The organism is Streptomyces sp. NPDC017936 (genome assembly GCF_044328485.1).
In the GTDB taxonomy this organism is placed as follows: domain Bacteria; phylum Actinomycetota; class Actinomycetes; order Streptomycetales; family Streptomycetaceae; genus Streptomyces.
This window is the reverse complement of record NZ_JBIRHK010000003.1, coordinates 233,196-290,411: the sequence shown is the minus strand read 5'-3', so window position 1 is coordinate 290,411 and position 57,216 is coordinate 233,196. Positions and strand designations below refer to the sequence as shown.

At 74.8% G+C, this 57,216-nt stretch carries 46 protein-coding genes, 1 tRNA gene and 3 pseudogenes (1 of these 50 cut by a window edge); 24 read left to right on the top strand and 26 right to left on the bottom strand.

Translation table 11 applies throughout. The features are described from left to right. A protein-coding gene (locus ACH4F6_RS07935) for an RNA polymerase sigma factor (RefSeq protein ID WP_397959039.1) crosses the window boundary here: on the bottom strand, nt 1-524 show its 5' portion. The gene continues 10 nt to the left of window position 1, outside the view; the window shows 524 of its 534 coding nt (coding positions 1-524); its start codon is at nt 522-524; its stop codon lies off the left edge, out of view. Nucleotides 525-842: 318 nt separating this feature from the next. Here ACH4F6_RS07935 and ACH4F6_RS07930 point away from each other — a divergent pair, with 318 nt between their 5' ends. Then, nucleotides 843-1,859, top strand: coding sequence for an aspartate-semialdehyde dehydrogenase (locus ACH4F6_RS07930; protein ID WP_397959038.1), 1,017 nt, complete (start codon nt 843-845; stop codon nt 1,857-1,859). On the opposite strand, the pseudogene ACH4F6_RS07925 reads toward ACH4F6_RS07930, so the two are convergent. Then, nucleotides 1,856-2,410 (bottom strand): annotated as a pseudogene (locus ACH4F6_RS07925) (DUF1203 domain-containing protein). The gene ACH4F6_RS07930 and the pseudogene ACH4F6_RS07925 sit on opposite strands and share 4 nt — an antisense overlap. 248 nt (nt 2,411-2,658) lie before the next feature. Here ACH4F6_RS07925 and ACH4F6_RS07920 point away from each other — a divergent pair. Next, entirely contained in the window at nt 2,659-3,846 is a 1,188-nt protein-coding gene (locus ACH4F6_RS07920; RefSeq protein WP_397959037.1) for an RNA polymerase subunit sigma-70, read from the top strand. 60 nt (nt 3,847-3,906) lie between these two features. Here the strand turns inward: ACH4F6_RS07920 and pepN are convergent, their stop codons facing one another. Beyond that, the gene (gene pepN, locus ACH4F6_RS07915) at nt 3,907-6,474 is read right to left on the bottom strand and encodes an aminopeptidase N (protein WP_397959036.1); all 2,568 of its coding nucleotides are present in this window, start codon (nt 6,472-6,474) and stop codon (nt 3,907-3,909) included. A gap of 32 nt (nt 6,475-6,506) precedes the next feature. Then, a complete protein-coding gene (locus tag ACH4F6_RS07910) occupies nt 6,507-7,496 on the bottom strand; it encodes an EamA family transporter (protein ID WP_397959034.1) in 990 nt (329 codons plus the stop codon). Between the two features lie 141 nt (nt 7,497-7,637). Between ACH4F6_RS07910 and ACH4F6_RS07905 the strand changes: the two genes are divergently transcribed. Next, complete coding sequence (locus ACH4F6_RS07905; RefSeq protein ID WP_397959033.1) at nt 7,638-8,141, top strand: MarR family winged helix-turn-helix transcriptional regulator; 504 nt, start codon at nt 7,638-7,640, stop codon at nt 8,139-8,141. A 209-nt stretch (nt 8,142-8,350) separates the two neighbouring features. Here the strand turns inward: ACH4F6_RS07905 and ACH4F6_RS07900 are convergent, their stop codons facing one another. From ACH4F6_RS07900 to ACH4F6_RS07880, 5 genes are all read right to left on the bottom strand, one after another. Further along, on the bottom strand, nt 8,351-9,850 hold the full coding sequence (locus ACH4F6_RS07900; protein WP_397959032.1) for an FAD-dependent oxidoreductase: 1,500 nt from the start codon (nt 9,848-9,850) through the stop codon (nt 8,351-8,353). Between the two features lie 309 nt (nt 9,851-10,159). Further along, on the bottom strand, nt 10,160-10,447 hold the full coding sequence (locus ACH4F6_RS07895) for a hypothetical protein (RefSeq protein ID WP_397959031.1): 288 nt from the start codon (nt 10,445-10,447) through the stop codon (nt 10,160-10,162). A 46-nt stretch (nt 10,448-10,493) separates the two neighbouring features. Beyond that, entirely contained in the window at nt 10,494-12,743 is a 2,250-nt protein-coding gene (gene malQ, locus ACH4F6_RS07890) for a 4-alpha-glucanotransferase (RefSeq protein WP_397959030.1), read from the bottom strand. Then, nucleotides 12,744-12,953 (bottom strand): hypothetical protein, encoded by a 210-nt coding sequence (locus ACH4F6_RS07885; RefSeq protein ID WP_397959029.1) that lies wholly within the window; start codon nt 12,951-12,953, stop codon nt 12,744-12,746. It abuts the gene before it with no gap. Between the two features lie 578 nt (nt 12,954-13,531). After that, a complete protein-coding gene (locus tag ACH4F6_RS07880; RefSeq protein WP_018545075.1) occupies nt 13,532-14,068 on the bottom strand; it encodes an HNH endonuclease in 537 nt (178 codons plus the stop codon). A gap of 314 nt (nt 14,069-14,382) precedes the next feature. On the opposite strand from ACH4F6_RS07880, the gene ACH4F6_RS07875 reads away from it, so the two are divergent. The 10 genes from ACH4F6_RS07875 (at nt 14,383) to ACH4F6_RS07830 (ending at nt 29,384) form a co-directional block, all read left to right on the top strand. Further along, nucleotides 14,383-15,477 (top strand): mechanosensitive ion channel family protein, encoded by a 1,095-nt coding sequence (locus ACH4F6_RS07875; protein ID WP_397959028.1) that lies wholly within the window; start codon nt 14,383-14,385, stop codon nt 15,475-15,477. Between the two features lie 74 nt (nt 15,478-15,551). Then, on the top strand, nt 15,552-16,817 hold the full coding sequence (locus ACH4F6_RS07870; RefSeq protein WP_397959027.1) for a 6-phospho-beta-glucosidase: 1,266 nt from the start codon (nt 15,552-15,554) through the stop codon (nt 16,815-16,817). Next, entirely contained in the window at nt 16,808-17,779 is a 972-nt protein-coding gene (locus ACH4F6_RS07865) for an N-acetylglucosamine kinase (RefSeq protein WP_397959025.1), read from the top strand. Before ACH4F6_RS07870 ends, ACH4F6_RS07865 begins: the two co-directional genes overlap by 10 nt. 226 nt (nt 17,780-18,005) lie before the next feature. Beyond that, complete coding sequence (locus ACH4F6_RS07860; RefSeq protein ID WP_397959024.1) at nt 18,006-19,376, top strand: hypothetical protein; 1,371 nt, start codon at nt 18,006-18,008, stop codon at nt 19,374-19,376. A 32-nt stretch (nt 19,377-19,408) separates the two neighbouring features. Next, nucleotides 19,409-20,437, top strand: a complete 1,029-nt coding sequence (locus ACH4F6_RS07855) for a glutamate ABC transporter substrate-binding protein (protein WP_397959023.1) — start codon at nt 19,409-19,411, stop codon at nt 20,435-20,437. A 60-nt stretch (nt 20,438-20,497) separates the two neighbouring features. Further along, the gene (locus ACH4F6_RS07850) at nt 20,498-21,820 is read left to right on the top strand and encodes a hypothetical protein (protein ID WP_397959022.1); all 1,323 of its coding nucleotides are present in this window, start codon (nt 20,498-20,500) and stop codon (nt 21,818-21,820) included. A gap of 25 nt (nt 21,821-21,845) precedes the next feature. Continuing rightward, nucleotides 21,846-24,368 (top strand): tetratricopeptide repeat protein, encoded by a 2,523-nt coding sequence (locus ACH4F6_RS07845; RefSeq protein WP_397959021.1) that lies wholly within the window; start codon nt 21,846-21,848, stop codon nt 24,366-24,368. Between the two features lie 528 nt (nt 24,369-24,896). Then, entirely contained in the window at nt 24,897-26,210 is a 1,314-nt protein-coding gene (locus tag ACH4F6_RS07840) for a PP2C family protein-serine/threonine phosphatase (RefSeq protein ID WP_397959331.1), read from the top strand. 140 nt (nt 26,211-26,350) lie between these two features. Further along, complete coding sequence (locus tag ACH4F6_RS07835; protein WP_397959020.1) at nt 26,351-27,733, top strand: VWA domain-containing protein; 1,383 nt, start codon at nt 26,351-26,353, stop codon at nt 27,731-27,733. A gap of 58 nt (nt 27,734-27,791) precedes the next feature. Further along, nucleotides 27,792-29,384, top strand: coding sequence for an FHA domain-containing protein (locus ACH4F6_RS07830; protein ID WP_397959019.1), 1,593 nt, complete (start codon nt 27,792-27,794; stop codon nt 29,382-29,384). A 27-nt stretch (nt 29,385-29,411) separates the two neighbouring features. Here the strand turns inward: ACH4F6_RS07830 and ACH4F6_RS07825 are convergent, their stop codons facing one another. Next, complete coding sequence (locus ACH4F6_RS07825; protein ID WP_397959018.1) at nt 29,412-30,401, bottom strand: methyltransferase domain-containing protein; 990 nt, start codon at nt 30,399-30,401, stop codon at nt 29,412-29,414. Nucleotides 30,402-30,484: 83 nt separating this feature from the next. On the opposite strand from ACH4F6_RS07825, the gene ACH4F6_RS07820 reads away from it, so the two are divergent. Further along, complete coding sequence (locus ACH4F6_RS07820) at nt 30,485-30,898, top strand: globin (RefSeq protein ID WP_397959017.1); 414 nt, start codon at nt 30,485-30,487, stop codon at nt 30,896-30,898. Nucleotides 30,899-30,967: 69 nt separating this feature from the next. Here the strand turns inward: ACH4F6_RS07820 and ACH4F6_RS07815 are convergent, their stop codons facing one another. From ACH4F6_RS07815 to ACH4F6_RS07785, 7 genes are all read right to left on the bottom strand, one after another. After that, entirely contained in the window at nt 30,968-31,651 is a 684-nt protein-coding gene (locus ACH4F6_RS07815) for a hypothetical protein (RefSeq protein WP_397959016.1), read from the bottom strand. Beyond that, nucleotides 31,648-32,058, bottom strand: a complete 411-nt coding sequence (locus ACH4F6_RS07810) for an acyl-CoA thioesterase (RefSeq protein WP_397959014.1) — start codon at nt 32,056-32,058, stop codon at nt 31,648-31,650. Before ACH4F6_RS07810 ends, ACH4F6_RS07815 begins: the two co-directional genes overlap by 4 nt. Nucleotides 32,059-32,064: 6 nt before the next feature. Continuing rightward, entirely contained in the window at nt 32,065-33,729 is a 1,665-nt protein-coding gene (gene ettA, locus ACH4F6_RS07805) for an energy-dependent translational throttle protein EttA (RefSeq protein ID WP_397959013.1), read from the bottom strand. A gap of 385 nt (nt 33,730-34,114) precedes the next feature. After that, nucleotides 34,115-35,524, bottom strand: coding sequence for a TQXA domain-containing protein (locus ACH4F6_RS07800; protein WP_397959012.1), 1,410 nt, complete (start codon nt 35,522-35,524; stop codon nt 34,115-34,117). Between the two features lie 263 nt (nt 35,525-35,787). Then, nucleotides 35,788-36,267 carry a single-stranded DNA-binding protein gene (locus tag ACH4F6_RS07795; protein WP_397959011.1) on the bottom strand — a complete coding sequence of 160 codons (480 nt, stop codon included), beginning with the start codon at nt 36,265-36,267 and terminating at the stop codon, nt 35,788-35,790. Between the two features lie 269 nt (nt 36,268-36,536). Then, nucleotides 36,537-38,783, bottom strand: coding sequence for a GTPase (locus tag ACH4F6_RS07790; RefSeq protein ID WP_397959330.1), 2,247 nt, complete (start codon nt 38,781-38,783; stop codon nt 36,537-36,539). Nucleotides 38,784-39,191: 408 nt separating this feature from the next. After that, nucleotides 39,192-40,799 carry a dynamin family protein gene (locus ACH4F6_RS07785; protein ID WP_397959010.1) on the bottom strand — a complete coding sequence of 536 codons (1,608 nt, stop codon included), beginning with the start codon at nt 40,797-40,799 and terminating at the stop codon, nt 39,192-39,194. A gap of 321 nt (nt 40,800-41,120) precedes the next feature. Here ACH4F6_RS07785 and ACH4F6_RS07780 point away from each other — a divergent pair. Then, a tRNA-Arg gene (locus ACH4F6_RS07780) sits at nt 41,121-41,196 on the top strand. Between the two features lie 38 nt (nt 41,197-41,234). On the opposite strand, the gene ACH4F6_RS07775 is transcribed toward ACH4F6_RS07780, so the two are convergent. After that, nucleotides 41,235-41,978, bottom strand: a complete 744-nt coding sequence (locus ACH4F6_RS07775) for a 4'-phosphopantetheinyl transferase family protein (protein ID WP_397959009.1) — start codon at nt 41,976-41,978, stop codon at nt 41,235-41,237. 125 nt (nt 41,979-42,103) lie between these two features. Here ACH4F6_RS07775 and ACH4F6_RS07770 point away from each other — a divergent pair, with 125 nt between their 5' ends. Then, a complete protein-coding gene (locus tag ACH4F6_RS07770; protein ID WP_397959008.1) occupies nt 42,104-42,913 on the top strand; it encodes an alpha/beta fold hydrolase in 810 nt (269 codons plus the stop codon). Between the two features lie 105 nt (nt 42,914-43,018). Here ACH4F6_RS07770 and ACH4F6_RS07765 read toward each other — a convergent pair whose 3' ends face one another. Further along, nucleotides 43,019-43,399 carry an S-adenosylmethionine decarboxylase family protein gene (locus ACH4F6_RS07765; RefSeq protein ID WP_397959007.1) on the bottom strand — a complete coding sequence of 127 codons (381 nt, stop codon included), beginning with the start codon at nt 43,397-43,399 and terminating at the stop codon, nt 43,019-43,021. 526 nt (nt 43,400-43,925) lie between these two features. Between ACH4F6_RS07765 and ACH4F6_RS07760 the strand changes: the two genes are divergently transcribed. From ACH4F6_RS07760 to ACH4F6_RS07745, 4 genes are all read left to right on the top strand, one after another. Beyond that, nucleotides 43,926-45,767 carry a bis-aminopropyl spermidine synthase family protein gene (locus ACH4F6_RS07760; RefSeq protein ID WP_397959006.1) on the top strand — a complete coding sequence of 614 codons (1,842 nt, stop codon included), beginning with the start codon at nt 43,926-43,928 and terminating at the stop codon, nt 45,765-45,767. After that, nucleotides 45,764-46,888 carry an HAD-IIIC family phosphatase gene (locus tag ACH4F6_RS07755; RefSeq protein ID WP_397959005.1) on the top strand — a complete coding sequence of 375 codons (1,125 nt, stop codon included), beginning with the start codon at nt 45,764-45,766 and terminating at the stop codon, nt 46,886-46,888. Before ACH4F6_RS07760 ends, ACH4F6_RS07755 begins: the two co-directional genes overlap by 4 nt. Next, nucleotides 46,885-47,178, top strand: coding sequence for a phosphopantetheine-binding protein (locus ACH4F6_RS07750; RefSeq protein ID WP_397959004.1), 294 nt, complete (start codon nt 46,885-46,887; stop codon nt 47,176-47,178). The genes ACH4F6_RS07755 and ACH4F6_RS07750 overlap by 4 nt, the downstream gene beginning before the upstream one ends. 139 nt (nt 47,179-47,317) lie before the next feature. Next, nucleotides 47,318-47,629, top strand: a complete 312-nt coding sequence (locus ACH4F6_RS07745) for a chaplin (protein ID WP_397959003.1) — start codon at nt 47,318-47,320, stop codon at nt 47,627-47,629. A 114-nt stretch (nt 47,630-47,743) separates the two neighbouring features. Here the strand turns inward: ACH4F6_RS07745 and ACH4F6_RS07740 are convergent, their stop codons facing one another. From ACH4F6_RS07740 to ACH4F6_RS07710, 7 genes and pseudogenes are all read right to left on the bottom strand, one after another. Then, nucleotides 47,744-48,610, bottom strand: coding sequence for a tyrosinase family protein (locus ACH4F6_RS07740; protein ID WP_397959002.1), 867 nt, complete (start codon nt 48,608-48,610; stop codon nt 47,744-47,746). Beyond that, nucleotides 48,594-49,076: a tyrosinase family oxidase copper chaperone gene (locus ACH4F6_RS07735; protein ID WP_397959001.1), complete on the bottom strand. Its 483-nt coding sequence runs from the start codon at nt 49,074-49,076 to the stop codon at nt 48,594-48,596. The genes ACH4F6_RS07740 and ACH4F6_RS07735 overlap by 17 nt, the downstream gene beginning before the upstream one ends. Before the next feature lie 114 nt (nt 49,077-49,190). Further along, the gene (locus ACH4F6_RS07730) at nt 49,191-49,556 is read right to left on the bottom strand and encodes a hypothetical protein (protein ID WP_397959000.1); all 366 of its coding nucleotides are present in this window, start codon (nt 49,554-49,556) and stop codon (nt 49,191-49,193) included. A gap of 315 nt (nt 49,557-49,871) precedes the next feature. Next, nucleotides 49,872-50,372 (bottom strand): annotated as a pseudogene (locus ACH4F6_RS07725) (DUF5949 family protein). A 176-nt stretch (nt 50,373-50,548) separates the two neighbouring features. Further along, a complete protein-coding gene (locus ACH4F6_RS07720; RefSeq protein WP_397958999.1) occupies nt 50,549-50,836 on the bottom strand; it encodes a hypothetical protein in 288 nt (95 codons plus the stop codon). Nucleotides 50,837-51,088: 252 nt separating this feature from the next. Further along, entirely contained in the window at nt 51,089-52,018 is a 930-nt protein-coding gene (locus tag ACH4F6_RS07715; RefSeq protein ID WP_397958998.1) for a hypothetical protein, read from the bottom strand. A gap of 247 nt (nt 52,019-52,265) precedes the next feature. Further along, nucleotides 52,266-52,505, bottom strand: a complete 240-nt coding sequence (locus tag ACH4F6_RS07710; RefSeq protein WP_397958997.1) for a chaplin — start codon at nt 52,503-52,505, stop codon at nt 52,266-52,268. A gap of 533 nt (nt 52,506-53,038) precedes the next feature. On the opposite strand from ACH4F6_RS07710, the gene ACH4F6_RS07705 reads away from it, so the two are divergent. From ACH4F6_RS07705 to ACH4F6_RS07690, 4 genes and pseudogenes are all read left to right on the top strand, one after another. After that, the gene (locus tag ACH4F6_RS07705) at nt 53,039-54,229 is read left to right on the top strand and encodes a glycosyltransferase (protein WP_397958996.1); all 1,191 of its coding nucleotides are present in this window, start codon (nt 53,039-53,041) and stop codon (nt 54,227-54,229) included. Next, the gene (locus ACH4F6_RS07700) at nt 54,226-55,650 is read left to right on the top strand and encodes a sugar transferase (RefSeq protein WP_397958995.1); all 1,425 of its coding nucleotides are present in this window, start codon (nt 54,226-54,228) and stop codon (nt 55,648-55,650) included. The genes ACH4F6_RS07705 and ACH4F6_RS07700 overlap by 4 nt, the downstream gene beginning before the upstream one ends. Before the next feature lie 8 nt (nt 55,651-55,658). Next, a complete protein-coding gene (locus ACH4F6_RS07695; RefSeq protein ID WP_397958994.1) occupies nt 55,659-56,972 on the top strand; it encodes an O-antigen ligase family protein in 1,314 nt (437 codons plus the stop codon). Next, nucleotides 56,969-57,216 (top strand): annotated as a pseudogene (locus ACH4F6_RS07690) (hypothetical protein); the annotation flags it as partial. The gene ACH4F6_RS07695 and the pseudogene ACH4F6_RS07690, both read left to right, overlap by 4 nt.

The window sequence follows — 57,216 nt, the reverse complement described above, 5'->3', positions numbered from 1 at the left end:
TCGTCTTCGTGCAGGCGGGCGCGAAGGGCCCGGACCGCCGTGTGCAGGCGGCTCTTGACGGTGCCCTCGGGGACGCCGAGCTCCTCGGCGATCGAGCGCACCGGCAGGTCGGCGTAGAAGCGCAGGACGAGGACCTGGCGCTGGGCGTCGGGCAGCTCGTCCAGGCCCTGGGCGACGGCGAGGGAGAGCACGCTGGTGTCCTCGCCGGAGGGGTGCTCGTGCGGGCGCAGGGCGGCCAGCCGCTCGCCGAGCCGTTCCTGGCGGCGCTTGGCCCGGTGCCAGTCCATGGCGAGGTTGGAGGCGACGACCGCCGCCCAGGCGGAGACGTCCCGCGGGGCGTCGTACCCCTTCGCCGCACGCTCCAGCAGCCGCAGGCGGACCTGCTGCACCCCGTCCGGCAGGTCCGCCTGCGGAACCCCGCCCAGTGCGAGCACCGCCCGCACCCGGCGTTCCTGGGCCGCGTCCAGGGGATCACCGTGCGCGGTGTCCTCCCCCTGGCCGCGGCGCGCCCTTCTGCGCAGCACAGACACCCCTCCCCTTGCGCGTCCGGCCCTACGACGCCGCGGCGCGCGGAAACGTTCGGCGCGGCCGGGGGAAAGTTCCCGAGGCGTACGTCACACCGCCTCGTCCGGCAGCAGGGCTTGCGGCGCGGGGCGTCCGCCGGGCGGAATTTCTCCAGCTCAGCGGGCGTTCGCACGAGAGTTCCACCACCGTCGGCCGCCCGGGGCGTCCCACCCCTCGGGCATGGCGTCCAAAGAACTGGACAGGCGGGCCGGTGTCGGCCGCATGATGGAAAAGCCTCGGCCAGGCAACACGCACGCAACGAGACAGAGGGAGTCACCGTGAGGGTCGGAATCGTCGGAGCCACCGGTCAGGTCGGCACGGTCATGCGCAGGATCCTCAAGGAGCGGAACTTCCCGGTCACCGAGCTGCGCCTGTTCGCCTCGGCCCGTTCGGCCGGCACCGAGCTGGACGGCGTGACGGTGGAGGACGCGTCCACCGCCGACTACTCCGGGCTGGACATCGTGCTGTTCTCCGCGGGCGGCGCGACCTCGAAGGCGCTGGCCGAGAAGGTCGCCTCCCAGGGCGCGGTCGTGATCGACAACTCGTCCGCCTGGCGCAAGGACCCCCAGGTGCCGCTCGTCGTCTCCGAGGTGAACCCGCACGCGATCGCGAACCGCCCCAAGGGCATCATCGCCAACCCGAACTGCACCACGATGGCCGCGATGCCGGTCCTGAAGGTGCTGCACGCGGAGGCGGGCCTCCAGGCGCTGGTCGCCACCACCTACCAGGCGGTGTCCGGCTCCGGTCTCGCGGGCGTGGCGGAGCTGCACGGCCAGGTCCAGAAGGTCGTCGCGGACGCCGACAGGCTGACCCACGACGGCGGGGCCGTCGACTTCCCGGAGCCCGGCGTCTACCGGCGCCCCATCGCCTTCAACGTGCTGCCCTTCGCCGGCAACCTGGTCGACGACGGCCTGAACGAGACCGACGAGGAGCAGAAGCTCCGCAACGAGTCCCGCAAGATCCTGGAGATCCCCGACCTCAAGGTCTCCGGCACCTGCGTGCGCGTGCCGGTCTTCTCCGGCCACTCCCTCCAGGTCAACGCCCGCTTCGCCCGCCCGATCTCCCCGGAGCGCGCGACGCAGCTGCTCGCCGAGGCCCCCGGCGTCGAGCTCTCCGAGATCCCGACCCCCCTCCAGGCGGCCGGCCGGGACCCCTCGTACGTGGGCCGCATCCGCCGCGACGAGACGGTGGACAACGGCCTCGCCCTGTTCATCTCCAACGACAACCTCCGCAAGGGCGCCGCGCTGAACGCGGTGCAGATCGCGGAGCTGGTGGCGGACGAGCTGAAGGGCTAGCCGCGCCGCCCGCCGGCCGGGGTCCGGCGGATCTCGTACAGGAAGCAGCCGTACTCGACGGCCCGGACGTGGACCAGTGCCACGGCCGGGCCGTCGAACGCTTTCCGGACGGTGTGGGCGAAGCCCTCGTCCGAGAACGTCCTCGACGAGGCGGCCGCCCAGGACGCGGCCCTCGGCAAAGTGGCGCGGGACCGTGCGGTGGGCGTGGGTGAAGGGGAGGCCGTCGCCGGTCGCCGGGCCCGCGCAGGGGCCGGCGTGGGTGAAGGGGAGGCCGTCGCCGGTCGCCGGGCCCGCGCAGGGGCCGGCGTGGACGAAGACGGGACCCTGCTCGTCGTGGGCCCCGGGGTCGGCGCCCGTCCCGGCCGCCCAGCGGCGCGGGGGGCGCGGGAGACGAGGGCGATCCGCTCCCCCGCGGTGCTGTGGCGCAGGCGGCAGCGGAGCGGGGGGCCGCCCTCGGCGTCGGTGAAGGGGCGCGTGGGCCGGCCGGCGTCGTCGGTGACGCGGAGCTCCTCCAGCGCCCGGGGCGTGAGGGGGCGCACGAGGTGGTCCACGGCCGTCGTGGTGTGCGCCGCCTCCGGGGTGTCCGTGCCTCCGGTCGCCTCGGCGGTGTCCGCGGTTCTCGTGTTCTTCGTGGTCGTGCGGTCCGGCCTCACGCGCGGCGGCGCGGCCCACCGGCGGGTTCCGGACGTCGTGCTGGTCCGGTCCCGGCGGGGGACATCGCGCACATCTCACCGTCCCGGTCTGTCGCGCCGGTGATCCGAAGTACGGTCGTCAGGTTCTCAACTTTCAGGAGGTGCCTGTGGCCTCGCACACTGTCCAAGGGCTCGTCGACGAGATCGGGCACCTGGCCGGGGGGCTGTCCCCGGAGCCGCCGGCCGCCCTGGACGCCGGGGTGTCGGAGCTGTCGGCGGCCGTGGCGCGGCTGCGGCGGGTGGCCCGCGCGGCGCGGGACCTGGCGGAGGACGACGACGAGTACGGCGCTCCGTCCGACGCCGCGGAGCTCCCCTGGACCGAGGCCGACTTCGCCGCTCTCACCGAGACCCACCGCCGTGCGCTGCTGGTCCACTGCTACCGCATGACCGGCTCCTACGACGACGCCGAGGACCTGGTCCGGGAGAGCGTGCTGCGGGCCTGGCGGGCCCGGGACACCTTCCCGGGCCGGGCCGGCACCGTGACCTGGCTGTACCGGATCGCCACGCACGTCTGCCTCGAGTTCCTGCGCCGCACCCCGCGCCGTCCGCACGGCCACGAGCCCCTGCCGGGCGTGCGGCACGGCGCCGGCGAGCCGCCCGCCCGGATCACCTGGCTCCAGCCGTACCCGGACGACGAGGTGCCCGGGCCGGCCCCGGCGGCCGGCCCGTACGCCTCCCTGGAGCTGCCGCTCCTCGTCGCCCTCCAGCACCTTCCGCCCCGCCAGCGGGCGGCGCTGGTGCTGCGGGACGTGCTCGGGCTGAGCGCCGGGGACACCGCCGAGGCGCTCGGCCTGACGCCGGGCTCGGTCGACGACGCGCTCGAGCGGGCCCGGCCCGCCCTGCGGGAGCGGCTGCCGGTCCGGTCCGCGCACCGGACCGGCGAGGGCACCCACGACGACGGCGGTGACGGCAGCGGTCGTGAGCGGGCCGTGCTCCTGCGGTACATGGCGGCCGGCGAGGCCGCGGACGTCGCCGCGGCGGGCCGGCTGCTCGCCGCGGACGTCACGCTGACCATGCCGCCGGAGCCCTCCTGGTTCACCGGCCGGGACGCCGTCCTGGCCCATCTGCGCACCCGTCTGGACCCTCTGGGCCCGGCGTTCCCGGGCCACCGGCGGCACCTGCCGGTCCGCGCCAACGGGCAGCCCGCGGCCGGGGTGTACGTGCGCCGGCCCGGCACGAACGTCCACCGGGCCCAGCTCCTGGACGTGCTGCGCGTCGAGGACGACCGGATCGTGGAGATCACGTCCTTCGAACCGCACCTCTTCCCCGCGTTCGGGCTGCCGCCGCGGCTGTGAGAACGGACGAGGACGCCCGGTGCGGGACCGGGCGCCCTCGTGACCGCGGCGGGGACCGGACTACCGCGCGTCCGCCGCCTGGGCCCGCAGCGCGCGCTCGACGCCCGAGCGGGACTCGGAGACGAGGCGGCGCAGGGCCGCGCTCGGCTCGGCGGAGGCCAGCCAGGCGTCGGTCTTGCGCAGGGTCTCCTCGGAGACCTGGACCGACGGGTAGAGGCCGACCGCGATCTGCTGGGCGATCTCGTGCGAGCGGGAGTCCCAGATGTCCTTGACGACGTCGAAGTACGTGTCCGTGTACGGCGCGAGCAGCTCACGCTGGTCGGTCTGGACGAAGCCGCCGATGACGGCCTCCTGGACGGCGTTGGGCAGCTTGTCGGACTCGACGACGGACGCCCAGGCCTCCGCCTTGGCCTCCGGCGTCGGACGGGCGGCGCGGGCGGTGGCCGCGTGGCGCTCGCCGGCGGCCGTCCTGTCGCGCTCGTACTCGCCGGCGATCTCCGCCTCGTCGAACCGGCCGACGGCCGCGAGCCGCTCCACGAACGCCCAGCGCAGCTCGGTGTCGACGACCAGGCCCTCGATCGTCTGCGAGCCGTCCAGCAGGTTCTCCAGCAGGTCCAGCTGCTCCGGGGTGCGGGCGGTGGCCGCGAAGGCGCGCGCCCAGGCCAGCTGGTGGTCGCTGCCGGCGGCGGCCGACCGCAGGTGGGCCAGGGTGGCGTCGGTCCAGCGGGTGAGGAGGGCCTCGCGGGCGGTCGGGTCGGCGTACAGGTCGACGGCGAGCTTGACCTGGCGGTGCAGGGACTGCACGACGCCGATGTCGGACTCCTTGCCGATGCCGGACAGCACCAGGGAGAGGTAGTCGCGGGTGGGCAGTTCGGCGTCGCGGGTCATGTCCCAGGCCGACGCCCAGCACAGGGCGCGCGGCAGGGACGCCTCGAAGTCGCCGAGGTGCTCGGTGACGAAGGCGAGCGACTCCTCGTCGAGGCGGACCTTGGCGTACGACAGGTCGTCGTCGTTGAGCAGGACGACCGCCGGGCGGCGCGTGCCGGCCAGCTGCGGTACGGCGGTCAGCTCGCCGTCGACGTCCAGCTCGAGGCGCTCGCCGCGCACCAGCTTGCCGCTCGCGTCGTCGAGGTCGTAGAAGCCGACGGCGATGCGGTGCGGGCGCAGGGTCGGCTCGCCCTTGGCGCCGGCGGGCAGGGCGGGGGCCTCCTGGCGGATCGCGAAGGAGGTGATGACGCCGTCGTCGTCGGTCTCGATCTCGGGGCGCAGGACGTTGATGCCGGCCGTCTCCAGCCACGCCTTCGACCAGGCCTTCAGGTCGCGCCCGGAGGTCTCCTCCAGGGCGCCGAGGAGGTCGGAGAGACGGGTGTTGCCGAACGCGTGGCGCTTGAAGTAGGCCTGCACGCCCCGGAAGAACTCGTCCATGCCGACGTAGGCGACGAGCTGCTTGAGGACGCTGGCGCCCTTGGCGTAGGTGATGCCGTCGAAGTTGACCAGGACGTCGTCGAGGTCGCGGATCTCGGCCATGATCGGGTGGGTGGACGGCAGCTGGTCCTGCCGGTAGGCCCACGTCTTCATGGAGTTGGCGAAGGTGGTCCAGGAGTGCGGCCAGCGGCTGCCGGGCGCGTAGGCCTGGCAGGCGATGGAGGTGTAGGTGGCGAACGACTCGTTCAGCCACAGGTCGTTCCACCACTCCATGGTGACGAGGTCGCCGAACCACATGTGCGCCAGCTCGTGCAGGATGGTCTCCGCGCGCAGCTCGTACGCGGCGTCGGTCACCTTGGACCGGAACACGTACTGGTCGCGGATGGTGACCGCGCCGGCGTTCTCCATCGCGCCCGCGTTGAACTCCGGCACGAACAGCTGGTCGTACTTCTTGAACGGGTACGCGTAGTCGAACTTCTCCTGGAACCAGTCGAAGCCCTGCCGGGTGACCTCGAAGATCGCGTCCGAGTCGAGGAACTCGGCGAGCGAGGGCCGGCAGTAGATGCCCAGCGGGACGCTCTGGCCGTCCTTCTCGTACACGCTGTGCACGGAGTGGTAGGGCCCGACGACGAGCGCGGTGATGTACGTCGAGATCCGGGGCGTCGGCTCGAACACCCAGACGTCGTCCTGGGGTTCGGGCGTCGGGGAGTTGGAGACGACGGTCCAGCCGCTCGGCGCCTTCACCGTGAACTGGAAGGTGGCCTTGAGGTCGGGCTGCTCGAAGGAGGCGAAGACGCGGCGGGCGTCCGGCACCTCGAACTGCGTGTACAGGTAAGCCTGCTCGTCGACCGGGTCGACGAACCGGTGCAGGCCCTCGCCGGTGTTGGTGTAGACGCAGTCGGCGACGACCCGCAGGATGTTGCGGCCCTCGAGCAGGCCGGGCAGGGCGATCCGCGAGTCCTTGAAGACGTCCGCCGGGTCCAGGTCGTCCCCGTTGAGCGTCACCTCGTGGACGGTCGGCGCCACCAGGTCGATGAAGGACTCCCCGCCCCCCTCGGCGACGTCGAAGCGCACCGTGGTCACGGACCGGTAGGTACCGCCCTCCTGCGCGCCGGAGAGGTCGAGATCGATCTCGTACGAGTCAACGGTGAGCAGCTTCGCCCGCTGCTGCGCCTCTTCGCGAGTCAGGTTTGTGCCAGGCACGCGGTCATCTCCTCGTTTTTGTGTCGGTTGCGTCATCCTTCCACGGGAGCGGCGCCTTGGGCGACGACGTCGTCCTGGAGTCGGCGTCCGCCTGTCGCCCCCCGTTTCCGTCCACCGCCCGGCGTGATCGCGCCGGAGCGGCTGCGGGTGTTCCCGGCGGGTGCCGTGCGGGTGCGCGGGGCGAGTTGTCCCGCCACCGTCGCGCCGAACGCCAGTGCCATGCCCGCCGTCTGCACCGCCGTCAGGGTCTGCCCGAGCGCGGCCCACCCGAGGACCGCCGCGGTGAGCGGGGAGAGCGGGCCGAGGAAGGTGACCTGGGTGGCGGTGAGCCGTCCGATCCCGCGGAACCAGAGCACGTACGCGACCGCGGTGTTCGCCAGGGCCAGGTAGAGGTAGCCGCCGACGGCGGGGGCGTCCAGGGCCGGCGGAGCGCCTTCGGCGAGGAGGGCGACGGGGGCGACGAGCAGACCGCCGGCGGTGAGCTGCCAGGCGGTCAGCGCGAGGGGACCGACCCCCTCGGGGCGGCCCCATCTCTTCGTCAGGACGGTGCCCGCCGACATCGAGGCCGTGGAGGCGAGCGCGGCCAGCACGCCCGGCGCGTCCAGCGCCCCGGCGGCCTCGAGGACGACCAGGCTCACGCCGAACGCGGCCGTGACGCCGGTCAGCAGGGTCCGGGCGGTCGGCCGCTGCCCGAGCAGCAGCGCCGAGAGGCCGACGACGAGGAGCGGGCCGGTCGAGCCGACGACGGCCGCCATGCCGCCGGGCAGCCGGTAGGCGGAGAGGAAGAGCAGCGGGAAGAACGCGCCGATGTTCAGGGCGCCGAGCACCGCCGCCTTGCCCCACCAGCGGCCGCGCGGCAGCACACGGGCGAGCGCGAGCAGCAGCAGACCGGCCGGCAGGGCGCGGGTCACGGCGGTGAAGAGGGGGCGGTCGGCCGGGAGGAACTCGGTGGTCACCGCGTAGGTGGTGCCCCAGGAGATCGGGGCGAGGGCGGTGAGCAGGACGGTCGCGGGCCGTTTCATGGCCGGAACCCTTCTCGGAGGCTGCGAGGGGCGGGGGCTGGGCGGCACACCAGTAGCTTGATTGAAAGTAGCTTAGCTCTAAGCAACTTGCCGTCAAGTTACTTTCTTGCGGGTGATCCGGGTCCGGCGGATACTCCCCGCATGAGTGCACAGCGCAGGGATCCGGTCGACGCGATCATCGAGCAGTGGGCGGTGGAGCGGCCCGACCTCGACACCACCGCCATGGAGGTCTTCGGCCGGATCGCCCGGCTCGCGCGCGCCGTCGGCGACCGCACGGAGAAGGCGTACGCGGCCCTCGGCGTCTCCCGCGGCGAGTTCGACGTGCTGGCCACCCTGCGCCGCTCCGGCGCGCCCTACGCCCTCTCGCCCCGCGAGCTGTCGGCGACGCTCATGCTCACCACCGGCGGGATGACCGGCCGCCTGGACAAGCTGGAACGGGCGGGCCTGCTGCGCCGCTCCCCCGACCCGCACGACCGCCGGGGCCTCCAGGTCACGCTCACCGAGCAGGGACTGGCGCTCGTCGAGGAGGCGGTCGGCGCCGGTCTCGCCGTCCAGACGGAGGCGCTCACCGCCGCCCTGGACACCGAACGGGCCGCCCTCCTGGCCGGCCTGCTGCGGGAGCTGCTGCTCGCCACGGAGAGGTAGCCGCGGCGGAGGGGGCCGCGGGGAAGCGGCTGCGGGTGGGCGGGTGCGGGTGGACGGACGCGGGTCGGGTCGGCCGGCGTGCGGTGAGGCGGCTGCGGGTGGGCGGGTGCGGGTGGGCGGTCGCGGGTGGACGGACGCGGGTCGGGTCGGCCGACGTGCGGTGAGGCGGCTGCCGGTGGGCGGGTGCGGGTGGACGGGTGCGGGGCGGCTCAGCCGACGTGTGCGGTGAGGGCGGCCTCGATCGCGGCCGGGTCGGCGTCGTCGGCCGCCCAGGCCGCGTAGCCGTCGGGGCGCACCAGCAGCGCCGTGCGCCGGTCGCTCGCCCAGTGCTCCACGGCGAGCCGGTCCTCGCGGTCGCCGCCCCGGTCGCCGTCCGCGTCCCGTGCCGTGATCAGGACGAAGCGGCCGCCGCGCAGCGCCTCGTGCAGGCGCCGGCCGCCGGCCAGACGGACGTCCGGGACGCGCAGGCCGGTGAGGCGGTGGGCGCCGAGCGGGGCCCGGTAGCGGTAGCCGATGCCGGTCACCTGGCCGAGCGCCCTGCGGCGGGCCGGCCCGACGGCGTTCAGGAAGGACGCGCCCGCCACCCGCAGCGCCCGCATCCACGGGGTCCTGGCCATGGCCAGGCGCACGATCCCGCCGCTGCTGAGCAGCACCGTCCGGCCCACCGGGTGGCGCTCGGCCTGGTAGGTGTCGAGAAGGGCGTCGTCCGCGTGGCCGTGGACCACCTGGGCGAGCTTCCAGCTCAGGTTGGCCGCGTCCTGCAGTCCGGTGTTCAGGCCCTGTCCGCCGGCCGGGGTGTGCACGTGCGCGGCGTCGCCCGCGAGGAAGACCCGGCCGACGCGGTAGGCCGGGACCTGGCGTTCGTCGCTGTGGAAACGGGACACCCAGCGGGCGTCGTGCATGCCGAAGTCGCGGCCGAGGGCCAGGCGGGTGATCTCCCGGATCTCCTCGAGGTCGACCGGCGCGTCGTCCGGCATCTCGTGGCCGCGGCGCCAGCCGATCATCCGGTGGTAGCCGTCGCCGAAGGGCGCGAGGAACGCGAAGGCGTCGCCGACGGTGTTCACGGTGAGCAGCGTCTCGGGCTCATCGGCGAGACGGACGTCCGCGAGGACGACGGAACGGATCACGGAACGGCCGGGGAAGGGGAGGCCGACGGCCGTCCGCACGGTGCTGCGCATGCCGTCGGCGCCGACGACGTAGGCCGCGCGCAGGGACGCGGAGCCGCCGGCGGGCGTCCGGACCTCGACGGTCACCCCGTCCTCGTCCTGGGCGAGGCCGGTCACCTCGGTCTCGTACCGGAACCGCGCCCCCGCCTCGACCGCGCGCCGCTCCAGGGCCTTCTCGATCTCGTACTGGGGGATGACGAGGACGTGGCGGTAGCGGGAGGGGAGCGTGTCGAGGCTGAGGGTGAGCCGGTCGTAGAGGCGGAGTCGTCCGAGGGGGTGGCCGACGGCCTCCAGTTCGTCGGCGACGCCCCGCGCGTCCAGCTGTTCGAGGGAGCGGGCGTGCAGGACGAAGGCACGGGTGAGGTTGCTGATCTCGTGGCGGCGCTTCTCGACGACGATGACGGGGACGCCGGCGGCGGCGAGGTCGCCGGCGAGGAGAAGGCCGGTGGGGCCGCAGCCCACGACGACGACCGGGGCGGCGGGGGCCGGGGCGGCGACGGGTGCGGGGACGGGGGTGCCGGCGTCGTGCGGGGTGCCGTTCATGCGGGCCTCCTCAGGGCCTGGTCCTGGCCCGGCCTGTTTCCGACAGGATCGGTCCGATCACTTCCTGCGTCGACTGTGACGTGCGACGGCCGGTGCGGGGGGACGCGTGCGCGAAGTCGGCCCGAACGGGCGGGGTGGGCGGACGGAACGGCGGGGGCGGGGAGCGGAGGGCGGGCGCCGGGGAGGGAGGGCGCGTGGCGCGCGTTCGGCATGCGCGAGAGCGCCGTCTTCTCCGTCGTACGGCGGGTGGGCGTACGACGGAGGAGACGGCGCTCTCGGAAATGCGGGGGCGGACCCGGCGGGGTCCGGTCAGGCCTTGGCCTCGGCCTCGGCCTTGCCCTTGACGGTGATGTTGGAGCTCGTGGTGTCCTGCCGGTCCTTGGACCTGTCGAGGACCCACACCAGGCCGAAGATGATCGCGAACAGCGCGATCGGGGCCAGCACGTAGAGACCCAGCGTCTCGACGACGCTCAGGCCCGTGCCGGGGTCGTCGCCGTCGTCGCGGGTCAGCGCGAGCGCGGGGGACGACATGAGCAGCATCATCAGCGTCGTACCGGCGGCCAGGGCGCCGGCGCGCAGGGCGTTCTTCTTGTCCACGGTGCCAACGTAGCGAACGCCGGGGACGGGCGCGCGCCCGGGGTCCCTATGACTCGTTCCGCAGCACCTCCACCAGCGCGTGCAGCCGCGGTGACCCCGCCAGTTCCTCCAGCGTCACCGGGCGTCCCCCCGCGTCCGCGATCGGCAGGCGCCAGTTCGGGTACTGGTCCCAGGTGCCGGGGAGGTTCTGGGGACGGCGGTCGCCGACGCCGTCCGGGAGCCAGACCCCGATCATGCGGGCGGGCGTGCGCAGGAGGAACCGGTGCACGGCCTGGACCTCGGCCTCCTCCGAGGACGCCTCCCCCGAGGACGCCTCCCCGCCGCCTCGGGCGCCCTGGAGGAGTCCCAGCCGGGCGAGCTCGTCGCGCCACTCCTCCGCGTCGGCGACGGCCTCCGCGCGCTCCTCCTCCAGGGGCCTGGTCAGCAGGCCGAGACGGTCGCGGAGTTCGACGTGCTCGCCGGTCAGGCGGGCCGCGGTGGACGGCAGGTCGTGGGTGGTGGCGGTGGCCAGGCAGTCGGCGCGCCAGCCGTCGGGGGGCAGCGGGCGCCCGTCGCCCTCCCAGTCCCGCTCGAACCACAGGACGGACGTGCCGAGCACCCCGCGTTCGCGCAGCGTCTCCCGGACGCCCGGCTCGACGGTGCCGAGGTCCTCGCCGATCACCACCGCGCCCGCCCGGGACGCCTCCAGCACCAGCACGGCGAGCATCGCCTCGGCGTCGTAGCGGACGTAGGTGCCCTCGGTGGGCGGCTCGCCCCGGGGCACCCACCAGAGCCGGAACAGGCCCATGACGTGGTCGATGCGCAGCGCGCCGGCGTAACGGAACAGCGCCCGCAGCAGTCGCCGGAACGGCGCGTAGCCCGACTCGGCCAGCCGGTCCGGGCGCCACGGCGGCAGGCCCCAGTCCTGGCCGCGCGCGTTGAACGCGTCCGGCGGCGCGCCGACCGACATGCCGGCGGCGAAGTACTCCTGCTGCGCCCAGGCGTCGGCGCCGCCCGGGTGCACGCCGACCGCCAGGTCGTGCACGATCCCCACCGGCATGCCCGCCTCGCGCGCGCCGCGCTGGGCGGCGGTGAGCTGGGCGTCCGTGAGCCAGGCGAGGCGCGACCAGAAGTCGACCCGGTCCGCCAGCTCGTCGCGCGCCCGCGCGGTCTCCGCGGAACGGGGGTCCCGCAGCCCCTCCGGCCACCGGTGCCAGTCGGAGCCGTGCACCTCGGCGAGGGCGCACCAGGTCGCGTGGTCCCGCAGCGCCTCGCCCTCCTCGGCGAGGAAGTCGCGGTAGGCGGCGCGCCGGCCCGGCCCGAGCGGCACCGTCGCCACCAGCTCCAGGGCCTCCCGCTTCAGCTCCCACACCGCGTCCCGGTCGATCAGCGCGCCCTTCTCCAGCACGGTCTCCCGCAGCCGCCCGGCCCGCTCGCGCAGCGCCCGTACCCGGTCGGGGGCGTCGACGTACCCGAACTCGGGGACGTCCTCCACCCTCAGGTGCACCGGGTCGGGGAAGCGGCGCGAGGACGGGCGGTACGGGGAGGGGTCGGTCGGCGGTCCGGGCACGGCCGCGTGCAACGGGTTGACCTGCACGAACCCGGCACCCAGCGACCGTCCGGCCCAGCCGGCCAGTTCGGCGAGGTCGCCGAGGTCGCCCATGCCCCAGGAGCGGCCGGACAGGAGCGAGTAGAGCTGGACAAGGAGTCCGTACGCGCGTGCGGCGGGGGTGGGCAGGCGGGGTGGGGCGACGACCAGGTGGGCGGAGGCGGTGCGGCCGTCGGGGGCCGTTGCCGTCAGGCGGTGGACGCCTGGTGGGAGGTCCGGCGGGAGCTCGGGGGGACGCGCGGGGGTCGGTTCCGGGTGACGGCCCGGGGCGAGTTCCCGTGCCGACGTGTGGGTGCTGCCCTGCTCGGTCTCGATCAGGAGGCGGGTGCCCGGTGGGAGGGCCGCCAGGGCGGCGGGGGCGGCCGGCGCGGCGCCGCGCTCCGTGCGGGGGGTGTTCCAGGACACCACGGTCGGCGGCAGCAGCCGCTCGCTCAGTTCCTGTTCCCGGGCGGTGAGCGCGGTGCGGACGGCGTGCGGGTCGCCCGCGTCGACGCCCAGCGCGGCGAGGGCGCGGGTGACGGCGGTGGCCGACGCGGTGACCGTGCGGTCCGGGGACGGGCTGTAGGAGGTCGCCACGCCGTGCAGGGCGGCCAGGCGGGTCAGCTCCTCGTCGGGGGGAGCGGGGGTGGCTGCCGGGGTGGGGGTGGGCGTGGGGGTGGGCGTGGGAGCGGGGGTGGGGGTGGGTGATGCCGGCCAGGGTGCGGTCATCTAGGGCCTCGTGACGTCGGAGTCCGCGGCGAGCGGCGGCTCGCTGGTGAGGGGCTCGGTGTCGGGGAGCGGCGGCTCGCTGGTCAGCGGGGTCGTGGCGCAGGTGCGCTCCGCGCTGAACACGCAGAAGTGGGGCTCGTCGAAGTCGGCGGACGGCTCCGCCGGGCGTTTGGAGTGGAGCGGCAGCACGGGGTACGTCGATGCGGCCATGGGGGTCTCCTTGTCGGCGTGCGGCATTTGACGGGTTATCGCAGCCCTACCCAGTGGGGGCGAGCGCAGACGTGGGGGAAGTGATTTCGGGGGTGCCGTCACGCTTGCGGGTGGGTGCCTGCGGGTGGGCGCCTGCGGGTGCGGGTGGGTCGGGGTCGTGGCGGTGCGGCGAGCCCGTCGCGCGTTGGGCGTACTGCTGCCTGCTGCCACGGTCGGGGGTGGCTGTGACGAGCTGAGCGACGGGCTCCAGCCGCACCGCCACGACCCGCTCCCGCCGGCTCGCGGGTGCGGGTACGTGGTGGTTGCGCCGTCTCGGCCGGCGCGCTCCCGCCGTCTCGCGGGTGCGGCAGCGTGGTGGCTGCGCCGTCTCGGCCGGTCCGCTCCCGCCGTCTCGCGGGTGCGGCAGCGTGGTGGCTGCGCCGTCTCGGGCGGTCCGCTTCTGCTGTCTTGCGGGTGCGGGTGCGTGGTGCGTGGTGGCTGCGCCGCCTCGGTCGGCCTGGTTCGGGCGGGCCGTGTCGTGGGGGCGTCGGGACGGGCCCCGCGGCCTGGGGCCGCGGGGCATGCGAAAGCCCGGATCTTCAGGCGGAGATGCCGTCGATCCGGGCCAAGGCGTCGTCCGCGCCGTACGGCTGCAAGTAGGGCAGCCAGCGCGGGTCCCTGTGGCCGGTGCCGATGATGCGCCAGGCCAGGCCGGTGGGCGGGGCGGGTTTGTGGCGCAGTCGCCAGCCCAGTTCGACCAGGTGCCGGTCGGCCTTGACGTGGTTGCAGCGGCGGCAGGACGCCACCACGTTGTCCCAGACGTGCTTGCCCCCGCGGCTGCGCGGGATGACGTGGTCGACGCTGGTTGCGACGCCACCGCAGTACATGCACCGGCCCCCGTCGCGGGCGAAGAGCGCGCGGCGGGTCAGGGGAACGGGCCCCCGGTAGGGAACCCTGACGAATCGCTTGAGCCGGACCACGCTGGGTGCGGGGACTGTGACGGTCGCGCTGTGCAGGAAGGCGCCGGATTCCTCGAGGGAGACCGCTTTGTTCTCCAGGACGAGGACGAGCGCGCGGCGGAGCGGTACGACGCCGAGAGGCTCGTACGACGCGTTCAGGACCAGGACATGCGGCACGGATGCCTCCTCGGGCGTCGGCGGCGCGTGGCTCGCGCCGGGACGATCTGTGGTCAGTCTCCCCTCTTGCCTGGTGGACGCGCCACCATGTCCCGGTAACGGGCCGGGAGTGTTTTCGACCACACCGGATGCATCCCCCGGTTGACGACCCGTTCAAGCACGGGTGAGCACGGTCTCTCCTTCGCAGATCCGGCAGAAGCACACACCATGCCCCGTTAGTGTGGTGGGCCTGCCCGTCCGGTGACCTTTTCGTGACCTTGAACACCTTGACCGCCGCGCCGGACGGAGCAGCGCCGCACGTGGAGGTACCTGCCGTGTCCTTGTCCGCCGTCCTACTGGCCGCCGGTTCGTCGCCGTCGCCGACCCCCTCGGAGTCGCCGACGGTGACGGTCCCGTCCCTCCAGGACGCCCAGGAGAGCGCGACGAACGCCGCCAGCTGGGTCGAGGAGAACTGGTCGACGTGGCTCGCGATCGGTCTCAGGGTCCTGCTGATCCTGGTGATCGCGGCGGTGCTGAGAAAGTTCGTGCTGCGGGCGCTCACCAAGCTCATCGACCGGATGAACCGCACGGTCTCGTCGGCCGACGGCTCCACGCTGGGCGGTCTGCTGGTCAACGCCGAGCGGCGCCGGCAGCGCTCGCAGGCGATCGGGTCCGTGCTGCGCTCGGTGGCGAGCTTCGTGATCCTGGGCACGGCCGCGCTGATGGCGCTGTCCGCGTTCGAGATCAATCTCGCACCGCTGCTGGCCTCCGCCGGTGTGGCGGGCGTCGCGATCGGTTTCGGCGCCCGCAACCTGGTCACGGACTTCCTCTCCGGCGTCTTCATGATCCTGGAGGACCAGTACGGCGTCGGCGACCAGATCGACGCGGGCGTCGCCACCGGCGAGGTCATCGAGGTCGGCCTGCGCGTGACCAAGCTGCGCGGTGACAACGGTGAGATCTGGTACGTCCGCAACGGCGAGGTCAAGCGGATCGGCAACCTCTCCCAGGGCTGGGCGACGGCCGGCGTCGACGTGACGGTGAAGGCTTCCGAGGACCTGGACAGGCTCAAGGCCACCCTCGACGAGGTCGCCGACAAGATGAGCAAGGAGGAGCCCTGGAACGAACTCCTGTGGAGCCCCATCGAGGTGCTCGGCCTGGACAGCGTGCTGCTGGACTCGATGGTGGTGCGCGTCTCCGCGAAGACGATGCCCGGCAAGGCCCTGACGGTCGAACGCGAGCTGCGCTGGCGCATCAAGCGGGCCTTCGACGCGGCCGACATCCGCATCGTCGGCGGTGCGACCGTCCCCGCGGAGGAGGACCCGGACGTGGACCCGACGGCCGCCGTCGCGGCCCCCTCGGTGTACTCCAACACCGCGTCCCCGCAGGCCCAGGCGGCCACCCCGATCATCCCGCCGGCCCCCGCGAAGTAGACGGGGCGGCACGGGCCCCGGTGGACGGCCGGCGGGGTCCGCTCGGCAGGCACACGGAAGCGAGGAGACCGGCAGTGAAGCTCACCGTGGTCGGCGGAGGGTCGACCTACACGCCCGAACTCGTCGACGGCTTCGCGCGCCTGAGGGACACGCTGCCCCTGGAGGAGCTGGTCCTCGTCGACCCGGCGGCCGGCCGCCTGGAACTGGTCGGCGGCCTGGCCCGGCGGATCTTCGCCCGGCAGGGCCACCCGGGCCGGATCGTCACGACCGGCGACCTCGACGCCGGCGTGGACGGCGCCGACGCCGTCCTGCTGCAACTGCGCGTCGGCGGCCAGGCCGCCCGCGAACAGGACGAGACCTGGCCCCTGGAGTGCGGCTGCGTCGGCCAGGAGACGACCGGCGCGGGCGGCCTGGCCAAGGCGCTGCGCACGGTGCCGGTGGTGCTGGACATCGCCGAACGGGTCCGCCGGGCCAACCCCCGCGCCTGGATCGTCGACTTCACCAACCCGGTCGGCATCGTCACCCGCGCCCTGCTCGGGGCCGGCCACCGGGCGGTCGGCCTGTGCAACGTGGCGATCGGCTTCCAGCGCACGTTCGCCGGAATGCTGGGCGTCCCCCCGGCCGAGGTCCACCTCGACCACGTGGGCCTCAACCACCTCACCTGGGAGACGGGGGTGCGCCTCGACGGCCCCGGGGGCGAGGACGTCCTGCCGAAGCTGCTGCGCGACCACGGCGACACGGTCGCCGCCCGCCTCCGCCTGCCCCGCCCCCTGCTGGACCGCCTGTCCGCGGTCCCGTCGTACTACCTGCGCTACTACTACGCCCACGACGAGGTCGTCGAGGAGCTGCGCTCGAAGCCGTCGCGGGCGGCCGAGGTGGCCCGGATCGAACGGGACCTGCTGGAGATGTACGGCGACCCGGCCCTGGACGAGAAGCCGCCGCTGCTGGCGGAGCGGGGCGGCGCCTACTACTCGGAGGCGGCCGTGGACCTGGTGGCGGCGCTGCTCACCGGCTCCGGGAGCCCGTACCAGGTGGTGAACACCCTCAACCGGGGCACGCTGCCCTTCCTGCCGGACGACGCGGTGATCGAGGTGCAGGCGTCGGTGGGCCCGCAGGGCCCGTCCCCGCTGCCGGCGGCGCCCCCCGACCCGCTGTTCGCGGGTCTCATGGCGAACGTGACGGCCTACGAGCACCTGGCCCTGGAGGCGGCTCTGCGCGGCGGCCGCGACCGCGTCTTCCGGGCCCTCCTCGCCCACCCCCTGGTGGGGCAGTACGCGTCCGCGGACGCCCTCACCGACCGGCTGATCGCGCACAACCGGGAGCACCTCGCGTGGGCGTGACCGCGGGCGTCCTCGCCATCGACGCGGGCAACAGCAAGACCGACGTCGCGGTCGTGGCGGCGGACGGCGAGGTCCTCGCCACGGCCCGCGGCGGCGGCTTCCGGCCGCCCGCGGTGGGCGTCGGCCCGGCCGTGGACGCCCTCGCCGACACCGTCACGCGCGCGTACGCGGCCGCCGGCGTCGACTCGGCCGCGCACGTGTCGGCCTGCCTGGCCAACGCCGACCTGCCGGTCGAGGAGGAACGGCTGGCGGCGGCCCTGCACGCACGCGCGTGGGGCGCCTCCGTCGAGGTCCGCAACGACGCCTTCGCGATCCTGCGGGCGGGCGTGGCCGAGCCCCGGGGCGTGGCCGTCGTCTGCGGCGCCGGGATCAACTGCGTCGGCATGCGCCCCGACGGCCGCACCGCCCGGTTCCCCGCGCTCGGCCGGATCTCCGGCGACTGGGGCGGCGGCTGGGGCCTGGCGGAGGAAGCGCTCTGGCACGCGGCGCGGGCGGAGGACGGCCGGGGCGAGGACACCGCCCTGGCCCGCGCCCTCCCCGCCCACTTCGGCCTGCCCGACATGTACGCCCTCATCGAGGCCCTGCACCTGGGACACGTCCCGCCCGCCCGCCGCCACGAACTGGTCCCCGTCCTCTTCGCCACGGCGGCGGACGGCGACGGGGTGGCCGGGGCGGTCGTCGACCGCCTGGCGGAGGAGGTGGTGACGATGGCGACGGTGGCCCTGGCCCGTCTCGGGCTGCTGGAGGAGGAGACCCCGGTCCTGCTGGGCGGCGGCGTCCTGACGGCGGGTCACGGCCGGCTGGACGACGGCGTGCGCGAACGCCTGGCGGCACGGGCCCCGATGGCGGTGGCCCGGGTGGTGCGGGCGCGGCCGGTGCTGGGCGCGGCGCTCCTGGGCCTGGACAGCCTGCGGGCGGAGGCGGAGGCCGGGGAGCGGACGCGGGCCTTCTTCGACGGGTGAGCGGGCCGGCGGGACGGCGCCGGTCCACGGCGCCGCCGTGCTCGGGGTCCCCCGCGCGGGCGAAGCCGTGAGCGGAGGGGGGCGGACGGCCCCGGCGCACTCCCCGCGAAGGAACCGAACACACGCCCACGGCGTATTCATGAACAGGGGCGACTGCGATCTGATCAAGATCCAGTGAAGGGCCGGTGCGCAAGGTCGCCCCAGCCAGCCATACTTGCGGCGAGGCATGACCATGGGGGAGGTCAGGAACGTGGCAGAACCGGCAACAGCCACTCCGCCGACACGCCGTACGGCGTTCGCGGAGGGCGTCGACAAGGCCCGCGCCGCCGCGACGACGGAGCCGGGACGACTGCGGATCATCGGCGCCGTCCTCGCCCTCCTCGTCCTCGCGTTCGGCGCCGTCACGGCCTGGCAGACGACCGACCGGGCGGCCGCCGCCGACGACGTCCTGCACAAGAGCCAGCCGCTGAGCACGGCCGCCGCCGACATCTACCGCTCGCTCGCCGACGCCAACACCGCCGCCTCCAGCGGCTTCCTGGCCGGCGGTCAGGAGACGGCCGAGTCCCGCGAGCGCTACGAGGACGGCATCGACACGGCCGCCGCCAAACTCGTCACCGCGGCCAACAACGCCGACCCCGGCTCCCCCTCCACCACGGCCATCGCCAAGCTGAACAAGCTGCTGCCGGAGTACAAGGGCCTGGTCGAGCGCGCCCGGACGTACAACCGGCAGGGCTTCCCGGTCGGCGGCGCCTACCTGCGGTACGCCAACCAGAAGATGCAGCAGGAGATGCTCCCGGCCGCCGAGGACCTGTACAAGAAGGAGAACCAGCGCCTGCGGGACGACTACGCGGACGCCACGCCCTACCCGTGGGCGGCGATCGCGCTCGGCGTCCTCGCGCTGGCCGCCCTCGCCTGGGCCCAGCACCGCACCTACCGCCGGACGAACCGCGTCCTCAACCACGGCCTGGTCGCGGCCACCGCCGCCGCCACCGTCGTCCTGCTGTGGCTGGTGGTCGCCCACAGCGTGGCCCGCGCGGGCCTGAACGACTCCTACGACCACGGCGTCCGCTCGCTGAACGTCCTGCACGACGCCCGCATCGCCTCCCTCAAGGCGCGCGGCAACGAGAACCTCACCCTGGTGGCCCGCGGCGCCGAGACCGTGAAGGTCGGCGACGAGACGGTCGACGCGTACGACCACGACTTCTCCGAGGACATGGGGATCCTCGCCGAGGGCCTCACCGAGGCGGGGCGGCTCGCCGACGACGCCTCCGGCGCGCAGCCGGTCGAGCGGGCCGAGGGCGACATGGCGGAGTGGCGCAAGCGCCACACCGCGGCCCGCGCCCAGGACGACAACGGCAACTACGAGCGGGCGCTGGCCCTGGTGATCGGCGACAAGGGCGCGACGGGCGAGTGCTTCGACAGCGTGGACGCCAACCTGGCGAGCGCGCTGAACCACGAGCAGGGCGAGTTCCGGCGGGCCGCCGGGGACGGCCGGGACGCGATGGGCGGCCTGCCGCTGGGCGCCGCCGTCCTCGCCGTGCTGGGCGCGGCGGGCGCCGTCCTCGGCATCGGCCGCAGGCTGTCGGAGTACCGGTGAGAGGGGGCGTACCGGTGGAAGGAGGCGTGACGATGCGTGTGCGACGGATACGGGCCGGTCTCAGGGGCTGGGGCGGAGTCGGGGCGATGGCGGTCGTCTGCGCCCTCGTGCTGGCCTTCGCGCTGCTGCTGCCCTGGGCCGAGTCGCGGGGTGACGGCAGCGTCGGCCTCGGCGGCCGGGGCGTCGGTACGGGCGTGCCGGCGGCCGACTCCTCGTGCGGGGCCCCGGAGAAGCAGACGCTGTCGCCGTCGGCCGCGGACGGCCCGACGATCGCCGCGATCAAGGCGCGGCAGGGCGAGAAGCGCAAGCTGATCGTCGGCGTCGACCAGAACAGCTACCGCTGGGGCTACCGCAACCCCAACACCACCGGCGCCGCCCTGGAGGGCTTCGACATCGACCTGGTGCGCCGGATCGCCCAGGACATCCTCGGCGACCCGGACGCCGTCCAGTTCAAGGCGATCCCGACCAACCAGCGCATCCCGGCGATCCAGGAGGGCCGGGTCGACATGGTCGTCCGCACGATGACGATCACCTGCGACCGCATCGAGGACGTCGCGTTCTCCGCCCCGTACTTCCGGACCGGGCAGACCGTCCTCGCCCCCAAGTCCTCGACGGTCACCGGGTACGACGACACGCTGGCGGAGAAGAAGGTCTGCACGGCGGCCGGTTCGACCGCCAACACGCGTCTGACCGAGGACCGCGAGGCCGGCCGGCTGCCCGCCACCACCGACATCTCCGCCACCGTGCCCAACCAGCTCGACTGCCTGGTGCGGTTGCAGCTGGGAGAGGCCGACGCGGTGGTCACCGACGGCGCGCTGGCGGCGAGCCAGGCCGCCCAGGACCCCACCGTGGAGCTCAAGGGCGCCCCCTTCACGACCGAGTACTACGGGGTGGCGATGAAGAAGGACGCGGACGACCTGGTGCGCCGGGTCAACCAGATCCTGGTGCAGTACCGGGCCAACGGCTGGCAGGCGTCGTACGACAAGTGGCTGTCGGCGACACTGGGGGCGGACGCGGCGACGTCGAGGCCGCCCGCGCCGCAGTACCTGCGCACGGGGTGACCGGCCGGCGGGCAGGCGGCGGACCGCGCGAGAGACCGACACAGCGACGAGAGGTGATCGATGGGCGTCACGGGACCCCCCGGGCCGGTGATGGACCGGGACGAGGTGGACCGTGCGCTGGCGCGGCTCGGCCAGGAGCACGAGGCGATCGAGACCTCGCTGCTGGCGCTCCAGGACCACGCGGGCCGCAGGCTCCTCGAGGGCGCCCGGCTCACCGGCGTCACCGAACGGCGCTGGGCGGACGCGGAGGCGTCGATCACGCTGCTGTGGGCGTACTTCGACGCGTACACGGACGCGCTGCGCTCCGCCCGGGAGATCCGCTCACGGCGCCGCTGGTCCAGCCGTGAGGACCTGGTGGAGCTGACGGAGCTGCTGCGCGGCGAGTCCGTCACGGTCGCAGGCTCCGCGCTGGCCCAGGCGCCGGCGCCGCACGGCGCCGGCAAGCTCAGCCAGAGCTTCTCGCTGACCGCCCTCGTCGACCGGATGAACGAGCTGTACGCCTCGTCGCTGGACATGGTCGTCGCCGCCGACGCGGTGTGGTCGGCGCTGCCCGCCCGGATCGATCTACTGGCCGCGGAGCTCCAGCGCACCCGGCAGCTCGCGCACTCCGTCGGCGTACGCCCCGGGGAGCACCCGGCGGGCGACGACCTGGAGCGCATCACCCGCACGCTGACCCTGCTGCGCGAGCGGGTGGTCTCCGACCCGCTGGCGTTCTGGGTGCCCGCGCAGGGCAGTTCGGCGCCGGGCGGCGGCCGCCCCGACACCACGGTCTACGACCGTGAGGCGCGCGCCCTGGAGGACGTGCGCCGGGAGATCGACGCCGTGCTGACGGTCCGTCAGGACGCGGAGAAGCGCCTGGTGCGGCTGCGGGACGTGCTCAGCCGGGCGGACCGCACGCTCGCCGAGGCGCGGACCGCGCGCGGCGAGGTCCTCGCCAAGATCGCCGCGACGGAGGTGCCGGTGGTGAGCGGCCCGCCGACCGTGCTCCAGGAGCAGTTGGCGACGGCCGCCGAGTACCGCAGACAGGCCCAGTGGCACCGGCTGTCCCCGCTCCTGGAGTCCCTGGAGCAGAAGGCGGAGGACGAACTGCTGCGCGCCCGCGAGTCGCTGACCGCGGTCACCGCGCCGCTGGCGGTGCGCGCGGAGCTGCGCGGCCGCCTCGACGCGTACAAGGCGAAGGTCGCCCGGCACGGCCTCGCGGAGGACCCGTTCCTCGTCGAGCGGTACGACGCGGCCCGCCGCATGCTGTGGAGCGCGCCCTGCGACCTGCGCGTCGCCGAGCAGGCCGTCCTGCGCTACCAGCAGGCGGCCGCCGAGCTGCTCACCGCGCCGCGCGTGCCGGAGCAGGGCGGACCTCAGGACCACAGGGGGCCCGGCGCGTGAGCGCCGAAGGGGAGGGAGTGAGGTCATGAGTCAGGCAGGACAGACGTGCCAGCGACCGGGCTGCGACGGGTCGTACGAGGACGTGGGCGGCGGCGAGCTGTACTGCGACACCTGCGGTCTGGCGCCGGTCGTCCCGCCTGGGGGTCCCCCCTCCGGGGGAGGACCGGTCGGCTCGCCGCCCACCGGGGTCACCGGCGGCGGCAAGGCGTCGGCGGGCAGCGGCAGTTCGCGTCCGAGCGCGCGCAGCGCCCGCAGCGCGCGCACCTCCTCGCAGTCGTCGAAGTCGCGCCGTTCGGTGTCGGGACGCCTCTCCCGGTCGCTGTCGGGCCGGTCGACCGGCCGCTCGGTGTCGGTGCGCAGCTCCGGTTCGGCGGCCGGCTCCTCCGGGCGGGCCCGGCTGGGCGCCGGCCTGGTCTCGGTGCCGCAGGTGCCGCGCCCCGATCCGCGCGCGATGGTCCTCGACGACCCCGAGGTGCCCGAGCGCAAGCGGTTCTGCTCGCGCTCCGACTGCGGGGCCCCGGTGGGCCGTTCGCGCGGGGACCGGACCGGGCGCACGGAGGGGTTCTGCACCAAGTGCGGCCACCCCTACTCCTTCGTCCCCAAGCTGAAGGCCGGCGACGTGGTGCACGGCCAGTACGAGGTCGTGGGCTGCCTGGCGCACGGCGGTCTCGGCTGGATCTACCTGGCGGTGGACCGCGCGGTCTCGGACCGCTGGGTGGTCCTCAAGGGCCTCCTCGACACGGGCGACCAGGACGCGATGGCGGCGGCCATCTCCGAACGGCGCTTCCTCGCCGAGATCGAGCACGCCAACATCGTGCGGATCTACAACTTCGTCGAGCACCTCGACCAGCGCACCGGCTCGCTCGACGGCTACATCGTCATGGAGTACGTCGGCGGCAAGTCCCTGAAGGAGATCGCCAACACCCGCCGCACCCCGGACGGCCGGCGCGACCCGCTGCCGGTGGAGCAGGCCTGCGCGTACGGCATCGAGGCGCTGGAGGCCCTCGGCCACCTGCACAGCCGCAACCTGCTGTACTGCGACTTCAAGGTCGACAACGCGATCCAGACCGAGGACCAGCTCAAGCTGATCGACATGGGCGCGGTGCGCCGGGTGGACGACGACGAGTCGGCCATCTACGGCACGGTCGGCTACCAGGCCCCCGAGGTCGCCGAGACCGGCCCGTCCGTGGCCAGCGACCTCTACACGGTCGGCCGCACCCTCGCCGTCCTCACCTTCGACTTCCAGGGCTACACCACCGTCCACGCCGACTCGCTGCCCGACCCCGACTCCATCGAGGTCTTCCGCCGGTACGAGTCCTTCTACCGGCTGCTGGTCCGCGCCACCGACCCCGACCCGGCCCGCCGGTTCGCGTCCGCGCAGGAGATGGCGGAACAGCTGACGGGGGTGCTGCGCGAGGTCGTCTCGCTGCAGAGCGGCCGGGCGCGGCCCGCGCTGTCGACGCTGTTCGGACCCGAGGTGAAGGTCACGGACACGGAGTTGTTCCCGAAGCCGGCCGGGGAGGTGTCGCGGCTGGGGGCGCGCCCGGGCGGGGCGCGTCCGCCGGCGCCGCGGCCGGGCTCCCCCACGCCGACGGTCGTCTCCCCCGGTCTCGTCAGGCCCGTTGACGCCCCGGCCGCCGCCCTCGCCCTGCCCGTCCCGCACGTCGACGCCGCCGACCCCAACGCGGGTTTCCTGGCGGGCCTGATGGCGTCCGCGCCGACCGAGCTGATCACGGCCCTGGCCGCCGCGCCGGCGCCCTCGGTCGAGACCCGGCTGCGTCAGGTGCGCGCCCGGCTGGAGAACGACGACTGCGACGCCGCGCTCGCCTCCCTGGCCGAGCTGGAGGACGAACGGCCCGACGACTGGCGGGTCGTGTGGTACCGGGGCGTGGCCTGGCTGGTCACCGGCGACCGGGAGGGCGCCGCGCTCGCCTTCGACGCGGTCTACGACGCCTTCCCGGGCGAGCCCGCGCCCAAGCTGGCGCTCGGCCTGTGCGCGGAGGTGCTGGGCCAGCTGGACAACGCCGCCGAGTACTACCGGCTGGTGTGGTCGACCGACCCGAGCTACGTGAGCGCCGCGTTCGGCCTGGCCCGCGTCCATCTCGCGGCCGGCGACCGCAGAAGCGCCGTACGGACGCTGGAGTCGGTGCCGGAGTCGTCCATCCACTACACGGCCGCACGGGTCGCGGCGGTCCGCGCCCGGCTGCGGCAGCGGACGGCGGCCGCCTCCGACGTACCCTTCCTGGAGGACCTCACCGCCGCCGCGGCGCAGGTCGAGGCGCTGGACGCGTACGGGCTGGACCCGGCGCGGCGCGAGCAGCTGTCCGCGGAGGTCCTCGGCAGCGCGCTGGACTGGATACTGTCCGGGGGCCGGGGCGACGGCCCCGGCGCCCGGCGGGTGCTGCTCGGCAGCGACCTGGACGAGCGGGGGCTCCGCTTCGGCCTGGAGCGTTCGTACCGCACGCTGGCCCGGCTGGCGACCCGCGGTGAGGAGAGGATCGACCTGGTGGAACGTGCCAATCGTTACCGCCCCCGGACGTGGGTGTAGTTGATGTCCCAGATGCCCCGGCAGGCAGCACTGCCGACCTGTCCGAGCTGCGCGGAGCCGCTCGACGCGGGTGACCGTTTCTGCGGAGCGTGCGGACGCGACCTGTCCGCCGCGCCGGCCCGCCCGGGCGACAGCCCGACCCTCACGATGAACGGCGCGGAGCCGGCCGGCCCCGCCGGGCCGGGGCCGGGCTCGCCCGGTACCGGCCCGGCCGCGCCGGGCTTCCCGGCGAGCGCCGCGCCGCTGCCGGCCGCGGGAGCGGCCGGTGCGCCGAACGCGCGAGCGGGCTTCGGCGGGACGCCGGCTCCGGCAGCGGCGCCGGGCGGGTCGCCCGCGCAGGGCGCCGCGTTCGGCGCGGCGCCCGTGCCGGGTTCCGGCTCCGGCGGCGCGTCCCTGCCCGGCTCGGGCGGGGCGGGTGCGCCGGCGCCCGGCGCCCAGGCCGGCGGGGCACCGCCGACGGGCGCGGAGCTGCGGGGGCTGACCGCGTGGACCTCGGGCGCCGGCGGGACGCCGTTCCCGGGCACGGACATGAGCGGCGCGCCCGCTCCCACGCCCGGCTCCGGCTCCGGCGGAACCCCGTACCCCGGCACAGGCGTGAGCGGCGTGCCCGCTCCAGCGCTCGGCTCCGGCTCCGGCGGGACCCCGTCCCCGGGGGCCGGCGGGAGCGGTGGGCCCGTCTCGCCGGGCGTCCCGTCCGCGGCGGCGCACGTGCCGCCGGGCGACTCCGTGTCCGCCGGCGGCGGGTCCGTGCCTCCGGGCGGCGGCACCCCCGTGCCGCCCGGTGCTCCGACTCCTCCCCCGCCCCCCGGCGCGCCCGGCGCCCCGGCCTCCGGTGTCCGGTTCGACCGGCCGGCGGAGCCCGAGGAGTACCCGCTGCAGGCGCCCGACCCGCGGGTGGCCGCCGAGGCCGCCGCGGTGACCGAGACCGGCAAGGTGTGCGTGGCGTGCCGCGCGGGCCGGGTCGACGACGACGGCTACTGCGAGAACTGCGGACACGCCCAGCCGCGCGAACGCGACCACATGGAGCAGGAGTCGGGCCCCGTCGCCGCCGTCAGCGACCGCGGCCTGCGCCACCACCGCAACGAGGACGCCTTCGGCATCGGTCACACCGCGCTGCCCGACGCCTCGCCCGCGCTCGTGGCGATCGTCTGCGACGGCGTGTCCTCCGCGACCCGCCCGGACGACGCCTCGCTCGCCGCGTCCCGGGCGGCGAGCCGGTCGCTGCTGACGGCCCTGCCGCAGGGCACGCACCCGCAGCAGGCCATGCACGACGCGATCGTCGCCGCCTCGCACGCGGTGAACGCGCTCGCCGAGGAGCCGGCCACGGCCCGCGAACACGCCCCGCACCAGAACGCCCCCGCCTGCACCCTCGTCGGCGCGGTCGTCACCGCCGGCCTGCTGGTCGTCGGCTGGGTCGGCGACAGCCGCGCCTACTGGGTGCCGACGGACCGCAGTTCGCCCCCGGCCCGGCTCACCGAGGACGACTCCTGGGCCGCCCAGATGGTCGCCGCGGGCCTGATGAGCGAGGCGGAGGCCTACGCCGACGACCGCGCCCACGCGATCACCGGCTGGCTCGGCGCCGACGCCTACGAACTGGAGCCGCACACCGCCACCTTCAAGCCGGACCGCGCCGGCGTGGTGGTCGTGTGCACCGACGGCCTGTGGAACTACGCGGAAGGGGCCGAGGAGATGGCCGGGGCGCTGCCCCTCGACGCCGCCGTGCGCCCCCTGCACAGCGCCCGGGTGCTCGTCGGTCACGCCCTGGACGGCGGCGGGCACGACAACGTAACAGTGGCGGTCGTGCCGTTCCCCGCCCCCGCGCAGGGGGCAGGATCGGTCTGAGGCCGCGCACGGTACGGCACCGCGCACGGCACCGCGCACATGTCTCGCACACGGGGAAGCAGCGGCGGACCGGAGGGGACCGGTCCGCCCACCGTCATCGCCCCACGGTCGTGGGGCTTCCGAGGGGGATTTGAGTAGGCATGGCCAATTTCTCGAAGTCGAACGTGCCGCAGTTCTCGGTGGACGTCTACCAGAACGAGTACCTGCCGGAGGGCGGCCGGGAGGTCAACGCGATCGTGACGGTCACCGCCACCGGCGGCGGCACGATCGGCAGCGCCGTCACGGCCCCGCACCTCTACACGCCGGGCCGGGGCCCCTCCGCCGCCGTCGCGATCATGGTCGACTGCTCGGGCTCGATGGACTACCCGCCGACCAAGATGCGCAACGCCCGTGACGCCACCGCCGCCGCCATCGACACCCTGCGCGACGGCGTGCACTTCGCGGTGATCGGCGGCACGCACGTGGCGAAGGAGGTCTATCCGGGCGCCGGGCGCCTCGCGGTCGCCGACGCCACCACCCGGGAGCAGGCCAAGCAGGCGCTGCGCCGGCTCAGCGCGGGCGGCGGCACCGCGATCGGCACCTGGCTGCGGCTGGCGGACCGGCTGCTGTCCGCCGCCGACGTCGCCATCCGCCACGGCATCCTGCTCACCGACGGCCGCAACGAGCACGAGGCGCCGCAGGACCTCAAGGCCGCCCTGGACTCCTGCGCCGGACGGTTCACCTGCGACGCGCGGGGCGTGGGCACCGACTGGGAAGTGAAAGAAGTCACAGGGATCGCCTCCGCCCTGCTCGGCACCGCCGACATCGTCGCCGACCCCGCGGGCCTCGCCGCCGACTTCACGCAGATGATGGAGACGGCGATGGGCAAGGAGGTCGCGGACGTCGCCCTCAGACTGTGGACCCCGGTGGGCACCACCGTGAAGTTCGTCAAGCAGGTCGCGCCGACCGTCGAGGAGCTGACCGACCGGCGCACCGAGTCCGGTCCGCGCTCGGGCGACTACCCCACCGGTTCCTGGGGCGACGAGTCCCGCGACTACCACGTGTGCGTCGAGGTCCCGGCCGCCGGCATCGGGCAGGAGATGCTGGCCGCCCGGGTCTCGCTGGTGGTTCCGCAGCCCGCGGGCGGCGGCGGCCCCGGCGCGGCCGGGAGCGGGGCGGGGACGGTCCGCAACCTCGGCGCCCAGGGACTCGTACGGGCCGTGTGGACCGACGACATGGCCGCCTCCACCTCGATCAACCCCCAGGTCGCGCACTACACCGGACAGGCCGAACTGGCCCGGGTCATCCAACAGGGGCTGGATCTCCGCAAAGCGGGCGACATGGACGGAGCGACGGCCAAACTGGGCAGGGCGGTCCAGCTCGCCAGTGTCTCCGGGAACGCGGATACTGCGAAACTGCTTGCGAAGGTGGTGGACGTGGTCGATGCCACGACAGGTACTGTGCGACTGAAGACGAAGGTCGCCGAGGCCGACGAGATGACCCTCGAGACCAGGTCCACAAAGACTGTTCGTGTAAAGAAGTGACCTAGCAGGACCGAGTAGGACCCCGGTAGGACACCGAAGGAAAGGGGGACGCGCCGACATGCCGACCTGCCCGAACGGACACCAGTCGGGTTCCGACGACTGGTGCGAGGTCTGCGGTCACCGCATGGCCGGTGCCGTACCACCGCCCCCTCCCCCGCCGCCCCCGCCGGCCGGCGGGGGGTACGGCTTCCCTCCGCCCCCGCCCGGCGCCGGAGGCCGTCCCGACGGCCGTCACCCGTCCGCGGCGCCGAACGCCGAGCCCGAGCTGTGCCCGCAGTGCCGTACGCCCCGCGAGGGGGGCGCGCCGTTCTGCGAGGAGTGCCGGTGGAACTTCCTCACCAACACGGCGACCTCGTACACCCCGGCCGCCCCGCGCCCGCCGGCGGGCGCGGGACCCGGTGTTCCCGGGGGTCCCGGCGGTGTCCCCGGGGGTCCCGGCGCGGGTCCGGGCGGGCGGTTCCAGCCGCCGCCGTCGTTCGGCGGCAGCGACTCCTTCGAGTACCAGAGCTCCCGTCCGTCCCAGGTGAACCGGCCCGCCGAGCCGATCCCGCCGGGCCCGCCGTTCGGCGGTGAGCCGTCGCGGCCCTCCGGGCCGGGCGGTGCGCAGCAGCCGTTCGGGCACGACCCGTCGGGTCCGGCCGGCCCCGCCGGCGGTCCGTCGGGGCCGGGCGGTCCCGGTGGCCGTCCGGGCGCGGGCGCCTTCGGGCACGAGCCGCCGGGCGCGCCCGGCGACGCCTTCGGACGCGGCCCGTCCGCGGATCCCTTCCGGCGTGACCCGTCCGGCCCGCCCCCCGCTCCCGGTGGCGCCTTCGGACGCGAGCCCTCCGGCCCCGGCGGCCGTCCTCCCGGCCCGCCCGGCGCCGGCCCCTCGGGCCCCGGCGGCCCCGGCGGCCCGGGTGGTCCCGGCGGCTTCGGCGACCCCTCGCGGCCGGCCCCGCCGCCCGGCGCTCCCGGCGCGACGACTCCGGGCGCTCCGCAGGCCTTCCAGCCGTCCGGTCCGCCGGCCCCGCCCGGCTTCCCGCAGGGGACCGGCCGCCCGCCGCAGCCGGGCGGTCCCGCCGGCGGGGGCTTCGGCGGTGACGACGACTGGGTGATCTCCCCGCCGTCCCACTCCGCGCCCGGGGGACCGGGTGCGCCCGGTGGCCCCGGCGGTCCCGGTGGCGTCCGGGGCGGGGGTTACGACTACCCGCAGCCGGGTGCCACGCAGGCGCCGCCCCCGCCCGGTCCGGCGTTCCCGCAGCAGCCGGCGACCTGGACGGTGACCATAGGGCCGGACCGCGAGTACTTCATGGCGATGATGCAGCGCTCCGGCCCCGAGGCCGCGGGCCTGAACCTGCCCGCGTACTCGCCGGAGCAGCAGCGCACGCTCACCGGCAACCAGCTCACCATCGGCCGCCGGCGCCACTCCACCGGCGAGACCCCGGACATCGACCTGTCGGTGCCGCCGGAGGACCCGGGCGTCTCGCACCAGCACGCGGTGCTGGTGCAGCAGCCGGACGGCACCTGGGCGGTCGTCGACCAGAACTCGACGAACGGCACGACGGTCAACGGCTCCGAGGAACCGATTCAGCCCTTCGTGCCGGTACCGCTGCAGGACGGCGACCGGGTCCACGTCGGCGCCTGGACGACGATCACCATCCGGCGCGGCTGAGCGAGGTCACCGCCGACGGCACGGGCGTCACGGGAGGGGCCAGGCGTACGGCCCCTCCGGCTCGTCGAGCCACGCCCAGGCGTGCTCGCCGCCGACGGTGACGCCGTACCGCTCCCGTCCGGGCCGGCCCTCGCGTTCCCACAGCGCGTACGCCTCCTGCGGGTCGAGGGCGCCCCGGGTCAGGGCCAGCAGGAACCGGAACAGGTCGTTCCCCCTGGCCCGCTGGGGCACTCCGCCGAACGCCACCGGTCCCGGCTCGGGCCGGTCCGCGCCGCGCAACGGCACGAAGTAGGCCGGGGTGTGCAGGAAGGGCCCCTCCGCGCGCCCGGCGTCCCGGACCGTCAGCGCGGCCAGCCCGGTGGCCAACGGCGTCAGGACGCGGCCTCCGGGGCGGCACTGGGCGAGCCAGGCGCGCGGGACCGACGCCAGCCGGCAGGTCGCGACGATCCGGTCGAAGGGCGCTCGCTCCGGCACCCCGCGCGCCCCGTCCCCGGTGACCACGGCGGGGCGGTACCCGGCGTCCGCGAGATGCCGCCGGGCCGACTCCGTGATCTCCGGGTCGAGGTCCACGGTGGTGACGTGCCCGTCCCCGAGCCGGTACGACAGCAGCGCCGCGTTGTACCCGGATCCGGCGCCGATCTCCAGCACCCGGTCCCCCTCCGCCACCCGCAGCTCGGCCAGCATCAGGGCCATCAGCGAGGGCTGGCTGCTGGAGGAGAGCAGTTCGCCGTCGCGCAGCCGGGTCGCCAGCGGGACGTCCTCGTACGCGCCGGTCACCCAGCGCTCCCGGACGCGCGGATCGGGGCTCTCCCCCCAGCGCCGCTCGTAGCCGCCGGGCCCGCTCACGTAGTAGTACGGCACGAAGAGGTGGCGGGGGACGGCGGCGAAGGCATCCTTCCACGCCGGATCGGCGGTGAAGGCCCCGCTCGCCTCGATCTCCCGCACCAGCGCCGCCCGTGCCGAGGCGGCGAGTTCCGCGAGGTCCCCGCCGTCCCGGTCCGGCGCGTGCGTGCCCATGCCTCCACTGTGCTGCCGCGCACGGCCGGAGGCGAGTGCCGGAGGTCCTAAGCCCGCAGTCCTCGGTCTCCGCGTCTGAGAGCATGGGGAACGTGAAAGAGATTCGGCGCGGCACGCTTCAGGAGCAGACCTTCTACGAGCAGGTCGGCGGGGAGGACACCTTCCGCCGGCTGGTCCACCGTTTCTACCAGGGGGTCGCCGAGGACCCCGTCCTGCGGCCCATGTACCCGGAGGAGGACCTGGGCCCGGCGGAGGAGCGCATGGTGCTCTTCCTCATCCAGTACTGGGGCGGCCCGACGACGTACAGCGAGCGGCGCGGCCACCCCCGGCTGCGGATGCGGCACGCGCCCTTCGTCGTGGACCGGGCGGCGCACGACGCCTGGCTGAAGCACATGCGGGACGCGGTGGACGAGCTCGGCCTGTCCGAGGAACACGAGCAGACGCTGTGGAACTACCTGACGTACGCGGCGGCCTCGATGGTGAACACCCCGGACTGACGGCCCCGGCCCCGGTCACGGGAGCGCTCCCGGCGCGGGGGCGCCCCCGGCGTCCCGGCCGCGGGGCCCTCAGCGCACGCTGAGGCCCAGGCCCGTGGCGTGTCCCGCCCGCCGCACGACGATCGACCCGTACGGCGTGCGCAGCCGCAGCCACGCCCCCGAGGAGAACAGCCCGGCGCCCTCGGACGCGGCCCCGGCGGGGCGCAGGAAGCCCAGGGACTGGGCCGCGTGCACGGCCCGTACGGGCAGTCCGGTCTCCCCGACCGTGCGGGACCAGATCTCCCGCCCGATCCGGTCGAGCTCGGTGCGCGTGCGCAGCTCGGGCGCCAGCTCCTGCGTACGGCGCCGGAACTCGGCGACCGCCGCGCCGACCATCGCGCGCAGCGCGTCCGGCCCGGGCAGTCCCGCCTCGGGCCGCCAGCCGCCGCGCGGCGGCAGCACCCCGGCCCACGGCGGCCCGGTCACCGCGGCGGGCACGGCGGCCGTGGCGGCCGTCTCGTCCACGGTCTCCAGCAGTTCGCCGGCGGACACGGTCACGTCGAGCATGACGTCGAGCCCGTCCTCGTAGGGCTTGGCCAGCCGTACCGCGCGGACCGCCAGGACCTCGAAGGACGGCGGCCGCCCGAAGACGGCCAGCGCGGTGCCGGCCGCCTGGAGCCGGACCGCCGCCGACCGGTCGTAGTGGAGCAGCCGCGCGAGGAAGGCCGCGAGGTCCGCCGCCTCTCTCTCGTCGGCGAGGTGGAGCACCGTCATGCGGCGACGGCCTCCTTGTCGTCGTCCCGGTACTCCTCGAGGAACGCGCGCTCCTCGTCGGTGATCCGACGGGGCCGCTGCGCCGCGAAGTCGAACGGCACGATCACCGTCGACGCGCGGACGTAGACGTGGTCGCCGTCCTTCACCTCGTAGGCGAGGGTGAAGGACGCGGCCCGTACCTCGGTGACCCACAGCTCGACGTCCACGGGCGTGTGCCGGTGGACGAGCTGCCGCTTGTAGTCGATCTCGTGGCGTGCCACCACGGACCCCTGCTGGAAGTCCTTCTCCGGGCGGAACAGGAAGTCGATACGGGCTTCCTCCAGGTAGCGGAGGAAGACGACGTTGTTGACGTGTCCGTACGCGTCCATGTCCGCCCAGCGCAGTGGGCAGCGGTAGATGTGCCGCAAGACCGATCAGCCCCGGGTCAGCTTCTTGTAGGTGGCGCGGTGCGGACGGGCGGCGTCCGGCCCGAGCCGCTCGATCTTGTTCTTCTCGTACGACTCGAAGTTGCCCTCGAACCAGAACCACTTGGAGTCACCCTCGTAGGCGAGGATGTGCGTGGCCACCCGGTCCAGGAACCACCGGTCGTGGGAGACGACGACGGCGCAGCCGGGGAACTCCAGCAGCGCGTTCTCCAGGCTGGAGAGGGTCTCGACGTCGAGGTCGTTGGTCGGCTCGTCGAGGAGCAGCAGGTTGCCGCCCTGCTTCAGGGTGAGCGCGAGGTTGAGGCGGTTGCGCTCGCCGCCGGAGAGGACGCCGGCCGGCTTCTGCTGGTCGGGACCCTTGAAGCCGAAGGCGGAGACGTACGCCCGGGAGGGCATCTCGACCTGCCCGACGTTGATGTAGTCGAGCTCGTCGGAGACGACCGCCCACAGGGTCTTCTTCGGGTCGATGTTCTCGCGGCTCTGGTCGACGTACGAGATCTTGACGGTCTCGCCGACCTTGATGTCGCCGGAGTCCGGGGTCTCGATGCCCTGGATCATCTTGAACAGGGTCGTCTTGCCGGCGCCGTTCGGGCCGATGACGCCGACGATGCCGTTGCGCGGCAGCGTGAAGCTGAGGTCGTCGATGAGGACCTTCTCCCCGAAGGCCTTGCTGAGGTTGCTGACCTCGACGACGACGTTGCCCAGGCGCGGGCCCGGCGGGATCTGGATCTCCTCGAAGTCCAGCTTCCGCATCTTGTCGGCCTCGGCGGCCATCTCCTCGTAGCGGGCGAGGCGGGCCTTGGACTTGGCCTGACGCCCCTTGGCGTTGGACCGCACCCACTCGAGCTCTTCCTTGAGGCGCTTCTGCCGCTTGGCGTCCTTCTGGCCCTCGACCTTGAGGCGGGTGGCCTTGGTCTCGAGGTACTTGGAGTAGTTGCCCTCGTAGCCGTGCAGCCGGCCGCGGTCGACCTCGCAGATCCACCCGGCGACGTTGTCCAGGAAGTACCGGTCGTGGGTGACGGCCACGACGGTGCCCTCGTACTTGGCGAGGTGCTGCTCCAGCCAGTTCACCGACTCGGCGTCGAGGTGGTTGGTGGGCTCGTCGAGGAGCAGCAGGTCGGGCGCCTCGAGCAGCAGCTTGCACAGCGCGACGCGGCGCCTCTCACCACCGGAGAGGTTGGCGACCGGCCAGTCGCCGGGCGGGCAGCCCAGGGCGTCCATGGCCTGCTCCAGCTGGGCGTCGAGGTCCCAGGCGTTGGCGTGGTCGAGCTGCTCCTGCAGCTTGCCCATCTCGTCCATGAGCTCGTCGGTGTACTCGGTCGCCATCTGCTCGGCGATCTCGTTGAACCGGTCGAGCTTGCCCTTGATCTCGGCGACGCCCTCCTGGACGTTCTCCAGGACCGTCTTGTCCTCGCTCAGCGGGGGCTCCTGGAGCAGGATGCCCACGGTGTAACCGGGAGTGAGGAAGGCGTCACCGTTCGACGGCTGCTCCAGCCCCGCCATGATCTTGAGAACGGTCGACTTACCGGCACCGTTCGGACCGACGACACCGATCTTCGCCCCCGGCAGGAAGCTCAGGGTGACGTCGTCGAGGATCACCTTGTCGCCGTGCGCTTTGCGCGCCTTGCGCATGGTGTAAATGAACTCAGCCAAGAGAAACCGTCCGGCAGCTTGAAATCTGGCAGTGGGCAGATACACCCCATCTTGCCGGACGGCTACCCCTTGGGGGAAACCCGTCCGGCCGGACGCCTCTGACCTGGGGGTTCACTGGTGACGGCGGCTGAGGCGACCGTCACCGCCGGCCGCCGCCGGGCGGCCTCGCGCGGCCCGCGGACGATCCGCCGCTTCAGGAGTTCGCCGCCCCTCGGCCGCTCCCCGTCCGGCCGATGCCCGCCGAGCCGGGGCTTCGGCGTGGACGGCCGTGCTCGAACGTGACGTCCGGTCACCGCCGGACGACCGACGGTGGTCCCGGGCCGGCGGGGCGCGGCCCGGCGGTGCCCCTCGGCTCGGCCCCGTCGGACCGGTGACCGGGGCCGTCCTACCCCTGCGCCCCGTTCTCCTTGCGGCTCACCAGCAGCAGCACCGCTCCGCCGATCACCACGAGGCCGATCGCCGTGCCGGCGATCAGGGGGGTGGCGTGGGAGCCGCCCGTCGCGGCGAGGTTGGTGTCGGTGGGGGCGGTGCCGCCGACCGTGGCGGGGCTCGGTTCGGAGAGGGTCTGGGTGGTGAGGCCGGTCTCGTTGGCCTGGGTGGCGCAGTCGAGGACGCCGCTGAAGCGGGTGCCGGCGCCCTGGGGGTCGGTGATCGTGAAGTCGTAGGCCTGGTCTTCCTGGAGGGGGATCGTCACGGTTCGGGAGGCGCCGGCCGGGATGCTGTGCCGGGTGCCCAGCAGGTCGAAGGTGAAGACCTCGTCACCGTGGTTGGCCGCGGTGATGTCCACGCCGTTGCGGGCGCAGTTCTTCGCCGCGGACAGGGCGGGTATCGCCCCCTGCTCGGCCCAGGTCGCGGTCGCCGTGGCCGACACGGTGGACTCGCTGGAGCCGGCCAGGATCTGCGTCTGGCTGTGGCTGTCGGAGGTGAAGGCGCGGCCGACGGGGACGGTGGTCGAGGCCTGGACGGTCAGTTCGGCCGAGCCGGCGGGGGCTTCGGCCGGCACGTCGAAGAACAGCTGGGTGCCGTCCGTCGCGGACGTGACGGCCTTGCCGTCCTTGCCGACGATCCGCACCCCGCTGATGGCGGCGTCCGGCGGGGGCGCGACCGTGACCGCGCTCGCGTCGGTGCGGACCGTCACCGGGCCGAGCAGTTCTCCCTGGTGGCCCGCGACCGCCGCGCCCTCGAGGGCGAGTGAGGCCCTGGGCTCGGCCACGGCACGGGCGGTCTTCTGGAGGTAGTCGGCGAGCTGCTCCGCCTGCGGGTCGACGGCGGCGACGTCCGCGCCGTCGGAGTAGCGCCAGATCGCCACCTGGGTGCCGGCGGCCGCGTCCTGCTCGGTGAGGCCGCCGGCGATGCCGGCCTTCTTCGCGAGCGCGGCGAGGTTGTTCACCTGCGGATAGGAGTTCTGGAGGATCCAGTGGATCCTGCGCGCGTCCTTGTTGAGGCCCAGGGAGGTGCCGCTCCAGGGCGTCTCGTGGTACTGGGCGTCCTTCTGGGTGGGGGTGTACAGGTCGACGCAGTAGGTCTGCAGGGTGCCGCCGCCGTCGACGGACATCTCGAACAGGCCCGCCGAGACCTCCTGGTCCCCGCCGTCGTCGTGGAGCACGGCGGCGCCGTACGTCTTCAGGCCGCCGATGGTGGCCGTCGCTCCGCTCCGGCTCCGCGCCGTCTCCTCGGCGACGGCCGTGCCCGCGGTGGCGACGACGGCGGCGGCGACGAGTCCGGACACCAGCGTCCCGGCGGCGAGGCGGACCGCGCCTCGGCCGCGCGTGAACGGCGCGCAGAGCGAAGACATCACGTAATTCCCCTCCGAGCAGGACCCGTTGATGCGGGGGGCACGGTCCCACCAGCAGAATCAGAAGCCTCAAGAGCCACGTCCGGCATCCTAAGGACGCGACGCGCCGCGCCTTCCCGGTCAGCTCACCGGACGGCGATCCGAATCGGAATCGTTATCCCCAAGATCGTCCGCGAGCCTGACCTGTCGACAAATCCACCTGGATCCATGGGGCGGACACGCCGATAAGCCGCTGTCCGCCCAGAGGGGGACGCTCCCTGACATCACGTCACCGCGGTCGCCGCCAGCGGCTCGCCTCGTCCCCGCGTCCCCGGCCCGGTGGCGTCCCCGGCCGGGGTCTCCCACGCGGGTTCGGGGCGCGGCGGGCCGGCCGCCGGCTCGGTGCGGCCCGTGCGGCGGAAGGCCGAGGTGCCCCGCGCCAGGTCGTGGCCGATCGCCACGGCGTCGATGTCGGCCGACGTCCAGCTGTTCTGCCCGTCGCGCGTCTCGGTGCGCACCTTCAGCCGGCCCTGCACGATCACCGGGTCGCCCACGTTCAGGGAGGCCGCCGCGTTCGTCGCCAGCTGGCGGCCGGCCCACACCGTGAAGAAGTTGGTGTGCCCGTCGGTCCAGGTGCTCTTCTCGCGGTCCCAGTAGCGCGAGGTCACCGCCAGCCGGAACCGTGCCGACGCGCCCGTCGGCAGCTCCCGGTACACCGGCTGCGTCGCCACGTTCCCCACCGCGCACACCATCGTCTCGTTCATCCTCGTGAACCCCTCCCTCGCCCCGGTCCTCACCGGGGCGGATACGCGTACGGGCCCGTCCCGTACGGCGGTGTCCGGCACGGCGGCCGCCGCGTTCGCCGCGATCGCCGTGACGTCAGACTGCCGCCGCCGGGCCGGGCCCGCCGAGCGCTGTGGAGCGTCCCCCGCCTGGGGAAAACTCCGTCACCCGGACGAGGGGGCCGGGTCGCGGCGCGTGCGGGTCTCCCGTCCGGCCCCGCGGTCCCGTCCTCCCCACCGGCCCGCCCGCCTCACCGCGCCACGGCACCCACTCCCGTCACCCGCCCGTACTGCTCCCGGACCTCCCGGTACCGCAGCAGCTCCGCGGCCACCGGGTCCAGGACCCGCGCCCGGCCGCACCCGGCGGCCGCCTCCCGCAGCCGCCGTTCCGCGTCCTGGCCGTATCTGCGGGCCGGGCCCCGGGCCGCCATCCGGCAGCCCCACTCGACGAGCGGGCCGCCGACGATGCCGGCGATCATCAGCAGCACGGGGACCCCCAGATTCGGTGACATGACGCCGACGATCTGACCGACCAGCCACAGGCCGCCCACCACCTGGAGGATCGTCATCGCGGCCTGCGTCAGGACGGCCACGGGCCACCAGCCCGGCCGCGGCGGCCGCCCGGTGGGCAGTCCGGCCCGCGCGGTCAGCTCGTCCAGCGCCTCGGGCAGCCCCTGCGCGCCCCGTACGGCCGCCTCCCGCACGGCCTGCGCCCACGGCGCGGGCAGCCCCGCCGAGGCCCGCTCGGACACCGTCCGCACCGCCTGCTCGACGCGCTGGCGCGCCGTGGCCTCCTCGTCGGGCTGGGTGCGCAGCCGCACGGAGCCGGTCGGAGGATCGCGCCGGTCCTGGCACCACCGCCACAGCCGCAGCCACGGCGTCCCGCACGCGCGGTTGGCGTTGCGCAGCCAGGCGCGTTCGGCGGCCTCGCCCGCGGCGGTGGCGCCCACCGCGTCCGCAAGCCGGGAGGCGAACTCGTCCCGCGCGTCCTCGGTCAGCCCCGAGCGCCGGCCCGCGGCGTAGACGGGCCGCAACCGCCCCGCGGCGGCGTCCACGTCGGCCGAGATACGACGCGCCGCGGCGCCCCGTTCCCCGACGAACTGGCCCAGCAGTTCGCGCAGTTCCGGGACACCGTCCCCGCTGAGCGCGGAGAGCGCGAGCACGGTCGCGCCCGGTTCGCCGTACTCGCCGAGGGCGATGCCGTCCTCGTCGAGCAGCCGCCGCAGGTCGTCGAGGACCATCTCGGCGGCCTCGCCGGGCAGCCGGTCGACCTGGTTGAGGACGACGAACATGACCTCCGCGTGGCCCGCCATGGGCCGCAGGTAACGCTCGTGGAGGACGGCGTCGGCGTACTTCTCGGGGTCGACGACCCAGATGACGGCGTCGACCAGGGCCAGGATCCGGTCGACGTGCTCGCGGTGCTGCACGGCCGCCGAGTCGTGGTCGGGCAGGTCGATCAGGACGAGCCCGCGCAACTGCGCCTCCGCCTCGGCGCTCTGCACGGGGCGGCGGCGCAGCCGGCTCGGGATGCCGAGCCGGTCGATGAGGCCGGTCGCGCCGTCGCTCCAGGCGCACGCGATGGGCGCGGCGGTCGTCGGCCGCCGTACGCCCGTCTCCGAGATGGCCACCCCGGCGAGCGCGTTGAACAGCTGCGACTTGCCGCTGCCGGTGGCGCCCGCGAGCGCGACGACGGTGTGCTGCCCGGAGAGCTTGCGCCGCGCCGACGCCTCGTCCAGGACCCGGCCCGCCTCGGCGAGCGTCCCGCTGTCGAGGCGGGCGCGGGAGAGCCCGACGAGTTCGCGCAGCGCGTCGAGCCGGGAGCGCAGCGGGCCGTCGTAGGCGAGCCGGGGCGCGGCGGGCCGGCCGCCGCCGACGCGCGTCTCCGCGGCGGCGGCCTGTTCGGCGGCCTCGTTCACGCGGCGGGCGATGAGGCCGTCGTCCCAGGCCCCGGAGGAGTCGTCGCGGTCCCGGTCACGGCCCCGCGCGCCGGCCCGGTCACGGTCAGGGGCCTGGCCGCGGCCACGGTCCCGGTCCTGCTCCCGGTCACCGGCTTGTCCGCGGTCCCGGTCACGGGTCCGACCCCGGTCACGGGTCTTGTCGCGGTCCCGGTCACGGGCCTGCCCCGTGTCCCGGACCTGCTCCCCGTCCCGAAGCCGGTCACGATCACGGGCCTGCTCCCCGTCCCGGGCCTGGTCCCTGTCCCGGGCCTGGCTCCTGTCCCGGGCCTGGTCACGGTCGTCCGGTGGCTCGGGGCTGCTGTTGGCCCGTACGCGTGCGGGGCGCCGGCCCTCACGGGCACGCGCGCGACGGTCGCCTTCCCGTCGGCGCCACAGGCCCTCGCCGATGCGCACCACGGGCGTACGCTCGTCGTCCTCCGCGGCCCCTTTGCGGCGCCCGTCGCCTGCCTGCCCGTCGGAGTGACCGTCGCCTGGGCGGCCATCGCCGGGGCGGCCGTCGTCGGGGTGGCCTTCGCCGGTGCGTCGGTCGTCCTCGCGCACGCGCGCGTGGTCGGTTTCGTCCCGCTTCCGGAACGGCGCCCCCTGCGCGGCGGCCCGCCCCGCGCCTTCCGCGCCCTCGCTCTCCGTGCCGCCCGCCGGCGCGGGTCGGCCGTCGTCCCGTGGGTCTCCCCCGTCGCCTTCGTCTCTCCCGTCCCCCAAGTCCCGTGGGTCGCCCGCGTCTCCGCCGCCCTTCCCCCGCCCCGCGTCCTGCCCGCAGGAGCGCTCCCCCTCCCCGGACGGGTGTTCCCCGGGGAGCTTCCCCTCGGCCGCTCCCTCGCCGATGACGCCGCTCCCCTCGCCGCCCGTCTCCGCGACGGGCTCCGCTGCCGCCGGACGGCCGGCGTGCTCGGTGTGGTCGGTGTGATCGGCGTGTCCCGTGTGGTCCTGGTTCGTGACGGCGGGCACCGGTCACCTCTCCTTCTGCAGTACGGACAGCGCGGCGATGAGTTCGGCCTGGGGTTCGGCGTGGACGTCGAGCCCGTCCAGCGGGGCGAGACGGCGCTCGCGTTCGGTGTGCATCACCCGGTCCAGGTGGTCGGCGAGCAGCCGCCCGCCGCGGTCGCGCAGCCGCAGCGCGCCGTGGGCGCCGATCCGTTCGGCCAGCCCCTCGCCCGCCGCACGCGCCCTGCGGCCGCCCAGCAGGACGGTCGCGACGAGGGCCGCGACGAGCTCGGGGTCGGGCGCCGGCCCGCGTTCCAGCTCGCGCACCTCCTCCTCGGCGTACTCCTCCAGCTCGCGCCGCCAGCGCCGTACGGCCATGCCGATGCGGTGTTCGGCGGTCTCCGGGGAGGGGTCGCGGTCCAGGAGCACCGGGGTGTCCGAGGCCGGTTCACGGCGCCAGGCCTCGTCGATGCGCTCGTCGGCCGCGGTGACCGCGCACAGCAGGAGCGCGGCCAGGCTCTCCGCGAGGGCGTCGAGGAGTTCGCCCGCGGTGCAGTCCAGCGGGAAGGCGCGCCAGCGCTTCAGGGCGTCCCCGGCGAGCACGGCCCCGCGCTGCAACCGTCCCCGCACGCGCGCGTACTCGCTGTCGTACGCCCCGTCGACGGCGGAGGTGAGCCGCAGCGCGGCCGCGTACTGCGCGGCGGCGGCGCCGGCCAGTTCGGGCATCCGGGACTTGAGGGAGTCGAGGACGCCCTGGGCCGTGCGGGCCATCGCCTGGTGGCGGGCGGCGGGATCCTGGGCGTGGTGGACGAGCCAGGTCCGCAGGGGCGCCACGGCCGTCGCGGGGAGCAGGCCTCCGCCCCAGGCGGACTCGGGCAGTTCGGGCACGGTGAAGCGCGGCGCGTCGCCGAGTCCCGCCTTGGTGAGCAGGGCGCCGTACTGGCGGGAGACCTCCGAGACGACCTGGTGGGGCACGCGGTCGAGGACGGTCACCAAAGTGACCTGGTACTCCTTGGCGGTGCGCAGCAGGTGCCAGGGGACGGCGTCGGCGTACCGCGCGGCGGTGGTGACCATCACCCAGATGTCGGCGGCGCAGATGAGTTCGGCGGCGAGGACGCGGCTGTCGGCGACGAGGGAGTCGACGTCGGGGGCGTCGAGGAGGGCGAGGCCGGGCGGGAGGGTGTCGGCGGTCTCGATGCGCAGCACGCGTCTGCCGTCCTCGCCGGGCAGCAACAGTTCGTCCGTCGGCGCCTGGTGGGGCACCCACACGCGCGTGAGGTCGGGCAGCACGCGCATCCCGCTGAACCAGTGATGGTCCTCCGGGTGGCACACCAGCACCGGGGTCCGTGTCGTCGGCCGCAGCACGCCCGCCTCGCTGACGCGCCGCCCCACGAGGGAGTTGACGAGCGTCGACTTGCCCGCACCGGTGGAACCGCCCACGACGGCCAGGAGCGGCGCTTCGGGCTGTCTGAGGCGGGGCACCAAGTAGTCGTCGAGCTGGGCGAGCAGTTCGTCGCGGTTGGCACGCGCGCGTGGCGCCCCCGCCAGGGGCAGCGGAAAGCGTGCGGCGGCGACACGGTCGCGCAGGGCGGAGAGTGCGTCGAGCAGCTGAGGCCGTACGTCCAAGGTCACCACATGCGAAGAATGCCCAATTTCGGGGGATTTATGAAGCACATAGGCATGCCTGCGCGCCGACAGGACACAAGGGGCGGAAGGGGCGACTGGGGCAGAGGCACAGCCCAGGCATAACGAGTGCACAACACCCGGGGCTCGGGACGTCAAAAGCGGTGCACGATTCGCACCTGCCTGCGATTATCAGGACCGCTTCACTGAACCTCCACATCGAGCCACGGAGGCGAAGCGCTCGGGACAAGGAACCGGGAGCCCTATCCTTGTCCCCGGCAGCGTCACGGATCAGCCCGGACCCGGGCACCAGGTACGAGGCCACCACACCCGGCCCCCGTAGCTCAGTGGATAGAGCAGGCGCCTTCTAAGCGCTTGGCCGCAGGTTCGAGTCCTGCCGGGGGCGCCACCGTCCACCTGACGGCCACCGTCCGTCCGACGCCGCCGTCACCCTTCCCGGCCGTACGCGGCCACCGTCGCCGAAGCGTCGCGCCGGTCCAGCCGCAGCGCGCCCGCCCCCACCACCGCCACCGACGCGGGGTGCGTCCCGTCAACGATCATGTCCGCCATGGCCGGTTCGGGTCGCGCGGCGAGTTGTTCCGGCCAGGCGAGCACGGCCGGCGAAGCGTCCGGCGCGGTCACCTCGAGGCCGCGCAGGGACACGCTCAGGCCCACGCCGAGCGCCTTCAGCACGGCTTCCTTGCGCGTCCACGTGCGCAGGAAGGCGGACCGGCGTTCGGCGGCCGGACGGGCGTACAGGGCCGCCAGTTCGGTGTCGGTCAGGGCGCCCGGCGCGACCGTGTCGACGTCGAGCCGGGCGTCGCACTCCTCGACGTCGAGGCCCACCGCCGCGCCCCGGCAGACGGCCACCCCCACCGTCCCGCCGCTGTGCGTGACGGAGAAGTCGACGCCGCTCCCCCCGGACGCCCGCGGCAGGGCCAGTTCGGCCTTGCCGTGGGGGCCGCCGCAGCGCGGGCAGACGCGGCGCAGGGGCACGTCGGCGGGAGGCAGGCCGAGCAGGTCCCCCAGCGCGAGCCGGCTGAGGGCGCAACCCACCAGGAACCGGCCCCTGTTGGCGGGGTCGGCGGTGGCCTCGTACCGGGCGCGCTCCACCGGGTCGAGCAGCGCGCGGAGTCCCGCGTGCCCGTCCTCCAGACGCGCCCACCACACCCGCACGGACTGCCCGGTCACGTACCCTCACCTCGACCCGGTGACGGGCCCACGGCCCTGTCCCCGTCCCGTACCCCCGCTCGCCCGCGGCACGACAGCCCGCCCGCCCCGACCTCGTGACGGACGACGAAAGAGGAACCAGCCGGATGCGCCTGCACACACAGGAGTGGGGGACGGGTGAGCGTGTCGCCGTCCTCGTCCACGGCATGATGGCCGACCACCGCACCTGGCACGAACTGGTACCGGTCCTGACGGACCGCGGTTACCGCGTGGTCGCCGTCGATCTGCGGGGACACGGCGCCAGCGCCCGCGGGGCGTACGCGCCCCGGCTCTTCGCCGAGGACCTGCTGGAGACCCTCCCGCGCCGTCCCGAACTGGCGCTGGGCCATTCGCTGGGCGCGCTGGCCCTGGCCCTGGTGGTGGAGGAGCTGGCGCCGGAGCGTGCGGTCTACTCGGAGCCGGCCTGGCGGCTGGCCGGCGCCAACGGCATGCTGGACCCGACCGTCTTCACGTTCTTCAAGCGTTCCCCCCGGCTGCTGACCAGCTTCGCCCGCCCCCAGGCGACCGGCCGGGCGGCGAACGGCCGGCCGGCGCGCGGGCAGCGGGCGGGCGCCCGACCGGACGACGGCCGGGAGGGCGGACGCGGCACGGCCGAGCGCATCGCGGCGGCGCGCCTCGCGGCCGAACGCATCGCCGTCGAGCAGCAGGCCCTCAGCGCCTGGGACGAGAACACCGCGCTCGCCCTCTCGTCCTACCGGCTGGTCGATCACACCCCGGAGAAGGCCCTGGTGCGTTCGCTGGTCCAGGTGGCGGACCCGAGTCTGCTCGTCAGCGCGGAGATGAGGGCGGACCTGGTGCGACGGGGCTTCGAGGTCCGTACGGTGCCCGACGCGCCGCACGCCATCCACCGGGACCACTTCGACGCGTTCGTCGCGTCCCTGTCGGGCTGGCTGTGACGGAACGGCGGCACGACGGACGGCGTGCGGTGCCCGGGCACCGCACGCCGTCGACGTCAGCCGCATGTCAGCGCACCGCACGGGGCGCGCCGGCGAACCGCGCGGTCAGTGAACCGCGCGCAGCATGCGCGTCACGTTGATTTTCGTCGGCGACAGCCCGAGCTCCACGCTCTGCATCATCCGCTCGCCGTTCAGCCGGCCGTACGCGAGCAGGTCGACGTTGGCCAGGCTGAATTCGGGCCAGGTGTGAATGCTCAGATGCGAGGCGGAAAGCAGCAGAATGGCGGTGACGGCACCATTGGGGAAAACGTGCGAGGCCTCGCCGAGGACCTGGGCGTTCCCTTTTTCGGCGGCCGTGCGCAGCACCTGGAGGATGCGCTGCTCGTCGGTCAGGATGCTGTGATCGCTCACCCATACGTCGACGGCGTACGAGCACAAATCGTCGACGTTTATGCCCTCGGTGGCGAGGCTGGCGGAGTTGGTCATGGGGAACCGGGGGTCGCGAACCGCTGCCCCCGTCTCCTTTCACGTAGAGATCTGCGCTGGTCCGCGCGGCCGAAGCGGAAGGTGGCGAGGCCGATAACCGGCACTCGGTGGTGCCCAGCGTAGCATCCGGGCGGATCCACGGCCCGCGCGCGCACGGTGCCGAGCCCGGCGCCGGACGCGCCGCGAAAGCCTCCCCGGCCCCGCCGTAACGGCCGTCCGGGACCTGCCGGAGAATTCCGCTGGACACGCCGGAACGATTTCGACGGAAACACCGGAACGACTTCGGGAGCAATCGGCGAGAATCGCCCCGGACCTCCGGAAGAATTTCGACGGCGCCCCTCCGGGAACCGCCCGCTATTCCCCTTCGCTCTTTTCTTCCTCCTCCTTGAATTCCCCGCCCCCGCACCGAGTCGGGTCGGCTCCCCGCCAGCCCGTATACTCGATACTCCTGGATTCCATACAGCCCGCCCGGAGCAGCATTGTGAAAAACGCGCCTCGACACCGTCGGAGTACCACCCCCGATCACGTGCTCACGGAAGTCGCGGACGCCGTCCGGCTCCAGGAGGGCCCGCCCGGGGTGCGGTCCGTCCTCCGCGCCCTGCGCCGCCTGGCTCCCGCCTCCACGAAGGACATCAGCCGGGCCACCGGCCTGCCCGTGCCCATCGTGGCCGCCGTGGGGAACGAACTGCGCCGCCGCGACCTGCTCTCCAAGGAGCGCCCCTCCCGCCTCACCCCGGCCGGACTGGACCTCGTGGCCCGGCTCGGCATGGACCTCACCCTCGACGCGACCTGCACCACCTGCGACGGGCGCGAGCTGGTCATCCCCGACGTGCTGGACGAGGCCGTCCGGCGGCTCCGCGCCGTCATGGAGTCCGGTCCGGCCGCCGACATGGCGATCGACCAGTCGCACTGCACGCCCGAGACCAAGGTCCGCCGGGTGCTCGCGCTGCTCGCGGCGGGTGCGCTGCCGGGCGGCTCACTGCTGCTGATCGGCGACGACGACCTCGTCTCGCTGGCCGTCGCGGTCGTGGGCGACGTGCTCGGCGCCCCGATCGTCGAGCGGGTGACCGTCGTCGACATCTCCCCCGAGATCCTCGCCCACATCAGGAAGGTGTCGGCCGGCCTCGGCACCCGGATCGAGACGGTCGAGCACGACCTGCGCCGGCCGCTGCCCGCCGAGCTGCGCGGCGGCTTCGACGTGGCGATGACGGACCCGCCCTACACCCCCGAGGGCGCCCGGCTGTTCCTGTCGCGCGCCGTGGAGGGGCTGCGGCCCGGCCCCGCGCACAGCGTCTTCTTCTCCTTCGGCGGCAAGAGCCCCGACGAGATGCTCGAGGTGCAGCGCGAGATCATGGCCCTCGGCCTGGTCACCAACGGCTACATCCGCAATTTCAACGAGTACGAGGGCAGCGGCATCCTCGGCGGGGTCGGCTTCTTCCAGCACCTCCTCACCACCAGCTCGACCGCCTCCGGGCAGGGCGACTACAGCGGTCCCCTCTACACCGGCGACAAGCGCACCCGGCAGCGCGAGTACGCGTGCGTGGCCTGCGGCACCCGGGTCCGGGTCGGCCCCGGCGCCCGCTGGGCCTCCGTCGCCGCGTTGCGCGCCGACGGCTGCCCGCAGTGCGGGGAGGGCCCCTTCCGTCCGGGCCGCCTGGTCGCCGCGGAGGAACCCCCGGCCCCGCAGACCTCTCCGGCCGCTCAGGCCACTCCGGCCACTCCGGCCACTCAGACCCCGGTGGCCACTCCGCCACCCGCCGCGGCCGCTCCCGCTCCGGCTCCGGCTCCGGCTCCGGCCCAAGCACAGTCCCCCGCCGCCGCGGTCACCCCCTCCTCCCGGCACTCCGGCTGGCACCCGCCGGCCCCCGACGACCGCGCGGCCCTGGAGAAGCGGGCGGCGCCCTACCTCACCCGCCAGGCCGACGAGCGCGACCTGCCGGCCATCGGCGAGTTCGAGGCCGAGATCGCCCGTGTCTCCTTCGGCGAGGACGCCGTCGACGACCCCGCCCGCTGGGCGTCCCGGCTGGGCCGGGCCATGGAGAAGTCGAAGGAGGGCATGATCGTCGCCCACCGCCCGGGCGAGGACGCCGCCGGCTGGCTGTGGGTGAGCATCAACCAGAACGCGATGACCGGCGACCGCTACGCCAACTTCCGCTCCCTCGCCGTCGCCCCGCTGGACAACCGAGGCGACGTCGCCGAACTGCTGCTCACCGCGGGCCTGGAGTTCTGCCTGGCGAACGGGATCACGGAGGTCGTCGGCCGGGTGCACGTCGGCAACGTCCCGATGCGCACGGTCTACCGCAAGTTCGGCTTCGACCCCGCCACCCTGACGATGAAGCTGCGCCTGCCGCAGGAGGACACCCGATGACCGGGACGACCGGCGCGACCGGTCCGGCCGGCTACGACCCGCACCGCGTCAAGTGCGTCGTCTGGGACCTGGACGGCACGCTGTGGGACGAGATCGCGGTGGAGGCGCCCACCGACGCCCTGCCCGTCCCCCGGCCCGAGATGCTGGCCGCGGTCGACGCGCTGGCGGCCCGCGGCGTGCTCAGCAGCCTCGCGAGCCGCAGCGCGCCCGCGGTCCTGGACCGGCTGAACGCCGTGCCGGAACTGCGCGCGCGCTTCCTCGCGCCGCAGGTGTCCTGGCAGGACAAGAGCGAGTCGCTGCGCCGGATCGCCACGGACCTCGGGATCGCGGTGGAGGCGCTGGTCCTGGTCGACGACTCGCCCTACGAGCGCGCCGAGGTGGAGGCCCTGCTGCCGGGCGTGCGCACCCTCGACCCGGGCGAAGTGCCCGCGCTGCTGGCGGCGTTCGAGGGCCGCGAGGTCACCGAGGAGTCCCGGGACCGGGTGCGCCGCTACCGCACCGAGGAGACCCGCCGGGCCGAGGGCGAGCGTTTCCAGGGCACGCGGGAGGAGTTCCTGCGCTGGTGCGAGATGCGGCTCACCGTCGGCGCGGCCGTACCGCGAGAGGTCCCCCGGGCCCTCGAACTGGCCGCCCGCACCCACCGGCTGAACTCCTCCGGCCTGAGTCCCGAGCGGCTGCGCGCGCTGGCCGCCTCGGACGGGCACGAGCTGTACACCGCCCGGATGGCGGACCGCTTCGGCGAGTACGGGATCATCGGGGCCGCGCTGGTCGACCGCGGTGCCCCCGGCACCTGGTCGGTTCCGCTGCTCGCGCTCTCCTGCCGGGTCGCCGGCCGGGGCGCCGCCGCCGCCTTCCTCTTCTGGCTGATGGAGCGGGCCCGCGAGGCGGGCGCCGAGGAGTTCCGGGTGACGCTGCGCCCGACCGACGCCAACCTGGAGATGCGGATCCTGCTGCGCCAGGCGGGTCTGCGCCGCGTGGAGCCCGCGGACGTCACCGGCACCGCGACCGCCGCCCCGACCGGCCCCGAGGAGGCGGCGCTCCTGGGCCGGCGCCTCGAGGGCGCCCTGCCGGCTCCCCCCGCCTGGCTGCACGTCTCCCCCCGAAAGGACACCGAAGCGTGACGGACTCCCCGACCCCCTCCCTCGACGACCGGGCCGCGGTGGAAAGGGAGCTCCGCTCGATGATCGCCGAGGCCGCCCGCCTGGACGCCGCGGCGGTCGCGGACCTCCCCGCCGCCACCGACCTGTTCGGCCCGGAGATCGGCCTGACCTCGCTCGCCGGGGTGACCCTCCTGGGCCGGATCCAGCAGCGGTACGGCGTCGACGTGGCGGCCCTGGACCTGAGCCTGGACAGCCTCCAGTCGATCGCCACGCTCACCGACTTCGTCACGGCCCACCTCGGCCCGCGCTGACCTGCGGCGCGGCACCTCCCGCCGCACGCGAAGGGTGATCCGCGCGGTACCGCCGTGACCTGTTCGGGGGCACGGCGTTGAACGGGGAGTGCGGCGGCGAGTCCTGCTGCCGCGCGAACCGATCAATAAGGAGTACGTGATGTCTCGCATCGCGAAGGCGACCGTCGTCGCTCTCGGCACGGGCGCCATGATGGCCGGTGGCGCCGGCCTGGCCATGGCGGACTCGGGTGCGCAGGGTGCGGCCGTGGGCTCGCCGGGCTTCCTGTCCGGCAACGTCGTCCAGGCCCCGATCCACATTCCGATCAACGTCTGCGGCAACACCGTGAACTTCATCGGTGCGCTGAACCCGGCCTTCGGCAACAAGTGCGCCAACATCGACGACCACAAGGGCCACGACGGCGGCGACAAGCACGGCGGCGACCACCACGGCGACGACAGCTACAGCGGCTGACCTCCGTACGCCGCACCCTGAGAAAGAGCCCTGGCACCTCGAGCGCCGGGGCTCCTTCCGTGTGCGGCCCCGGCCGTCCGTACGACGGGCGTGGCCGGGCGGGGCCGACACCGCTCAGGCGTACCGGTAGAGGTGCCCGACGTCCTCCAGCTGATCCGGCGTCACGTCCCACGGCGGCAGCTTCTCGTGCCGGGCGACGACCCGGCGGTGCTGCGAGGTGCCCGGCGCCGGCGGCTCGGCGGGCAGATAGCGGTGGTCCTGGTGGCGGCGCTGCCAGCGCGTCCACAGCAGGTCGATGAAGGCGTGGTGCAGCCAGAACACGGGGTCGTTGACGGAGGCGCCGCCGAGCATGGCCCCGCCGACCCACCGGTGCACCCGGTTGTGGTTGCGCCACGCGGCGGAACCGCGGCCGCTCCCCCAGCCCTCCAGCCGGTTGCGGAAGCCCTCCTTCGACGTGGAGTTCCAGGGCGAGACGTCGTAGACCGGGTCCCGCAGCGCCACTTCGACGTCGTCCCCGGTGGGCAGCTCGATCGGGTCGCGGGCGCGGCCGAGGTCGCGGGTGAGGAACACGCCGTCGGTCACGCCCTCCTTGAGGGTCCAGTTCCCGGTGGCGTAGGCGAACGGCCCGGTCGTCACCTGGCGGTCGGAGCGGCGCCCGTTGCCGCCGAGGAGGTCCTCGCGCCAGGGCGCGGAGGTGGCGGTGCGGTCCTGCGTCCAGTCCCAGTACGGCAGCGTGACCGAGGAGTCGACGCGGCGCAGCGCCTCCTCCAGGTCCAGCAGGAACCGGCGGTGCCAGGGCAGGAAGGAGGGCGCCATGTGGGCCGTGCGCAGCCCGCCCTCGCCGTCGGAGACGTAGTAGTCGATGTGGATCCGTACGAACTCGTCGTACTCGCCGCGCCGTTTCACCGCCAGCATCGCGTCGACGAACCGGCGCCGCTCGCTCGCGGTGAGGGTGCTGACGTCCCTACGCGTGTAGGCCACGGTGTCCACCCCCCAGGAGCGCGTGCGCCGGGCGCAGGTGACCGTCCGCGGAGCCGAGGCCGCGCAGCATCTCCCCCGGCCCCAGCTCGTCCACGGCGGCGCGGGCCGCCTCGAGCGCGGTGGGGTACGAGCCGTAGTGGTCCAGCATGCTCAGCCAGGTGCCGTCGGCGCGGCGCATGAGGTGCAGCGGGCGGCCGTCGACGGTGACCTGCCAGCGCTCGCCGTCGACGGAGCGGACCGCCGGCAGGAGGACGCCCCGCAGGTGGCGGCCGCGGTAGGTCTCGTCGAAGGCGGCGTCCGCCGGGCCCCGCCGGCGCGGTGCGGGGCGGGAGGCGGCGACGACCGGGGCGAGTGCTAGCGCGGCGGCCGCGCCGAGCAGCCCGCGCAGCACGTCGCGCCGGCCCCTGCGTCTCGTCCTGCCCGGCTGACTCGTCGTCACGGTTGTCCGGTCGACACTGACGTCCATGGTGTGCTCCTCGTCCGGTGCGGATCTGCACAGCGGTAACCGTCCGGCGGCCTCCATGGTCACGAAAGGCGACAGCCCCGGACGTCCGTCCGGGGCTGCGGTCGTGGCGCGCTCCTACTTGCCCGGGCCCAGCCCGAACTCGGCGGCGGGAACGTCGAGGGCGACGATCTGGGTGTCCTTCCCGAGGGGCTCCGGCGCGGGCGCGCGCAGGCGGGCGCCGGGCGCTCCCGCTTCCACCGGGAGCTCCGGGAGGAGCCGGCCCTCGGTGTACCGCAGGCCGTTGTAGGCGTGCCCCTCCGCCACCGGGATCTCGCCGCTGACCTCGGGGAGTTCCATGCCGAGGGCCTCTTCGGCGGATTCCAGCGGTACGACGACGGGGACGGTGCCGAGGGCGGCGGCGGGGGTCGCGGAGACGGCGCAGGCCGCGGCCGCCACACAGGTGAGCGCGGCGGCGAGGGTTCCTCGGGTGATCGGCTTCATGTCGGGTACGGGCCTTTCGGTGTACGGGGGTCCGCGAAGGGACACTGCGTAGCGAGTAACGAGCCGGGAAACGCCATCAGCCCCTGTCGGCGCGCAATTCGCCCGCGTGCAGCAGTAGTCCGACGGATGACGGTCGGCTCGTCAGCACATCCGACCGGCGGGTGGGGACGGGCGCGCCGGCCGCTCCGCCGTGCGTCACCGGCAGGACCCGGGCGCGCTCGGCGAGGAGGCGGCGCGGGGCCGACGGCGCCGGCGGGAATCCGCCGCGCCCGGCGAAGAGGGCGGACCGGCGGCCGGCGCCCGCCGCCGGCGTCGTCAGCCGCGCAGTCTGCGGGCGGGCACGACGACGTGCGCGGCGGCCGTCAGGGTCTCGTCGGCGCCCGCGAACGCGGCCGGCGCCTCGGGGGCGACGGGCCTGCCGGGAACGGCCTCGGGTCACGCGCGCGTGGTGACGACGAGGTAGGCGTGACCGCGCTCCCGCACGGCGGCCGACCACTCGGGCGGCGGCACGCACCGGGCGCTGAGGCCCCGGAGCGTCAGGACGGCCTGTCCGGCCTCGACGAGCAGGCCGACCGGCAGGCCGGTCCGCTCGGTGCCGTCGACCGGCCTGCCGCCGACGGGCAGGCCGCCGGCGGTCAGCAGGTGCGCGACGGCGGCGGCCGAGGCCTCGGGGCCGCCCGCCGCGTCGTCGAGGGAGTACGCGAGGAGGTACGGCATGTCGTCGCCGTCGGGAGCCTCGCCGCTGAACGGCATCACGACGAGGGTGCCCGGGTCGGCGGTGCCGAAGGGGCGGGCGGCGCTCAGGGTTGAGGTCATCGCGCGACCCTACCCACGTGCCGGAGGCCCTCCGGACGGCTCCGCACCCGCGCGGAGGACGCCCCACGGGTGCTCCCCACGAACGGGGGACGCGCCGTCGGCACCGCCCCCGGCAGCGCCGAGGGCCGGTCCCGTGCGGCACGGGACCGGCCCTCCGGAAGCCGCCGGGCGGGGCGTCAGCCCTTCAGGGGCAGCCCGCCGAGAAGCGGGGCGCGGCTGTCGTTGAGGGTCTTGGTGGCCTCGTTGAGGGTGTTGAGCAGGGAGCCCTCGTTCTCGGTGTCGAGCGCGCGCGACTGCTGCTGGAGCGGCATGACCTCGAGGGGGTGGCCGTCCCGGGCGAGCGTGTCCACGGCGCCGTCGAGGCGGGTGGGCGTGAGGTCGGCGGGGGCGGCGAACGCGGGTGCGGCGGCTCCGGCGATCACGATGGACCCGGCAACGACAGCGGCGGCCTTCAGGGACTTCATCGGGTTCCTTTCTTCGGCGACTCGGCGGCTCGGCGGCTCGATCGGCGACTCGCCCACTCGGCGACTCGACGACGCGACGACTCGGCGACCCGAGTCACCCGGGGTGTTTCTGACGCCGTGCCTAACGAGCTCCGCCGGAAGCGGAAACCCCGTGGCGGACGATTTCCGCCCCCGGCGGCGGTCCGCCCGGACGGGGGACGGCCGGACCGCGGAGGCCGGGGTGCGGAGAGGGGCGGACGGGGGAACGGGTCGTCAGGAGGTGGGGGCCGCCGCCCCGGTGGGCGGCTGCGGCGGGGCGACCGGTGCGGTGGGCGCCGCCGGGAGGGCGGGCGGCTGCGGCAGGCCGGCCAGGCTCGGGGCGGGCAGACCGCCGCCCAGCAGCGTCGCGGTGAGCAGGTCGACCACACCGGTCACCACGCTCGTGGCCGCCGGCAGGACCTCGTCGGCGTCGCCGGAGGTGACGGCCTCGAGCAGCGCGTCGAGGGCTTTCTGGAGGGCGGCGACCGCGTCCGCCCTGAGGTCGGCGGCCGGGGCCGCCGCCTTGGCCGCGCCGCCGCTCCTCGTCAGCGAGGGCAGCCAGTCGAAGGGGAACATGCCGGTCACCGCCGCGAGGTGGCCGGCGGCGGCCGTCGTGGCCAGGTCGGCCGCCGCGGCGGCGTTTCCCACCGCCGCGTTCATCGTGGCCGCGTCCGTGCCGGTTTCCGGGGCGGTGTCGCCCGTCGCCGCCGCGGTGTCGCCCGTCGCCGTCGCCGTGGCGTCGCTCGCCGTCGTACCCGTCGTACTCGTCGTGCCCGTCACGGGGGTGGGCGCCGTGTCCGGCCCGGTCGTGGTCGCGGTGGTGGCGGGCGGGGTCACCGCGGTCGCGGCCGAGAGCTCGGCGACGGCTTCCCTGACGGCGTCGCCGAGCTGCTCGGCCTGATCGGCGCTCAACCGGCCGCTGCCGGTCTTGAGCGAGCTGTCGAGGAGATCGGTGATCGGGGCGAGGGCCGCCCCGAGGTCGCCCAGGGTCTTGACCTGGGCGAGAAGCGCGTCCGCGCCGGGAACGGGCGCTCGGGACTCCGCGGCGCTGCGCTCACGGGCACGGTCGGTCTCCTCCGCGAGAGCGGTGGGGGCGACGGCGCCGAGGACGAGGGAGGCGCAGAGGGCGGTGGAAGCGATACGCCGAACGGGCAGACCACGCATAGGGGTTCCTTTCGATGTGCGTCGGGTCGCAGGACCACCGTGAAAGCGCGCATCACCCACCGCAACCGGCGGTTGCGGTGAGTCACGCTCCCCGGGGCCGCATCACCGCTGGTGGGGCGACCCGGGGAACCCCCGTTCGGCCGGGTCGCCGTCCCTCCCCCCATTCGTGGCAGCGCGAACGGCCGCCCTCCGGACGGGAGGGCGGCCGTTCGACGAGGACGAGGTCGCGACCCCGGCCGAGGTGACGTCAGGCGTTGACGCAGGTGTTGCCGAACGCCGGGTTCAGCAGACCGGCGAGGTCGACGGTGTTGCCGCAGAGGTTGACCGGCACGTGGATCGGAACCTGGACGACATTGCCCGACACGGCGCCCGGGGAGTGCTCGGCGACACCCTGCGCCCCGCTGTCGGCGGCGGCGACGCCGGAGGCGCCGGCGACGGCGGCAGCGGCAGCGGAGGTGAGGGCCAGGCCCTTCGCGATACGCGACATGGAGAGGTGCTCCTTGGGAATTTCGTTGCGCGGACGGAGATGCCCGGCGCTGTGTCAACGCGGCGCACCGCCCGGGGTTGTGCCGCCGATGGAGTGACACGCCGACGGACCCCGAGCCCGGCCTTCCGGGACGCCCGCCCTGCTCCGACACCGGCCGGCACCCGCCGCACCCCGGCCGACCCATCGGCCGTTCGGGTGAATTCGCTCATGCTCTCGACGGGGGTCCGGCCCGTTTCCGGGCCGTCCGCACGCCTCCCGGCGGTGCCCGCCCCGCCGTCGGTCCGGTGAACCGCGCGATCAGCGCGCCGGGGCGGCGTCCGGGGCGCGTGTCCCGGCGCACGCCCGGGCATCCGGCCACGCGTGTGATGCGTTCGATCACCGGAGTGGGTTTTGCGGTGCGGCGGTGACCAGGCGGCCTTTCCCCTCGTTCCCCAGCGGGACGCGGCGCGGACCGGCGCGCACTTCGTCGCCGCCGGTACACGCAGGCGCGTTCCCCCCGTCCGGAGCGACACCGTGAGCGAGGAAACCGCGCGATGCACCAGCCAGAACCCGACGCCGGATCCCGGGTCCTGCACCTCACCCAACCCGTGGACGGAGGGGTCGCCCGCGTCGTGACGGACCTGGCGCGGGCCCAGCTCGCCGCCGGGCTGCACGTCACCGTGGCCTGCCCCGACAGCGTCCTCGCCGGGGACCTGCGGTCCCTGGGGGCGGACGTGCTCCGGTGGGAGGCCTCCCGGTCGCCGGGGTCCTCGCTGCCGGGCGAGGTGCGCCGGCTGACGCGGCTGCTCGCCCGGGCGCGGCCCGACCTGGTGCACGCGCACAGCGCGAAGGCGGGGCTCGCCGGGCGGCTCGCCGTGCGCGGGCGCGTCCCCACCGTGTTCCAGCCGCACGCCTGGTCGTTCGAGGCGGTCGGCGGGACCACCGCGGCGCTGGCGCTCGCCTGGGAGCGGTTCGGGGCGCGGTGGGCGGACCGGCTGGTGTGCGTGAGCGAGGCGGAGCGGGCGACCGGGGTGCGCGCCGGGATCGACGGGCGGTGGAGCGTCATCCCCAACGGCATCGATCCCGGGCGTTTCCACCCGGCGCCCGTCGACACCGTGCGGGCCGCGCTCCTGCCGGACGCCGACCCGGCCGCCCCGCTCGTGGTGTGCGTGGGACGGCTGTGCCGGCAGAAGGGCCAGGACGTGCTGCTCCGGGCGTGGGAGACCGTCACCGGCCGGGTGCCCGGCGCCCGGCTCGCGCTGGTGGGGGACGGTCCCGACCAGGCCCGGCTGCGCGCCCGGGCCCCGCGGTCGGTGGTGTTCGCGGGGGCCGTGACCGACGTCGTCCCCTGGTACCAGGCCGCCGACCTGGTGGTGCTGCCGTCACGGTGGGAGGGCATGGCCCTCGCCCCGCTGGAGGCGCTGGCCTGCGCACGGCCCGTGGTGATGACCGACGTGGACGGCGCCCGGGAGAGCCTGCCGGCCGCGCTGGCCGACCGCTGCCTGGTGCCCGTCGAGGATCCGGCTGCGCTGGCCGCCGCCGTCACCGGACTGCTGCTCGACCCGCTGCTGCGCGAGTCGCTCGGCCACCAGGGCCGCCGTCACGTCCTGTCCACGCACGACGTGCGGCGCACGGCCGGGGCGGTCGCGGACGTGTACCGCGAACTGCTCGGCCGACGGCGCCCCGCGGCCCAGGCGCCGGCCCCCGTCGTCCCCACCGAGAGCAGGAAGTCCCTCCACCCGTGACTGCGGAAAGCACCGTGCCCTCCCCCGGCGGCGAGCCGGGGCTCTCGCCCGTCTCGGTGATGTCCCGGCGCGAGGGCGAGGCGGGATTCCGGTTCCCGGCCCGGCGGCCCTCGAAGCGGCCCGCCGCGCGGCTGTCCCTGCTGCTCGCCGACGGTCTCGGCGCCCTGGCCGGCTCACCGGCGCTGACCGGGGCGCCGGCGCGGCCGCTGCTGGTGGCCGGGCTGGTGGCGGCGGCGATGCTGCTGCGGCCCCGTTGCCCACGGCCGGCGCAGGGGGTGCTGGACGAACTCCCCTCCGTCTGCGGCCGGATCGCGGTGGCCTGGCTGGCGCTGGGGGCGCTCGTCGCGGCGTACGCGCCGGCACACGCGCTCTCCGCGCGCACCCTGCTGCTCGGGGCCACGGCGCAGACCGTGGCCGCCTGCTGCGGCCGCGCGGTCGTCCACCTGCTGCGGCGCCGGACGCTGCTGCGCCGCCCGCGCGCGGCGCTCGTCGTCGGCCCGGCGGCCACCGCGCAGCGCGTGGCCGCCGCCGTGCTGCGCCACCCCCGGTACGGGGTGCGTCCGGTGGGCGTCGTCGCCGAACGCCCCGGCCACCTGACCGCGCCCGACGGGCTGCCCGTGCTCACCTCGGGCGAGGAGGTGCAGCGGGCGATCGTCCAGAACGGCGTCCGGGACGTCCTGTGCGTCGACCCCTCGGTGCGCGCCGCTCAGGGGGCGCTGCTGCGCGAGCTCGCCGAGTCGGGCTGCGCGGTGTGGGAGATCGACGCCGACAGCCCCTCGTGCGCCGCGTCCGAGCACCTGGCCGGTTTCCCCTGCCGGCGGCTGGACCTGGGGTCGCGGCACCGGGGCGGCCTCGGCAAGCGGCTGCTGGACGTCACGGTCTCCGGGGCGCTGCTGCTGCTGGTCAGCCCGCTGCTGCTGGTGTGCGCGGCGGTGCTGCGGCTGACCTGCGGGCCGGGCGTGGTGTTCCGGCAGGAGCGCATCGGCCGGGACGGGCGGCCGTTCACGCTGCTGAAGTTCCGCACCCACCGTCCGGTCGACGAGCACGAGTCCGCGACCCGGTGGAGCGTGGCCGGCGAGCAGCGGATGAACCCCTTCTGCCGCTTCCTGCGCCAGACCTCGCTGGACGAGCTGCTCCAGCTGTGGAACGTCGTGCGGGGCGACATGAGCCTGGTCGGGCCCCGGCCCGAACGCCCTTACTTCGTCGGCCAGTTCAGCCAGACCTACCCCGGCTACGCGGCCCGCCACCGCATGCGGACCGGGATCACGGGCCTCGCCCAGGTCCACGGGCTGCGCGGCGACACCTCGATCGAGGACCGGGCCCGCTTCGACAACGCCTACATCGACAACTGGTCGCTGTGGCAGGACGTCTGCATCCTGCTGCGCACCGCGGCCGCCCTCGTGCGACCGACCGGGAGCTGAACCGTCCGATGAGCCTCGCCCTGCCCGCGCCCCGCGCCCGGACGCTGTCACCGGTGCTGCCCGTCGTCGCCGTGGTCGCCCTGCTCGCGCTGCCGGTCTCCCCCGGCGGCGAGGGCGGCGCCGGTCCGGCCGACGCGCTGTCCGCGCTGGTCGTGCTGTTCTGCGTGGTCCGGCTGCTGCGGCAGCGGCGGCGCCCGCTGTCCCGCACGGCCGCCGTGGTCCTCGGCCTGCCCGTCGCCGGTCTCGCGCTGGCGGCGATGGGCGCGTCCTCGCCGGACGCCGGGATCACCGGCCTGGGCCGCTACCTCCAGGTCTTCGTCCTGGTCCCGGCGGCGGTGCTGCTGCTGATCCGCGACCGGTCCGACTTCCGGCTGCTGGCCTGGTCGTTCGTGGGGCTCGCGGGGTGGGAGGGGGCGGTCGGCGTCCACCAGTACGTCACCGGGACCGGCGCCTCCTACCGGGGCGAGACGATCCGCGCGGTCGGCACGTTCGGACCGCAGGACGTGATGGGCATGGCGACGGTCGTGTCGTTCGGCCTGGTCTGCGCGGTGGGGCTGGCGCTCGGCCGCGGCCCGGTACGACGGCGGGCGGTCGCCGCCGCCTGCGCCCTCGCCCTGCTGCTGCCGCTCGCGCTGTCCTTCAGCCGGGGCGCGTGGATCGCGACCGCGGTGACCTGCTCGGCGCAGCTCGTGCTGGCCGGGCTGCGGCGGGCGCTGCGGACCGGCGCGGCCGTGGTGGCCGCCGGAGTGGTCCTGGTGGGCGGCTTCGGCGTCGGCACGGCGATGCTCCAGGAACGCCTCAGCAGCATCACCCAGGTCACGGACGCCCCCGACCGGTCGGTCACCGACCGGTACACGATGTGGGAGGCCGCGCTCGGCATGTGGCGCGACCGGCCGCTCACCGGTGTCGGGCTGAAGGGCTTCCCCGAGCACCGGGACACGCACGCCTCGCTGGCGCTGTCGGCGGGCAGCGACACCGACGGCGCCGGCGCCGGCTTCCGCAGGCAGCCGCTGCTGTCCCCGCACAACATGTACCTGCTGGTCCTGGGCGAGCAGGGGCTCGTGGGCCTGCTCGCGCTGGCGGGCGGCTGGCTGGCCCTGCTGGTGTGCGCGCTGCGCGGGCTGGTGCGGGTGCGCGGGGCGCGGGCCCCCGGCCTGGACTGCGCCCTCGTCGCCTGCGGTCTGCTGGTCTGGCAGCTCACCGACTTCCTGTACGCCGACATCGGCGGGCCCTCGACCGTGCTGACCGCCGTGTGCCTGGGGCTCGCCGGCTGGTGGGCGCTGGTCGGGGGCGCGGGGCGCGGGGAGGCGCTCCCGCGATGACCGTGACGCCCTCCCGGACCCCTCGCCCGGACGGCGACACCGGCGGCGCCCCGGCCGGCGCCGCGCTCGGCGACCTCCGCGACGACCCGCCCGACACGTCGAACGACGACGACAACGCCCTGACCGGCACCGCGACCGACGACGACAGCACCGGCACCGGCACCGGCACCGGCACCGGCCACAAGGCGACCCCCCGGACGACCGGCGCCCCGGCCGACGGCACGGACAGCCGGCCCCACGACGA

Coding starts and splice junctions, on each gene's coding strand:
- ACH4F6_RS07825 (WP_397959018.1), bottom strand. CDS start 30,401: ATGGGCACGCACGCGCCGGACCGGGACGGCGGGGACCTCGCGGAACTC.
- ACH4F6_RS07765 (WP_397959007.1), bottom strand. CDS start 43,399: ATGACCAACTCCGCCAGCCTCGCCACCGAGGGCATAAACGTCGACGAT.
- ACH4F6_RS07720 (WP_397958999.1), bottom strand. CDS start 50,836: ATGAAGTCCCTGAAGGCCGCCGCTGTCGTTGCCGGGTCCATCGTGATC.
- ACH4F6_RS07770 (WP_397959008.1), top strand. CDS start 42,104: ATGCGCCTGCACACACAGGAGTGGGGGACGGGTGAGCGTGTCGCCGTC.
- ACH4F6_RS07745 (WP_397959003.1), top strand. CDS start 47,318: ATGTCTCGCATCGCGAAGGCGACCGTCGTCGCTCTCGGCACGGGCGCC.
- ACH4F6_RS07800 (WP_397959012.1), bottom strand. CDS start 35,524: ATGTCTTCGCTCTGCGCGCCGTTCACGCGCGGCCGAGGCGCGGTCCGC.
- ACH4F6_RS07830 (WP_397959019.1), top strand. CDS start 27,792: ATGCCGACCTGCCCGAACGGACACCAGTCGGGTTCCGACGACTGGTGC.
- ACH4F6_RS07815 (WP_397959016.1), bottom strand. CDS start 31,651: ATGACGGTGCTCCACCTCGCCGACGAGAGAGAGGCGGCGGACCTCGCG.
- ACH4F6_RS07695 (WP_397958994.1), top strand. CDS start 55,659: ATGAGCCTCGCCCTGCCCGCGCCCCGCGCCCGGACGCTGTCACCGGTG.
- ACH4F6_RS07835 (WP_397959020.1), top strand. CDS start 26,351: ATGGCCAATTTCTCGAAGTCGAACGTGCCGCAGTTCTCGGTGGACGTC.
- ACH4F6_RS07910 (WP_397959034.1), bottom strand. CDS start 7,496: ATGAAACGGCCCGCGACCGTCCTGCTCACCGCCCTCGCCCCGATCTCC.
- ACH4F6_RS07730 (WP_397959000.1), bottom strand. CDS start 49,556: ATGAAGCCGATCACCCGAGGAACCCTCGCCGCCGCGCTCACCTGTGTG.
- ACH4F6_RS07820 (WP_397959017.1), top strand. CDS start 30,485: ATGGGGAACGTGAAAGAGATTCGGCGCGGCACGCTTCAGGAGCAGACC.
- ACH4F6_RS07850 (WP_397959022.1), top strand. CDS start 20,498: ATGGGCGTCACGGGACCCCCCGGGCCGGTGATGGACCGGGACGAGGTG.
- ACH4F6_RS07905 (WP_397959033.1), top strand. CDS start 7,638: ATGAGTGCACAGCGCAGGGATCCGGTCGACGCGATCATCGAGCAGTGG.
- malQ (WP_397959030.1), bottom strand. CDS start 12,743: ATGACCGCACCCTGGCCGGCATCACCCACCCCCACCCCCGCTCCCACG.
- ACH4F6_RS07755 (WP_397959005.1), top strand. CDS start 45,764: ATGACCGGGACGACCGGCGCGACCGGTCCGGCCGGCTACGACCCGCAC.
- ACH4F6_RS07795 (WP_397959011.1), bottom strand. CDS start 36,267: ATGAACGAGACGATGGTGTGCGCGGTGGGGAACGTGGCGACGCAGCCG.
- ACH4F6_RS07900 (WP_397959032.1), bottom strand. CDS start 9,850: ATGAACGGCACCCCGCACGACGCCGGCACCCCCGTCCCCGCACCCGTC.
- ACH4F6_RS07860 (WP_397959024.1), top strand. CDS start 18,006: ATGACCATGGGGGAGGTCAGGAACGTGGCAGAACCGGCAACAGCCACT.
- ACH4F6_RS07855 (WP_397959023.1), top strand. CDS start 19,409: ATGCGTGTGCGACGGATACGGGCCGGTCTCAGGGGCTGGGGCGGAGTC.
- ACH4F6_RS07840 (WP_397959331.1), top strand. CDS start 24,897: ATGAGCGGCGCGCCCGCTCCCACGCCCGGCTCCGGCTCCGGCGGAACC.
- ACH4F6_RS07705 (WP_397958996.1), top strand. CDS start 53,039: ATGCACCAGCCAGAACCCGACGCCGGATCCCGGGTCCTGCACCTCACC.
- ACH4F6_RS07735 (WP_397959001.1), bottom strand. CDS start 49,076: ATGGACGTCAGTGTCGACCGGACAACCGTGACGACGAGTCAGCCGGGC.
- ACH4F6_RS07715 (WP_397958998.1), bottom strand. CDS start 52,018: ATGCGTGGTCTGCCCGTTCGGCGTATCGCTTCCACCGCCCTCTGCGCC.
- ACH4F6_RS07885 (WP_397959029.1), bottom strand. CDS start 12,953: ATGGCCGCATCGACGTACCCCGTGCTGCCGCTCCACTCCAAACGCCCG.
- ACH4F6_RS07845 (WP_397959021.1), top strand. CDS start 21,846: ATGAGTCAGGCAGGACAGACGTGCCAGCGACCGGGCTGCGACGGGTCG.
- ACH4F6_RS07710 (WP_397958997.1), bottom strand. CDS start 52,505: ATGTCGCGTATCGCGAAGGGCCTGGCCCTCACCTCCGCTGCCGCTGCC.